This is a genomic window from Delftia sp. ASV31, assembly GCF_016428765.1.
In the GTDB taxonomy this organism is placed as follows: domain Bacteria; phylum Pseudomonadota; class Gammaproteobacteria; order Burkholderiales; family Burkholderiaceae_C; genus Comamonas; species Comamonas acidovorans.
On record NZ_JAELTK010000026.1, the window covers coordinates 1 to 55,287 of the forward strand.

At 65.3% G+C, this 55,287-nt stretch carries 53 protein-coding genes and 1 riboswitch (1 of these 54 only partly in view); of the genes, 30 read left to right on the forward strand and 23 right to left on the reverse strand.

Features of this window, described 5'->3' with window-relative positions; genetic code table 11:
- Window positions 1-15 precede the first annotated feature (15 nt).
- The 8 genes from JHD82_RS11625 to JHD82_RS11660 all read left to right on the forward strand — a co-directional run bounded on the left by JHD82_RS11625 (window position 16) and on the right by JHD82_RS11660 (window position 7,482).
- Window positions 16-801, forward strand: coding sequence for a BMA_0021/BMA_0022 family TOMM bacteriocin (locus tag JHD82_RS11625; RefSeq protein ID WP_012206169.1), 786 nt, complete (start codon window positions 16-18; stop codon window positions 799-801).
- On the forward strand, window positions 776-1,642 hold the full coding sequence (locus JHD82_RS11630; protein ID WP_307838094.1) for a class I SAM-dependent methyltransferase: 867 nt from the start codon (window positions 776-778) through the stop codon (window positions 1,640-1,642). Before JHD82_RS11625 ends, JHD82_RS11630 begins: the two co-directional genes overlap by 26 nt.
- The gene (locus tag JHD82_RS11635) at window positions 1,599-3,824 is read left to right on the forward strand and encodes a TOMM precursor leader peptide-binding protein (protein WP_199136572.1); all 2,226 of its coding nucleotides are present in this window, start codon (window positions 1,599-1,601) and stop codon (window positions 3,822-3,824) included. Before JHD82_RS11630 ends, JHD82_RS11635 begins: the two co-directional genes overlap by 44 nt.
- A gap of 119 nt (window positions 3,825-3,943) precedes the next feature.
- A complete protein-coding gene (locus tag JHD82_RS11640) occupies window positions 3,944-4,888 on the forward strand; it encodes an FHA domain-containing protein (RefSeq protein ID WP_012206172.1) in 945 nt (314 codons plus the stop codon).
- A 199-nt stretch (window positions 4,889-5,087) separates the two neighbouring features.
- Window positions 5,088-5,423: a hypothetical protein gene (locus tag JHD82_RS11645; protein WP_225970979.1), complete on the forward strand. Its 336-nt coding sequence runs from the start codon at window positions 5,088-5,090 to the stop codon at window positions 5,421-5,423.
- Between the two features lie 93 nt (window positions 5,424-5,516).
- Window positions 5,517-5,924: a GFA family protein gene (locus tag JHD82_RS11650; protein ID WP_199136574.1), complete on the forward strand. Its 408-nt coding sequence runs from the start codon at window positions 5,517-5,519 to the stop codon at window positions 5,922-5,924.
- Window positions 5,925-6,469: 545 nt separating this feature from the next.
- Entirely contained in the window at window positions 6,470-7,204 is a 735-nt protein-coding gene (locus JHD82_RS11655; protein ID WP_199136576.1) for a Crp/Fnr family transcriptional regulator, read from the forward strand.
- Between the two features lie 119 nt (window positions 7,205-7,323).
- Window positions 7,324-7,482 (forward strand): DUF3309 domain-containing protein, encoded by a 159-nt coding sequence (locus JHD82_RS11660; RefSeq protein WP_199136578.1) that lies wholly within the window; start codon window positions 7,324-7,326, stop codon window positions 7,480-7,482.
- Here the strand turns inward: JHD82_RS11660 and JHD82_RS11665 are convergent.
- Together JHD82_RS11665 and JHD82_RS11670 are read right to left on the reverse strand one after the other, a co-directional pair.
- Entirely contained in the window at window positions 7,479-8,267 is a 789-nt protein-coding gene (locus JHD82_RS11665) for a GGDEF domain-containing protein (RefSeq protein ID WP_080736917.1), read from the reverse strand. The two genes, JHD82_RS11660 and JHD82_RS11665, sit on opposite strands and share 4 nt — an antisense overlap.
- A 150-nt stretch (window positions 8,268-8,417) precedes the next feature.
- Window positions 8,418-8,642 (reverse strand): glycine zipper 2TM domain-containing protein, encoded by a 225-nt coding sequence (locus JHD82_RS11670; protein WP_013801898.1) that lies wholly within the window; start codon window positions 8,640-8,642, stop codon window positions 8,418-8,420.
- Between the two features lie 275 nt (window positions 8,643-8,917).
- On the opposite strand from JHD82_RS11670, the gene JHD82_RS11675 reads away from it, so the two are divergent.
- Window positions 8,918-9,160 carry a hypothetical protein gene (locus JHD82_RS11675; protein WP_013801897.1) on the forward strand — a complete coding sequence of 81 codons (243 nt, stop codon included), beginning with the start codon at window positions 8,918-8,920 and terminating at the stop codon, window positions 9,158-9,160.
- Window positions 9,161-9,181: 21 nt separating this feature from the next.
- Window positions 9,182-17,878 carry a GH36-type glycosyl hydrolase domain-containing protein gene (locus JHD82_RS11680; protein WP_199136580.1) on the forward strand — a complete coding sequence of 2,899 codons (8,697 nt, stop codon included), beginning with the start codon at window positions 9,182-9,184 and terminating at the stop codon, window positions 17,876-17,878.
- Here JHD82_RS11680 and JHD82_RS11685 read toward each other — a convergent pair.
- From JHD82_RS11685 to JHD82_RS11695, 3 genes are all read right to left on the reverse strand, one after another.
- Window positions 17,875-18,594, reverse strand: a complete 720-nt coding sequence (locus JHD82_RS11685; protein ID WP_013801895.1) for a Crp/Fnr family transcriptional regulator — start codon at window positions 18,592-18,594, stop codon at window positions 17,875-17,877. The two genes, JHD82_RS11680 and JHD82_RS11685, sit on opposite strands and share 4 nt — an antisense overlap.
- 542 nt (window positions 18,595-19,136) lie before the next feature.
- A complete protein-coding gene (locus JHD82_RS11690) occupies window positions 19,137-19,460 on the reverse strand; it encodes a hypothetical protein (protein ID WP_071957174.1) in 324 nt (107 codons plus the stop codon).
- A 158-nt stretch (window positions 19,461-19,618) separates the two neighbouring features.
- Window positions 19,619-20,272 carry a hemolysin III family protein gene (locus JHD82_RS11695; protein ID WP_199136582.1) on the reverse strand — a complete coding sequence of 218 codons (654 nt, stop codon included), beginning with the start codon at window positions 20,270-20,272 and terminating at the stop codon, window positions 19,619-19,621.
- Window positions 20,273-20,478: 206 nt separating this feature from the next.
- Between JHD82_RS11695 and JHD82_RS11700 the strand changes: the two genes are divergently transcribed.
- The 3 genes from JHD82_RS11700 (at window position 20,479) to JHD82_RS11710 (ending at window position 22,792) form a co-directional block, all read left to right on the forward strand.
- Entirely contained in the window at window positions 20,479-20,892 is a 414-nt protein-coding gene (locus JHD82_RS11700; protein ID WP_013801892.1) for a CopG family transcriptional regulator, read from the forward strand.
- Between the two features lie 10 nt (window positions 20,893-20,902).
- Entirely contained in the window at window positions 20,903-22,012 is a 1,110-nt protein-coding gene (locus JHD82_RS11705) for a PHB depolymerase family esterase (RefSeq protein ID WP_199136584.1), read from the forward strand.
- A gap of 339 nt (window positions 22,013-22,351) precedes the next feature.
- Window positions 22,352-22,792 carry a hypothetical protein gene (locus tag JHD82_RS11710; RefSeq protein WP_047216890.1) on the forward strand — a complete coding sequence of 147 codons (441 nt, stop codon included), beginning with the start codon at window positions 22,352-22,354 and terminating at the stop codon, window positions 22,790-22,792.
- A gap of 36 nt (window positions 22,793-22,828) precedes the next feature.
- On the opposite strand, the gene JHD82_RS11715 is transcribed toward JHD82_RS11710, so the two are convergent.
- Together JHD82_RS11715 and JHD82_RS11720 are read right to left on the reverse strand one after the other, a co-directional pair.
- Window positions 22,829-23,308: a GNAT family N-acetyltransferase gene (locus JHD82_RS11715; RefSeq protein WP_233174704.1), complete on the reverse strand. Its 480-nt coding sequence runs from the start codon at window positions 23,306-23,308 to the stop codon at window positions 22,829-22,831.
- Window positions 23,309-23,486: 178 nt separating this feature from the next.
- Window positions 23,487-23,924 carry an acetyltransferase gene (locus JHD82_RS11720; protein WP_082848098.1) on the reverse strand — a complete coding sequence of 146 codons (438 nt, stop codon included), beginning with the start codon at window positions 23,922-23,924 and terminating at the stop codon, window positions 23,487-23,489.
- 717 nt (window positions 23,925-24,641) lie between these two features.
- Between JHD82_RS11720 and JHD82_RS11725 the strand changes: the two genes are divergently transcribed.
- Window positions 24,642-25,019, forward strand: coding sequence for a hypothetical protein (locus JHD82_RS11725; RefSeq protein ID WP_199136586.1), 378 nt, complete (start codon window positions 24,642-24,644; stop codon window positions 25,017-25,019).
- A 49-nt stretch (window positions 25,020-25,068) separates the two neighbouring features.
- On the opposite strand, the gene JHD82_RS11730 is transcribed toward JHD82_RS11725, so the two are convergent.
- The 6 genes from JHD82_RS11730 to JHD82_RS11755 all read right to left on the reverse strand — a co-directional run bounded on the left by JHD82_RS11730 (window position 25,069) and on the right by JHD82_RS11755 (window position 29,907).
- Window positions 25,069-26,355 (reverse strand): arsenic transporter, encoded by a 1,287-nt coding sequence (locus JHD82_RS11730; RefSeq protein WP_199136588.1) that lies wholly within the window; start codon window positions 26,353-26,355, stop codon window positions 25,069-25,071.
- 102 nt (window positions 26,356-26,457) lie between these two features.
- Complete coding sequence (locus tag JHD82_RS11735) at window positions 26,458-26,961, reverse strand: arsenate reductase ArsC (protein ID WP_199136590.1); 504 nt, start codon at window positions 26,959-26,961, stop codon at window positions 26,458-26,460.
- Between the two features lie 40 nt (window positions 26,962-27,001).
- A complete protein-coding gene (locus JHD82_RS11740) occupies window positions 27,002-27,325 on the reverse strand; it encodes a helix-turn-helix transcriptional regulator (RefSeq protein WP_013801883.1) in 324 nt (107 codons plus the stop codon).
- 166 nt (window positions 27,326-27,491) lie between these two features.
- Entirely contained in the window at window positions 27,492-28,196 is a 705-nt protein-coding gene (locus JHD82_RS11745) for an SDR family oxidoreductase (protein ID WP_012206186.1), read from the reverse strand.
- A gap of 30 nt (window positions 28,197-28,226) precedes the next feature.
- On the reverse strand, window positions 28,227-29,228 hold the full coding sequence (locus JHD82_RS11750) for an NADP-dependent oxidoreductase (RefSeq protein ID WP_199136592.1): 1,002 nt from the start codon (window positions 29,226-29,228) through the stop codon (window positions 28,227-28,229).
- Between the two features lie 73 nt (window positions 29,229-29,301).
- Window positions 29,302-29,907, reverse strand: a complete 606-nt coding sequence (locus JHD82_RS11755) for a TetR/AcrR family transcriptional regulator (protein WP_013801880.1) — start codon at window positions 29,905-29,907, stop codon at window positions 29,302-29,304.
- 70 nt (window positions 29,908-29,977) lie between these two features.
- On the opposite strand from JHD82_RS11755, the gene JHD82_RS11760 reads away from it, so the two are divergent.
- The 6 genes from JHD82_RS11760 to JHD82_RS11785 all read left to right on the forward strand — a co-directional run bounded on the left by JHD82_RS11760 (window position 29,978) and on the right by JHD82_RS11785 (window position 36,213).
- A complete protein-coding gene (locus JHD82_RS11760) occupies window positions 29,978-31,288 on the forward strand; it encodes a flavin-dependent oxidoreductase (RefSeq protein ID WP_199136594.1) in 1,311 nt (436 codons plus the stop codon).
- A 120-nt stretch (window positions 31,289-31,408) separates the two neighbouring features.
- Window positions 31,409-32,311, forward strand: coding sequence for a glutamate ABC transporter substrate-binding protein (locus tag JHD82_RS11765; RefSeq protein ID WP_199136596.1), 903 nt, complete (start codon window positions 31,409-31,411; stop codon window positions 32,309-32,311).
- A gap of 3 nt (window positions 32,312-32,314) precedes the next feature.
- Window positions 32,315-32,977: an amino acid ABC transporter permease gene (locus JHD82_RS11770; RefSeq protein ID WP_199136598.1), complete on the forward strand. Its 663-nt coding sequence runs from the start codon at window positions 32,315-32,317 to the stop codon at window positions 32,975-32,977.
- Window positions 32,974-33,774 carry an amino acid ABC transporter permease gene (locus tag JHD82_RS11775; protein ID WP_199136600.1) on the forward strand — a complete coding sequence of 267 codons (801 nt, stop codon included), beginning with the start codon at window positions 32,974-32,976 and terminating at the stop codon, window positions 33,772-33,774. Before JHD82_RS11770 ends, JHD82_RS11775 begins: the two co-directional genes overlap by 4 nt.
- 255 nt (window positions 33,775-34,029) lie before the next feature.
- The gene (locus JHD82_RS11780; RefSeq protein ID WP_199136602.1) at window positions 34,030-34,713 is read left to right on the forward strand and encodes an energy-coupling factor ABC transporter permease; all 684 of its coding nucleotides are present in this window, start codon (window positions 34,030-34,032) and stop codon (window positions 34,711-34,713) included.
- 330 nt (window positions 34,714-35,043) lie between these two features.
- Complete coding sequence (locus tag JHD82_RS11785; protein ID WP_199136604.1) at window positions 35,044-36,213, forward strand: GGDEF domain-containing protein; 1,170 nt, start codon at window positions 35,044-35,046, stop codon at window positions 36,211-36,213.
- Window positions 36,214-36,255: 42 nt separating this feature from the next.
- Here the strand turns inward: JHD82_RS11785 and JHD82_RS11790 are convergent, their stop codons facing one another.
- Window positions 36,256-37,335 carry a glycosyltransferase family 9 protein gene (locus JHD82_RS11790; protein ID WP_199136606.1) on the reverse strand — a complete coding sequence of 360 codons (1,080 nt, stop codon included), beginning with the start codon at window positions 37,333-37,335 and terminating at the stop codon, window positions 36,256-36,258.
- A 189-nt stretch (window positions 37,336-37,524) separates the two neighbouring features.
- On the opposite strand from JHD82_RS11790, the gene JHD82_RS11795 reads away from it, so the two are divergent.
- The 7 genes from JHD82_RS11795 (at window position 37,525) to JHD82_RS11825 (ending at window position 44,466) form a co-directional block, all read left to right on the forward strand.
- The gene (locus JHD82_RS11795; protein ID WP_199136608.1) at window positions 37,525-39,639 is read left to right on the forward strand and encodes a metallophosphoesterase; all 2,115 of its coding nucleotides are present in this window, start codon (window positions 37,525-37,527) and stop codon (window positions 39,637-39,639) included.
- 226 nt (window positions 39,640-39,865) lie between these two features.
- Window positions 39,866-40,021 carry a hypothetical protein gene (locus tag JHD82_RS11800; protein ID WP_012206197.1) on the forward strand — a complete coding sequence of 52 codons (156 nt, stop codon included), beginning with the start codon at window positions 39,866-39,868 and terminating at the stop codon, window positions 40,019-40,021.
- Between the two features lie 248 nt (window positions 40,022-40,269).
- Window positions 40,270-40,671 carry a BLUF domain-containing protein gene (locus tag JHD82_RS11805; protein WP_034395786.1) on the forward strand — a complete coding sequence of 134 codons (402 nt, stop codon included), beginning with the start codon at window positions 40,270-40,272 and terminating at the stop codon, window positions 40,669-40,671.
- Between the two features lie 60 nt (window positions 40,672-40,731).
- Window positions 40,732-42,516, forward strand: coding sequence for a bifunctional diguanylate cyclase/phosphodiesterase (locus JHD82_RS11810; RefSeq protein WP_199136610.1), 1,785 nt, complete (start codon window positions 40,732-40,734; stop codon window positions 42,514-42,516).
- Window positions 42,517-42,609: 93 nt separating this feature from the next.
- Window positions 42,610-42,783: riboswitch (yybP-ykoY riboswitch) on the forward strand.
- Window positions 42,784-42,800: 17 nt separating this feature from the next.
- The gene (mntP, locus tag JHD82_RS11815) at window positions 42,801-43,370 is read left to right on the forward strand and encodes a manganese efflux pump MntP (protein WP_199136612.1); all 570 of its coding nucleotides are present in this window, start codon (window positions 42,801-42,803) and stop codon (window positions 43,368-43,370) included.
- Window positions 43,371-43,533: 163 nt separating this feature from the next.
- Window positions 43,534-43,941 carry a PRC-barrel domain-containing protein gene (locus JHD82_RS11820; protein ID WP_034395775.1) on the forward strand — a complete coding sequence of 136 codons (408 nt, stop codon included), beginning with the start codon at window positions 43,534-43,536 and terminating at the stop codon, window positions 43,939-43,941.
- Window positions 43,942-44,091: 150 nt separating this feature from the next.
- The gene (locus JHD82_RS11825; protein ID WP_199136614.1) at window positions 44,092-44,466 is read left to right on the forward strand and encodes a cytochrome c; all 375 of its coding nucleotides are present in this window, start codon (window positions 44,092-44,094) and stop codon (window positions 44,464-44,466) included.
- A gap of 2 nt (window positions 44,467-44,468) precedes the next feature.
- On the opposite strand, the gene JHD82_RS11830 is transcribed toward JHD82_RS11825, so the two are convergent.
- The gene (locus JHD82_RS11830) at window positions 44,469-45,404 is read right to left on the reverse strand and encodes a LysR family transcriptional regulator (RefSeq protein WP_012206203.1); all 936 of its coding nucleotides are present in this window, start codon (window positions 45,402-45,404) and stop codon (window positions 44,469-44,471) included.
- Window positions 45,405-45,494: 90 nt separating this feature from the next.
- On the opposite strand from JHD82_RS11830, the gene JHD82_RS11835 reads away from it, so the two are divergent.
- Window positions 45,495-46,859 carry an MFS transporter gene (locus tag JHD82_RS11835; protein ID WP_199136616.1) on the forward strand — a complete coding sequence of 455 codons (1,365 nt, stop codon included), beginning with the start codon at window positions 45,495-45,497 and terminating at the stop codon, window positions 46,857-46,859.
- The gene (locus JHD82_RS11840) at window positions 46,856-47,494 is read left to right on the forward strand and encodes a LysE family translocator (protein ID WP_063325639.1); all 639 of its coding nucleotides are present in this window, start codon (window positions 46,856-46,858) and stop codon (window positions 47,492-47,494) included. Before JHD82_RS11835 ends, JHD82_RS11840 begins: the two co-directional genes overlap by 4 nt.
- Window positions 47,495-47,619: 125 nt before the next feature.
- On the opposite strand, the gene JHD82_RS11845 is transcribed toward JHD82_RS11840, so the two are convergent.
- Complete coding sequence (locus tag JHD82_RS11845; RefSeq protein ID WP_034395763.1) at window positions 47,620-47,925, reverse strand: antibiotic biosynthesis monooxygenase; 306 nt, start codon at window positions 47,923-47,925, stop codon at window positions 47,620-47,622.
- A gap of 166 nt (window positions 47,926-48,091) precedes the next feature.
- Window positions 48,092-49,087, reverse strand: coding sequence for an NAD(P)H-quinone oxidoreductase (locus tag JHD82_RS11850; RefSeq protein ID WP_199136618.1), 996 nt, complete (start codon window positions 49,085-49,087; stop codon window positions 48,092-48,094).
- A gap of 140 nt (window positions 49,088-49,227) precedes the next feature.
- Here JHD82_RS11850 and JHD82_RS11855 point away from each other — a divergent pair, with 140 nt between their 5' ends.
- A complete protein-coding gene (locus JHD82_RS11855) occupies window positions 49,228-50,124 on the forward strand; it encodes a LysR family transcriptional regulator (protein ID WP_013801859.1) in 897 nt (298 codons plus the stop codon).
- On the opposite strand, the gene JHD82_RS11860 is transcribed toward JHD82_RS11855, so the two are convergent.
- The 6 genes in view from JHD82_RS11860 to JHD82_RS11885 are tightly spaced (at most 45 nt apart) and all read right to left on the reverse strand, a layout consistent with a single transcriptional unit that may run on beyond the window.
- On the reverse strand, window positions 50,096-52,057 hold the full coding sequence (locus JHD82_RS11860) for a response regulator (RefSeq protein ID WP_199136620.1): 1,962 nt from the start codon (window positions 52,055-52,057) through the stop codon (window positions 50,096-50,098). The two genes, JHD82_RS11855 and JHD82_RS11860, sit on opposite strands and share 29 nt — an antisense overlap.
- Window positions 52,058-52,102: 45 nt before the next feature.
- Complete coding sequence (locus JHD82_RS11865) at window positions 52,103-52,963, reverse strand: sensor histidine kinase KdpD (protein ID WP_012206210.1); 861 nt, start codon at window positions 52,961-52,963, stop codon at window positions 52,103-52,105.
- Window positions 52,960-54,009: an ATP-binding protein gene (locus JHD82_RS11870; protein WP_199136622.1), complete on the reverse strand. Its 1,050-nt coding sequence runs from the start codon at window positions 54,007-54,009 to the stop codon at window positions 52,960-52,962. The genes JHD82_RS11865 and JHD82_RS11870 overlap by 4 nt, the downstream gene beginning before the upstream one ends.
- Complete coding sequence (locus tag JHD82_RS11875; RefSeq protein WP_080736943.1) at window positions 54,000-54,404, reverse strand: anti-sigma regulatory factor; 405 nt, start codon at window positions 54,402-54,404, stop codon at window positions 54,000-54,002. Before JHD82_RS11875 ends, JHD82_RS11870 begins: the two co-directional genes overlap by 10 nt.
- Complete coding sequence (locus JHD82_RS11880) at window positions 54,394-54,768, reverse strand: STAS domain-containing protein (RefSeq protein WP_012206213.1); 375 nt, start codon at window positions 54,766-54,768, stop codon at window positions 54,394-54,396. The genes JHD82_RS11875 and JHD82_RS11880 overlap by 11 nt, the downstream gene beginning before the upstream one ends.
- Before the next feature lie 7 nt (window positions 54,769-54,775).
- Window positions 54,776-55,287, reverse strand: partial view of an STAS domain-containing protein gene (locus JHD82_RS11885; RefSeq protein WP_199136624.1) — the 3' portion only. The gene runs 331 nt beyond the window's last position; 512 of the gene's 843 nt are visible here — the last part of the coding sequence; the start codon falls outside the window, past its right edge; its stop codon occupies window positions 54,776-54,778.

Below are 55,287 nucleotides of genomic sequence, written 5' to 3' on the forward strand. Positions count from 1 at the left end.
CGAGGATGAAGTCACATGACCACCCAGCTGCAGAATACTGAACCGTTGCTCGCATTCCGCCTTGCCTATCTGCGGGCCATCGCCCGCTCCTGGCAGGATGACGCCTACCGCCGTGACCTGCTGGGGCAGCGCGACATCCAGCCCATGCTGCACCGCGACTTCAGCCTGCCGACCCAGTGGCCACAGGTCGATGTGTCGCTGCGCCTGAGCGACGACCCCACCCAGCGCGCCGAATGGAAGCCCGTGCTCACGGCCGGCTGGATCGGTCCTGACGATGAATTCGTCATCGTCCTGCCCCAGGCGCCCCAGACCCACGCCTCCGAGGCCCTGGCCGCCTACTACCAGCTGTTCCCCAACTTCATGGGCGTCAGCACCTCGTTCGAGGAACCGAGCAACGGCACGCTCAAGGCCGCCCTGCCCACGGGCCTGGGCATCCCCGGCGGCGGCCCGGACTCGCTGCTGGCCTTTGGCGGCGTGGTGCTGCGCGCCATCGCCCTGGCCTGGCAGTCGCCCGAGTTCCACGCAGAGCTGACGCGTGACGACGGCAAGGACAAGGCCCCCGTGCTGAGCCAATGGCTGGGCTACAACAACCCGTTCAACTTCCAGGTGCGCTTCGAGACCGAGCAGGCCTTCACCTGGGATGCGGCACGCGGCGAATGGAACCTGCAGCGCGCAGACGGCACGGCCATCAAGAACGGCATCGTGCTGAACTACCCGGTGGCACCCGCCGAGCAGGACCTGTGGGCCATCGCCCTCACCTCCTACAACAACACCGGTGACGCCTACCCCTTTACCTGCTGATACGGCACCGGCGCAGCTGCAAGGGGCCACGGCCACCTTGCTGCTGACGCTGGCGGCACGTGCCCGGGCGGCAGGTCCGGCAGCTTCCTCGGAACTGCCGGAACTGCCGCCTTTTTCCGACCCCGAGGCGCGCCGCATTGCCGCCGCCCTGCCCCAGGCCAGCGAGGCCCATGCGGCCGACCCCGCCTTTGTACGCAGCGTGGTGCTGCGCTCGCAGCTGTTCGACCGGCTCACCACCGAATTTCTGACCGCCCATCCATCCGGCCTGTGCATTGCGCTGGGTGCAGGCCTGTGCACGCGGCGCAACCGTCTGGCTCCCGAGGCCGGCACCGCACGCTGGCTGAACGTGGACCTGCCCGACGCCATCGCCCTGCGCGCGCAATACATTGCAGGCCCTGAAGCCAACCTCGCCTGCTCCATCCTCGACACCTCCTGGCTGGACACCGCCGCCCTGCCCGGCAACCAGCCCGTTCTGGTGCTGCTGGAAGGCGTCTGCCCCTATCTTCCCCAGGCTGCGCTGGAGGCCATGCTGCAGCAGCTGGCCCAGCGCTTTGCCGCGCCCGGCAGCCCGCCGTGCACCGTCGTGCTCGACCATGTGCACCCGGCCCTTGCGAGGCTGCCCATGCAGGTGGGCGGAATGCGCCTGCCCGTCGTCTCCGGCTTTGCGGACGGCGCGCAGATAGAGCGCATCCACCCCGCCATCCGCATCAGCCTGCAAGAGCACCTGTATGCCCGCTTCTCGCAGCAGCACCAGCTGTTCGAGACCGCCTTCCACGCCACCACCGGCCAGCACCCCTATGCCGTCGTCCGCCTTGAACTCGGAGCACCGTCTCTTGCCTGAGCCCACGGCCCCGGACCTGTTCGCCCACGCCTTTCGCTGGCACGAGAAATTCCTGCCGCCCGTGCAGCAGGGCGACCGCCTTTTGCTGGCCAGCGAACGCGACACCCTGGCCCTGGGCTCCGCCGCCGTGCTGGCGCTGAACGCCCCGCTGCAGGCCGGCACCAGCCTCATGCAGCACTGCGCCGCAGCGCCCGATGCGCCGCTTGCACAGATGCTGCACGCCCTGGGCGCCCTGCTGCGCCAGGGCCTGGTCCAGCCGGTACAGCACAGCGGCTTGAACGGCCCCGGTTATCTGCAACCGGATTTCTCGGCCCCGTCCGTGCGCCTGCAGGCATCGGAGCAGATCGACATCGTCATGCTGACTGCAGCGCTGGACAGCACAGCCGCCTGCCACTGGGCTGTGGCCGTTGCTGCGGCCGTGGCCACGCAGGCCCCCGCCCCCACCCCCCTCACCATCGTTTTCTGCGACGACTATCTGGACCCGCGCCTGGGCGCCATTGACGCCAACCAGCGTGCCGCAGGCCGGCCCTGGCTGCTGGTGCGGCCAGCGGGCGAGCAGGCCATGGCGGGGCCGCTTTTCAAACCCCAGGCAGCGGCCTGCTGGCATTGCCTCGCACACCGCTGGCAACGCAACCATCCCGCACGCGGCGGCAAGCATGGCCAGCCTCAGGACAGCGACCGCTGCCCGCCCGTGCGCGCCGGCGCCGACCTCATCGCCACGCGGCTGCAGGCCCTGCTGCCCATGGTGCAGCGCCTGCTGGCGCACACCGATGCGGCGCAAACCGTGTGGACGCTGGAGCCTGAGCAGCCCCACCCGGTGGCCGCCCGCCCGCAATGCCCGCACTGCGGCACGCCGGGGCTGATGGCCCTGCGCCAGCGTGAACGCATTGCGCCAGTTCCAGGCACGCATGCAGCGCGCGCCGATGGCGGCTGGCGCAGCGTGCCGGCCGAGACCACGGTGCAGCGCCTGTCGCAGCACGTCAGCCCGCTGACCGGCGTGATTGCCAGCGTCACGCCGCTGACGGCCGAGACAGACGAAGCGCTCACCGTCTACCGCAGCGAAATCTTCAGAACACCGGCCCCCGGCAGCACCAGCCTGGCCGGCTCCGGAACACAGCTGTGCCTGGGCAAGGGCCTGTCGGCCATGCAGGCCCGCGCCAGCGCCATGTGCGAAGCCGTGGAGCGCTACGCCGCCTTCCACCAGGGCGACGAAGCCGTGGTCATCGGCCCCGCCGCCGAGCTGGACGCGCCCTGCATCACGCCCACGGAACTGGCCCGCTTCAGCGAGCGGCAGACTGCCGGCTTTGCCACCGACAGGCCGCCGCATGCCGTGGCCCCCAGCGCCGGCCAGTGCGAACCCCTGTGGTGGGCTCCCGCCTGGTCCCTGACCGCCGATGCGCGCCGCTACCTGCCGCTGGCCTTCTGCCTGGCCCATGCGCCTGCGCAAAGCCAGTACCACGTGGGCTGGACCTCCAACGGCTGCGCCGCAGGCAACACGCGGGAAGAAGCCATCCTGCAAGGCTTCATGGAACTGGTGGAACGCGACGCCGCCGCCATCTGGTGGTACGGCCAGATCCGCAGGCCCGCCATTGCGCTGCAAGGCATCGACCAGGCCACACGCCAGCGCCTGGACCGCAGCTGCGGCCCGCAATGGTCGTACTGGCTGCTGGACATCACGCACGACTTCGGCATACCCGTGGTCGTCTCCGTGGGCCGTCATGCACAGACCGGCCAATGGGCCGTGGGCTTTGGCTGCAGCCTGGACCTCGCCCTGGCCTGCGAACGCGCCCTCACCGAAATCAGCCAGCTGATCGCGGCCGGCAAAAGCTTTGCCGTGCCCGAGCCACTGCAGGCCTTCCTGCACCCTGCGGACAGCGCCGATGCACCGCCGCAACAGCCTGCGCCTCTGTCTGGGCACACGCCGGACACCACGCCGCCAGACATTGCCCAGGCCATTGCGCGCTGCGTGAACATCGCACGCGGCCTGGGCCTGGAAACCATCGTCTACGACCACTCGCGCCCCGACATCCCTGTGCACACCGTCAAGGTCGTGATTCCCGGCCTGTGCCATATCTGGCCGGAGCTGGGCAATCCACGGCTGCGCAACGTACCCGTGGCCCTGGGCTGGCGCAGCCGGCCGCTGCAGGAATCCGAACTGAATCCGCAGGCTCTGTACGTTTGACAAACTGAAACGCGCAGCGGGCATGTACTCTCTCAGCTTGGCAACAGGCTGCCGGCTCCGGGCCAATGCGCCCCCAGCCCACCCCCTGTTCACACAAGCCCCAAGGAGAATTCGAGGCGATGGCCCTCTTTCGTAACCAACTCGACGGCCGCATCGTCGTGCTGCGGCCCCTGCATACCTTCGGCCGCCATCCCTCGGTCTGCCAGACCGTCATGAAGGCGCCCGACGTCTCCCAGGTCCACGCACTGTTCCGCTGGAACCGGCAGACCTGGGAAATCGTGGACCAGAGCCGCAACGGCACCATGCTCAACGGCGTGCGCCTGGTCGCCGGCCGCTGGACCGTTTTGGCGGTGGGCGCCAAGCTCAGCATGGGCGAAGGCGCAGAAGCGGCCTGGACCGTGGAAGACCTGGGACCTCCCATCACCTGCCTGAGCCCCGGCCCGGGCCTGCCCCAGGACGGCCCCCTGGCCCTGAACCCGCGCGGCACCCTGCTGCCCGACGCGCAGGAGCCCGAAGCCAACGTCTTCTTCGAGGACGGCCGCTGGCTGCAGGAGTCCGGCGACGGCACCGAGCCGCTGGTGGACGGTGCCATGGTCCACACCTCCGCTGGCAGCTGGGAATTCGTGCAATGCGACGACCTGGAATCCACGCGGGAAAGCAGCTTCGACCCGCGTGCGCCCAAGCCGCCGGAAGTGTCCTTTCGCTTCACCGTCAGCCAGAACGAAGAGCACGCCAGCCTGACCGTCATGAGCGACGGCAAACCCATTGCGCTGGGCGAACGCATACACCACTACACCCTGGTCACCCTGGCCCGCGTGCGCCAGCAGGACGCAGAAAAAGGCCTGGCCCCCGCAAGCCAGGGCTGGATAGAGCTCGATGCGCTCTCACGCATGCTGGGCGTGGAGCCCTCGTACGTGAACATCCAGATCTTCCGCGCCAAGCACCAGATCCTCAGCGCCCTGCCCGAATGCGCTGCCTCGCCCGCCCTGGTGGAGCGGCGGCGCGGCAGCCTGCGCTTCGGGGACTTTCCGTTCGAGATCGAAGGCGGGGCGCGCAGCGCCTGAACGGCGAACTGCAACGGAGAACGGCAGGCACACGGCGCATCGCTCGCCGCATGTAATCAGCTGTAATTTTCTTGTTGTGCACACGTGAATAAAGTGGGAACCGGTTCTTGCCGCCTGCGGTGCGAACCCTCTCACCCTCCTCCCGGACCGGGTTGCCCGAGTCCACTGGCGCACCTGGAAGACGCAAATGAGCATGGACATGCGACGTGTACTGTTGATCCCCGCCAGCGCGCGGCCTGTTGACCCTGGCCTGGCCAGCCTTTCCATGGACGCACAGGTCTGGGAAAACGGCTATCCCCTGGTCGTAGGCAAGGCCCGCCACGGCCTGCTGCAGGACTTCTGGCGGCACTACTACGGCGAATCCGCCGCCATGTTCGTCGCCGCCGACCAACTGCTGGAACTGCACAACGACATCATGGCCGCCATCCCCGCCTGCGTGGGCGAGATGCCAGTGCTGCGCTTTCTCAACGATCTCGGAAGAATGTGCCTGCAGGCACATGGGGACGGCAGCGGGCTGCAGGTCATCGGCGACTGACGAAACGGATGACTCCTGGGGTTGCCGCGCGTCCCTGTCGCGGCATTGGGGCGCATGCACAATTGCATGCGCCTTTTTTGCGCCCGACCGACCATGAGCAACGCCCCGGATAGCCCCTCTCTTGCCCTGACCGGCAGCTGCCTGTGCGGCGCCATCGCCTATGAACTGCGGTCCAGCCCCAAAGCCGTGTCGCACTGCCACTGCCGCATCTGCCAGAAGGCCCACGGCGCCGCATTCGCCACCTACGGCAGCGTGCCGGCAAAGGACCTTGTCTTCACTCAGGGCCAGGAGCAATTGCGCTCCTTTGCCTCATCGCCCGGCATCACGCGCTGCTTTTGCCAGCAATGCGGCTCATCGCTGACGTGGCACAGCGCGCATTACGCAGAGGGCGCCTGGATCTCCGTTGCTTTGGCCACGCTGGATTCGGAGTTGGTGGTGGGTGGGCAGCGGCATGTGAATCGGGGGGTGGGGATGGGGTGGGTGGATTTTGGGATGGGGTGATCGGGGGCTGGTTCGGCCAGGAGCGGCTGTTTGCGACGCCCGCTTGGGTTGGCTGTTTCAGGCTGAACTGCGACATTCACGGCGCAGTGCGTGAGTGGCTGCAAAGGTCAAGACCGGTCACTCGCTGGTTGTTCTGCAAGGCGCTGCCGGCGCCCAAGTTCCGAGATTTTTGAATTGGCGGTCATGGCGCCTTCCGTGCGTGGCATTTCTTCGTTTTTTTTAGTTGCGTAGGCCGGCCAGCGTTATTTTTTGATCTATTTTTGCTATTTTTCCGTTCGCCAGCGCACATCATGGAAAAAATATTCTGGATGCGCAATTAAATGACCTCATCTCGGATTCGGCAGCAGAACTGAGTTTCATATGAAACACCGCCTTCCCGGCAGCGGGCTTTGCGTACGCAGCCGCACATACATGGAATCAAAAAAGCACCATGATCAATAGTGCGGCCTGCTTGAAGAGAAAAATCATCTGATGACCTGGCTTCAGCGTCAGTCATCGAGGTATCCATCACGAGAAATGAACGAAACTCATTTCATTGGAATTGTATGAAAAATTCGGGTGCCCATCATGCCAATATTGAAAACAGGATAATACGCCTGCTTTATCCTTCATCGGCAGATCACTTTGTTGAGCACTGTGAAATCTTCAAATTGATCGCATTATCAGAATTGAGCAAAGCAGGCAACCCTCTGGAGCACGCTTACTTTCCTGAAAGCGGCTGCATCTCCTTGGTCATGGAAATCAACAGCAACCATTCCCTGGGAAATTCCCTGGGAATAGGCATGGTAGGGAATGAGGCGATGGTCGGGTCAGAAATCATTCTAGGCCATGCAACACCTCCTCCTTGGAAGATTTTGGTACAGCAATCTGGTACCTGCTGGCGAATAAGCCGCACGGATCTAGAAAAGCAGTGCACAGAGATCCCCATGCTCGGTGAATTGATTAAAAATTTCATACTTGTGCGCTTGCATCAACAGGCACGTTTCACAGTCTGCCTTAACTACCATACGGCAGCCTCCCGTCTGGCCCGATGGCTGTTGATGAGCAGCGACCGATGTGCCGGCAGCTTTCATGTCACACAGCAATTCATGGCACTGATACTGGGCGTACGGCGTGTCAGCATCACCAATATCGCCAGCAGATTTCAGAGCGACGGCATGATTGCCTACAAACGTGGTGAGATGATGGTATTGAACCGCGCAGCGCTGGAAAACAGGGCGTGCAGCTGCTACGCGGCAGACAGACAAATCTATTCAAGAATCATGGGCACTCCGGCCTGAAAGGCCAAAAGTCAACAAGTCAAAAATCCAAGGACGTGCGCCAGCGCACAGACCATCGCTTGGGAACACGATGCAATGCAACTCTACGCAGTGCATTGCAAAGCGCCTTGGAGAGCATCATGAGTCTGACCACCATTCTTCTAATCGTCCTGATCCTGGTGTTTGTAGGCGCTCTGCCTTCATGGCCCCACAGCCGCAACTGGGGATACGCTCCCAGCATTGCGATAAGCCTGCTGGTGGTGGTGGTCGTGGTATTGCTGCTTACGGGGCGGGCCTAGGTGCCCTCAAAAACACTGAACTGATAGCCGCTGCGCATGCGCTTGGCCCGATACATGGCGCGATCCGCATCAGCAATCAATTGCTCCGCAGACACAGGCCATTCGTGTGCGATCACGATGCCCATGCTGGCCTCCACTTTCAGCTCCAGCCCGTTGCAGTGAATGGGGTTGGCTATTTCCCTGCAGATCATTCTGGCCAGGGCGCGCAGCTGCTCCATTTCCGGAGAGGGCTCCAGCAGGCATGCGAACTCGTCGCCTCCCAGCCTGCACACCAGATCCTCGCGGCGGATGAAGGATCTCAGGCGGCCCGATACGACCTTGAGGACTTCATCTCCTGCACTGTGGCCATGGAGATCGTTGATTGTCTTGAAGCCATCCAGATCCATATACAACACCGCGATGGGAATGGCCTGGGGCATGGCAAAGCCGATCGCTCTGGAAAGCCGATCCAGGAATGAGAACCTGTTCGGCAGGGAGGTCAGATGGTCATGTGTCGCCAGGTGATGCGCTGCGCGTTCATCCGCCTTGGTCCTGTCAAGCTCGAAATGCGCCTTTCCCAGGGCGATACGCGTGTTGTGCAACTCCTCGCGCAGTGAATCGCATTGCCGCTGCAGGCCTTGCAAACAGGCTTCAAGCCCCTTGCGCATTCGATTTTCCACGGAGACGCCCAGCCAGTGATTTCGCTCGAAATCCGACTGGATGGCGTGGGGGCGAAGGCCTGCTTCGTCTGCAAAAAAAGCACCTGTTCTTCTTGATCCGATGTGCCTTGGATACCTTTGAGCCATGGTGTTCCTCAGAATTCGCCATGCTTGAGGGAAACGGATGATTCGCAGATCCGGAAGATGAATATCGCCTTCACCATTTCACAGACAAGCCCTTGATCCGCCAGCGATTTCTGCATGGCCATGCAGGATGCCAAGCCTGCATGGCCAGGTTTACTTCTTGTCCTTGCCGACCTGGTTGCCGATGACTCCACCGACCGCAGCACCACCGACCGTTCCCACAGCGCTGCCTCCTGTGAGCACGGCCCCGCCGATCGCTCCTGCACCCGCACCGATCGCCGTGCTTTGATCCCTTTTGGACATATTGCCGCAGCCGGCCAGGCCCATCAGCAGGACTGTCGCCGCCAGGGCGAGCGCATTGACCTTGATTTTTTTCATGGGAGAACCTCTTTGAAACGTAGTGGACTGGTGCATGGCGTGGAGGCTGCCCGCCCTGGTCAGGAACGCCGTCCACCGCACCCACGCGCTGCGCTGTGCCTGCCATGCCGTCCCACAGTGGCCTGTTCGCACATCGCCGTCGGTGCGGTAGGGCACATCGCCACGTGTTGCCCGTGAATGTTCGTCTGCGCACAGACGCCGCGGCCTGCGCTCCCTACAAGAGGGCATGTGTCCAAGGGATTGCATCCGCGCAATCCGCACCAGGAGTTCCGCCCATGCCCCGCTTTTCCAACCTCGTCCCGACCTGGGACACCTCCTGCGTCGGCGGGCCTGCCAGCCTGTCCCAGATGGATCGCCTCATGCTCACCGAGCACCTGGCGCACTGCGATGCGCTGAGAAGGCCATTGCTCGCGCTTTGGACGGGATTCACGGCCATCCACCGCATGCTGGGCGAGCGCACGCTGACGGGAATGCTGCTGATCGCAACCCTGGCCGCCGTCGTGTGGCTTGCACTGTAGTGCGTTGCCCGGAAGCCATGAATGCAAATGCGCAAGCGCTGGAAATGGATACCGCCACATATCAGCCACCTGCTGGATGCCCGCCATGGAGAAGTCCTGGCACCCATCAGGTCGGAGCTTTTTGGCTGCGCACACTTTGAACAGTATGGGATGACCCTGGGGGGCGCGCATGCCGTAGGCCGCCCCCGTTTTGGCCAGGCGACGTTCTATCCACGTCTTGAAAACAATCTCAGATCCCTGCGCACCTCATTCAGGTACATCGCCGGCCTGCACCAGGAGGGCCATGAGCTGGGATCTGGCGCAGAGTGGCTTTTCGACAATTTCCACCTGATCGAGGATCAGTTGCGGGAGATCAGCGAAGGCCTTTCCATCCGCTACTACCGCTCGCTGCCCGTCTTGCAGGAGGCCCCGCTCACAGGCCTTCCACGCATCTACCAGGTGGCATGGTCCTTTGTCGCCCACACCGATGGTGCCTTCGATGAATCGCTATTGACCTGTTTTCTTGACGCATACCAGAGCAAGAGCGAACTCAGCCAGGGTGAGCTCTGGGCGCTGCCCACCACGCTGCGGGTGATTCTGGTCGAGAATTTGAGGCGCCTGGCGGAGCGGATTGCGTGCCAGGCGGCGGCCAAGGAGGTGGCCACCCTGGCTGCGGGCCATATCGACAGGCTCGATGCCGCCGGCTTCCACGAAATCCACCGCTTGATGCAATTGCGCGGCGTAGGCCAGGTCTTCCTGTCCCATCTGGCGCAAACACTCTTTGGGCATCGCTCGGTCTTCAGCGACGGCGCGTACATGCAGATCGAAGAGTGGCTGCGCAGTGCAGTGCCCGATCTGGCGGCACTGCAGGTGCAGCAGCATGCCGACAGCGCGGCCGACCACCTGAGCGTGGGCAATGCGGTGGCCTCGCTGCGGCTGGTGGGCGCCGGGGACTGGCCCGGTATTGTGGGCAGGACCAGCCTGGTCGTGCGCGCACTGCAGGCCTCGCCCGTTTTCCTGGCCGAGGACGATGCCAGCCGCAACACTACGCTGCATGGCATAGAGCGCCTGGCCGCGCGCAGCCCTGATCGCTCCGAAGCCGCTGTGGCCAGGGCCCTCATCCGGTTGATGGGCCAGTCGCAGGGCGCAGCCCAACTGGCAGGGTACTGGCTGCAGGGAGAGGGACGCGCCCAACTGGAGAACATGTTCGGCGCGCGACGGCCCCTGTCGGACCGCTGGTATGCCATCCTCCTGCTGTCGCGCACGGTCACCTACATCGGCGCCGTTGTGGCGGCTTCGCTGGCCCTGGTGGCATGGATGCTGCACCTCAACGGCGCAGGCAATGCCGCCGCGATGCAGGGTCCACTGGGTCCCCTGGGCCCGCTGGACGCATGGGTGGGCCATGCAGGCCTGGCCCTGCTGGGACTGCTCATGTTTTTCCCGGCCTCCGAGGCGGTTTTGGCCCTGGTGAACCGGCTCATATGCGAGTCCGCCACTCCAGCGCATCTGCCGCGCTTTCTCTTGAAGGAGGGGATCGGCCCCTCGGCGCGCACCCTGGTCGTCATTCCTGCGCTGCTGAGCAAACCGGCTGCCATCTCCGAACTGGCACACCGGCTGCAGCTGCACTATCTCGCCAATCCCGAGCACTGTGTCCATTTCGCGCTGCTGAGCGATTGGGCGGATGCGGACCTGCAGGGCACGGCCGACGATGAGCCGCTGCTCGCGCAGGCACGCGAAAAGATACAGGCGCTCAACCTGCGCTACCCCGCCGGCGAGGGCCAGGCCCAGCGCTTTTTGCTGCTGCACCGCCCCCGGTCCTTCAGCGCGACGCAGGGCCTGTGGATGGGCTGGGAGCGCAAGCGCGGCAAGCTCGAGCAACTGGTGGCCGCGCTTGCGACGGAAATGCCGGCCCCCTTCCTGGAGATGGGCGTGCTGTCCGACCTGCCTGCCGGCGTGCGCTATGTGCTGACGCTGGACAGCGACACCGAACTGCCGCCGGGCCAGGTCAGGGCCTTGGTAGGCATCGCCGAGCACCCGCACAACCAGCCTGAACTGGATGCCACCGGGCGCAAGGTCATACGCGGCTACGGCATCCTGCAGCCGCACGTGGTGGCACCCTTGCCGCAGACGCGGCAAACCTCTGCCTGGCAGTGGCTTTTTTCCGGACAGCGGGGCATGGACCCCTACAGCGCAGCCACTTCGGATGTGTACCAGGACCTCTTTGGAGAAGGCAGTTTCATCGGCAAGGGCCTTCTCCATGTGCAGGCCCTGCACGCCGTGCTGTCGCAGCGCCTGCCCGAGGACCGCATCCTCAGCCATGACCTGCTGGAAGGCTCGCTGGCCCGCTGCGCGGCGATCTCCGATGTGACCGTGATGGAGTCGGACCCGCTGCACAGCGACACGGCAGCAGCCCGGCTGCATCGCTGGGTGCGCGGGGACTGGCAATTGCTGCCCGTGCTGTGGCACGGCAGATACTGGCAACTGGCGGCCATCCACCGATGGAAGCTGTTCGACAACCTGCGCCGCTCCCTGGTTGCGCCCGTGTCGCTGCTGCTGATCGTGCTGTCCATGGCAGGACATGGCCTGGCCCTGCCTTTGTCCCTGGCACTGGCGGCGGCGGCCTGCATCACCGGGCCGTTGATAGGCGCCATCGCCGGTGCCCTTCCGCACCATGCGCGATTCGTGGGCAGCCGCTTCGCACTGCAGTGCGCACGGCAGTTGCTGCAGGTAGCACTGTCCGGCGCGTGGTACCTGGCGCAACTGCTGCCGCAGGCCATGCTCCACGCGGATGCCGTGGCCCGCACGCTGTACCGCATGGCCGTAAGCAAAAGGCATCTGCTGGAATGGACCACCGCCGAAGCATCCCATGCCGCCATCCGGCCCGGCTGGGCGCCGGCCTTGTCAAGGCACTGGCACAGCACCGTGCTCGCGCTTTCGCTGCTGGCGGCCCTGTGGCTGCTGCCCGCCCCGCTGCCAGCTGCGGCATGGCTGCTGCTGTCCGCCTGGGTTTTCACCCCGGCCCTGGTCTGGCTGTGCAATGCCCCGTGTCGGGCCCCTTTCAGCCATGCAGGGCTGCAGACCACAGACCGCGAACTGCTGCAGGACATTGCGCGCGACACCTGGCGGCTTTTCGAGCGCTGCGTGGGCGAAGGCGACAACCACCTGCCCCCGGACAACCTTCAGACGGCGCCGTTCGAGGTGCTCGCCCACCGGACCTCTCCCACCAACATCGGCCTTTATCTGCTCAGCGCCGCCTGTGCGCGGCAGTTCGGCTGGATCGGCACCCAGGATCTGCTGATGCGCCTGGAAGCGACCTCGGCCACGCTGGCCAGGATGGAGCGCCACAACGGCCACTTCCTCAACTGGTATGACACCCAGAGCCTGCAGCCGCTGCTGCCTCGCTATGTCTCCACCGTGGACAGCGGCAACCTCGGAGCCCATCTGCTTGCCGTATCCCGCGCCTGCCTTGAGCTGGCCCGCGCCCCGCTGGATCCTGCGGCCAGCCAGCAGGCGATCCATGCGGCCAGGCGCCGGTTGAAACCCTGCCTGGCGGGCGCAGCGCGCCTGTTGCAGCGCCCGCTGCAGCAGACGGCGATCGGCCAGTTGCTGGACAGCCCCCTGGCCGATCCCGCAGACATATCGGCCCAGATGATGCTGCAGGGATTGCTGCGCGACGCCTTTGCGGAGCTTCACGCGCTCGATCTGCCGGAACCTGGGGCCGTGGCCGACACCCCGCCCGGGCCGCAGGACCCCTTGCCATGGCTGCTGGCCGACCTGCTGGCCACCCTGCAGTCGGCGGCCCTGGACGTCAGCGCCGTCGGCGCGGGGCAGCAAGATGCGATCTCCCTGCGCCTGCGGACGATGGCCCACACCCTGGAGCAGCTGGCGTGGGATGCGGATTTCCGTTTCCTGCTCGACCCGCGGCGGCAATTGCTGCACATAGGCTACCGGCTCGAGGAGCAGCAGCTCGACGCATCGTTCTACGACCTGCTGGCCTCCGAGTCCCGCACCACCAGCTTGCTGGCCATTGCCAAGGGCGACCTTCCCGCCAGGCACTGGAAGGCGTTGGGCCGGCCGTTCTTCGCCCATGGCCGCAACGCGATTTTGCGGTCCTGGTCGGGGTCCATGTTCGAGTACCTGATGCCTTCGCTGGTGGCAGTGGAGCCAGCGGGCAGCGCGCTGGACGAGGCCAACCGCTGCGCACTGCGCGAGCAGATGGCTTTTGCCAAGGGCCTGGGCATTCCCTGGGGCATGTCGGAAAGCGCCTATGCGGCGCGCGACCAGTCGCTGGCCTACCAGTACGCCTCCCAGGGAGTGCCCTGCCTGGCACTGCGCCGCACGCCGATGGCAGAGAAAGTCATCGCCCCCTACGCCACGGCGCTGGCCTGCCAGGTGGCTGCGGTACCCGCGTGCGCGAACTTCCGCGCGCTGGCCGCCCTGGCTGCGCGCGGGCGCTATGGCTTCTACGAGGCCCTGGACTTTTCTGCCGCACGGCAAATCCATGGCGGAAGGTTCACGCTCGTCAGCACCTACATGGCCCATCACCAGGGCATGACCATCGTGGCCCTGGCCAATGTGCTGCTGCAAGGGGTTGCACAGCGCTGGGGCTCTGACCACCCCCGCATCCAGGCCATGTCCACGCTGCTGCAGGAGCGCACCCCCCGCGAGCTTGCAGGCCTGAGGCCCGGCGCGCTGGCCGCACCCTTTTTGCATGCCCAGTCCCGACGGCCTGCCAACGCGATCCGCACCGTCGTCCCGGGGGTCCGGGCCCTGGAGCCGACCCTCTTGCTGAGCAATGGGCGCTACAGCGTTGCATTGCGCGCCAACGGAGCCGGGTGGAGCCGCCTGGGCAACACCCACATCACGCGTTGGCGCGATGACCTGCTGCGCGATGCGCACGGGAGCTTTGTCTACCTGCGAACGGACCGGGACAGCGCCCCGGTGTCCGTGACCCGCAGCCCGGCACCCGATCCGCAGGCGGCCTACACCAGCACGTTCCACCCGGACCGCATGTGCTTCGATGCCCGCTGGCCGCAGTGGCGTGTGCGCACCACGGTCTGGATCAGCCCTGAAGACGATATCGAGTTGCGCAAGGTCGTGCTGAACAACCTGGGTAACCTGCCCATGGACGTGGAGCTGATATCGGCCATGGAGGTGGTCCTGGCCGGCGCGGGCGCGGACGAGGCCCACCCGGCGTTCTCCAGCATGTTCGTGAAAGCGCACTGGCTGGCGCAGCAGCAGGGCATGCGTTTTGAGCGGGTTGCCCGCCACAAGGAGGAGAAGGTGGTGCAGATGGCCCATTTCGTGGCCGGCACGCAGGGGGAGGTCCTGGGCCTGCGCTACCAGAGCGATCGGGCGAAATGGGCCGGCCGCAATCACGCGGCCAGCCAGCCGCAGGCGTGCCTGAAGCCCGCACCGGGTGAAGCTGTCGCGCTGGACACCGGCCTGGACCCCGTCGCCGTGCTGGGCGTGCGCATGCGCGTGGGCCCTGGCAGACAAGTGAGCGTGGTGTTTGCGACGGCTGCCTGCGACAGTGCCAGCACCCTCATGGCCATCCTGGACAAGTACCGCCAGCCCAGCTATGTGGAGCGCACCTCCGTGATCTCCGCCACCTTGGCGCAGGGCCAGGATGCCCTGCAGCACCGGCCCCGGCCCGAGTACCTGCCGGCACTGCAACTGCTGGGCACGGCGCTGATGTTCACCCTGCCCAAGCTGCAGCCCGGCCTGCACCCGCATCGCGCAGGCGCCGTCCGCCTGCCGCAGATCCAGGACCGGCGCGTGCTGTGGCAGTTGGGCCTTTCGGGCGACAGGCCGATCATCGTGGTGAGTGCCGCGGCTCCCCAGGGCCTGGGCCTGCTGCGCATACTGGGACAGGCCCTGGGCGAATGGTCGCGTGCCGGCGTGGCCTGCGACCTGGTCGTGCTCAGCAGCGAGTTCCACTCCTACTACATGCCGGTGCAGGCCGAGTTGAACGCCATCGGCGAACAGCATGAGGCGGCCGGCAACGCCCGCCCAGGGCTGAGCACGACAGGCTTTCATGTCCTGGGCCAGGACACGCTCACCCCCGCGCAGGCAGCCTGCCTGGAGCGCCTGGCATGTGTGCGCCTGCATGCCGATGGCCGTGCATTGCTGCAACAGATCCATGCCTGGAGCGAGCAGTTCGAGGCCCAGGCCAGCCGGCGGCGCACAGCGCATCTGCCCCAGAAAATACCGGTCCAGCCAAGCCGGGGCTCGGCTGTCCCCGCATCGACCGGACAGTTCCTCGGCGACCATGGCCACTTCCAATTCGATGTCAGCGCATCCCGGCGTCCGGGCAGGCCCTGGATCAACGTCCTGGCCAACCCCAGCTTCGGAGGGCAGATATCCGAAAGCGGCGCAGGCAATACCTGGGCGATCAACAGCCGGCTCAATCAGGTCACGGCCTGGTCCAATGATCCCGTCTGCGACATGCCGTCCGAGTGGTTTTTTCTCCAGAACCGGCGCACACGCGAGACATGGAGCGTGGCCCCCAGCGCCTGGGGGCATGCCCAGGCCCGCTACAGCGTGGTGCATGGCCAGGGCTTCACTGAAATCGCCCACCGCCACGGCGACCTGGGCATCCGTGCGCGCTGGTGCGTGGACATCAGGACGGCCGTCAAGCAAGTGCGCATCACCCTGGTCAACCATGGCAACTCCAAGATGCACCTGAGGATGGCGGGCATGGTGGAGTGGATGCTGGGCGAGCGCCGGGCCGACCGCGCCACGCTGGAGACCATGGCCCTGTGGGCACCGGCGCCCGACAAGCGCTTTCTGGGCCTGCTATGCACCCAGACCGAGGCTGCGGGCGGCTTTGGCGGCGGCACGGCTTTCTTCTGCGAATCGCATGCCGGCGAAGGCACCCTCGCGGGAAAGCACGACAGCCTTGACTGGACCTGCGACCGCAGCGAGTTCTTTGCATCCGACGGACATTTGCAGCTCCCGGCACAGCTGGGGCAGCGCAGCGGATACGGGCTCGAACCCTGCGCAGCCCTGTCGCGCCTGGCCACGCTTCGGCCCGGCGTGGCCTGGGAGCAGACCTATCTGATCGGCCATGCCACGAGTCCCGATGCGGCGCGCCAGTTGCTGGAGCAAGCCACCGTCCTGGCCCCCCAGGCACGAGAACGGGCCAACAGCGACTACTGGGATGGCCTGCTCCAGGCCACGCAGATCCACACGCCCGATCCGCTGATGGACGTGCTTGTGAACCGCTGGCTGCCCTACCAGACGGTCTCCTCGCGGCTGTGGTCCAAGGCCGGTTTCTACCAGGCGGGAGGCGCCACCGGCTACCGCGACCAATTGCAGGACGCCATGGCGCTTGTCTGGGCCGATCCCGGCGTGCTGCGGCAACAGATCACGCTGTGCGCGTCACGGCAATTTCTCGAAGGGGACGTGCAGCACTGGTGGCATGCGCCTGCGGGTGCCGGCGTGCGCACCCGCTGCAGCGACGACCTGCTGTGGCTGCCCTTCGCCTGCTCGCACTATCTCCAGGCCACTGGCGACACGGCGCTGCTGCAGCAGCAGGTTCCGTTCCTGGAGGCGCCTGCCATTGCCGACGGCGTGGACGACGTCTACGAAACACCGGGCATCAGCGAAGTTTCGGCATCGGTCTACGAGCATGCGGCGCGCGCCATCGACCGCAGCCTTGCCGTGGGCGTGCACGGCCTGCCCCTGATGGGCGCAGGAGACTGGAACGATGGCATGAGCGCCGTTGGTCACCAAGGCCGGGGCGAATCGGTATGGCTCGCCTGGTTCCTGTGCGCCATCGTCACGGACTGGATACCGCTGGCACGCGGCTGCGGCGACGAAGCACGCGCCGACGCCTGGCAGACAGCCCTGGCCGGCTGGCGCCAGGCCCTGGATGTTGCGGGCTGGGATGGGCGCTGGTACCGGCGGGCGTTCTTCGATGACGGCACGGTGCTGGGTTCGGCCCGGCAGCCCGAGGCGCGCATCGATCTGATTGCGCAGGCCTGGTCGGTCCTGGTCACCACGTCAGGCACCTCGCGCCCGCGCATTGCCATGGAAGCGGTGGACACGGAACTGGTCCAGCCCGATACAGGCCTGATCCCGCTGCTGGCACCGCCCCTGGTCCATGGCCTTCCGCATGCAGGCTATATCCAAGCCTACCCGGCAGGGGTGCGGGAAAACGGCGGGCAGTACACGCATGCCGGAGCGTGGGCCGTGATGGCCGCCGCTTCGCTGGCCCTGCGCCAGGCGGCGCACGCCACCGCCACCGCCACCACCACCGGCAGCGAGCGCCTCCAGGACACACCCTACCGGTACTTCACTTACCTGAGTCCGGCCCATCGCGCCAGCCATCCCGTATGGGGCAGCCAATACGCCATCGAGCCTTACGCCATGGCAGCAGACGTATACACCCAGCCCCCTTTTGTCGGACGGGGCGGATGGAGCTGGTACACGGGCTCGGCTGCATGGATGCATCGCGCCGCGGTGGAATCCATCCTGGGGCTGCACATCCACGCCGGGGAACTGTTCTTCACCCCCTGCCTTCCTTCCCATTGGCCCCAGGCCGAACTGGTGTTGAAACGGGAGGGCCGCAGCATGCGCTTTCTCCTGATTCGCGGCAGCACCGACGCGCTGGCGGCCAGGTGTGCCGGGGAGGGCGCGGTCATGCTGCAGGTATCGCAGAGGCTGCGCTGGACAGAGCTGGCAGCGCACAGCTGCTTCGTCATCCCTGTGCAAGAGGCCGCGATCGGGACCTAGCAAGCGGTGATGTCCGGCAGCAACCGGTCGTACTCTTTTCTCACCACCGCATAGCACTCGCAGGAGCGTTGCTCCAGGCCCGTACGGTCCAGCACACTGATGCGGCCACGCGAATAGCGGATGATCTCGGCGCGCTGCAGCTTCAGCGCGGCCTCGGTCACTCCCTCGCGGCGGACTCCGAGCATGTTGGAGATCAACTCCTGCGTCATCACCAGGTCCGTGCCCTGGAGCCGGTCCAGGCTCAGCAGCAACCAGCGGCAAAGCTGCTGGTCAAGTGAATGGTGACGGTTGCAGACGGCGGTCTGGGCCATCTGGGTGATCAACGCCTGCGTGTAGCGCAGCAACAGGTGAAGAACCGGGCCACCGCGCTCGAACTCCGCCTGCATGGCGCCGACCTTCAGCCGATAGCCCCTGCCGGCGCTTTGAACGACCGCCCTGCTGGTTGTGGACCCTCCGCCCATGAAGAGGGAAATGCCCACAATCCCTTCGTTGCCCACCACCGCGATCTCCGCCGACGCACCGTTCTCCATCACGTACAGCAGGGAGACGATCGCCGTCGTGGGGAAGTACACGTGACTCATGACCCGGCCCGCTTCATACAGCACCTGGCCCAGGGCAAGCTCCACGGGCTCCAGCGCAGGCTCCCACCGCTGCCATGGCTCGGGTGGCAAGGAGGCGAGCAAATGATTGCCGGTGGACGCGGCGCAAGAGGGCATAAAGGCAATTCCAGTGCAGTCATCCCGGCACTTCAAGAGAGTCTGGAGACAGCAGAAATGACGCTCTTGCATCTTACGGGCCAGGCCCACCAGCTCTGTGCGGTACCGCACATACCGGCAGTGGCATCTGTGCCTGGCCCTGCGGGCCCCCGCATCCAGAAAGCCCCCCGAAAACCCTTGTGCCGCCACGCTTACAACATAATTTGTCTGCGGCCGGTTTGACTACATCCCATCAGCTGGACCAGGAACACAGTGGACTTTCAGGAGCCATCTTGGCTTTTGAAGACCATAGGAGTTTCACATGTCCGTTTCCCAGAACACGCCAGGCAAAAGCCAGCAGCCCGTTGGCCAGCCCAGCAAGCCCCAGCCACAGCAAACTGCTCCCAAGCAGCACCAGCCGGGCTCCGCTGAAGAGCAAAAGAAGCAAGCCCATCAAGGGCAACCGAAGCAGTAATCCAGCCGCTCCGTAACGAAAAAGGGCCCTCGGGCCCTTTTTGATTTCAATGGACGCAAAAGACGGGTTTCTGCATCCGGCCGGTCCATCAATCCTTGTGTTTGATCCACGTGGCTCCAGCCGCCTCCCCGCATCCGGCGCCCACCAGGCCACCGACGGCGCCCCCCACGAATATTCCAACCGGTCCTCCCACGGCCGCGCCAAGCACAGACCCCAGTGCTGCGCCAAAAATCATGAAGCCGGCCACCATGGTTGATTTGGACTCCCGCAAGGCCTCTGCCTTGCCCATTCGAATCTGTGCTGCCTGGTCGGGGTCCTGCGAAGGAACGCCGTGCCCTGGGACCGCCTGATCGGCAAGATCAGGGTCCTGCGGCCTGCCAAGCAGTGACCTCAGTGAAATCGATGCAGTCATGGCCTTCTCCTCGAAGATGAGGAAGAGATAGATGCACCCCGCCTCGACCATGTTTTAAGCCCACACCAGAATTTTCGATGAGGTCCGCCCCGCCGAAATTGCGTAAGCAAACAGCCTCATCAGGACGGCAGGGTGTCGAAGCCATGAATGGCAGGAGGTCAGGCCAGCAAACCGGCTACCGCGACGGTATGGCAGGCGCTGCCGGCAACCACGAACAGATGCCAGATGCCGTGCGCGTGGCGCATGCTCGCCAGACGACGGTAGAACACCGTTCCTGCCGAATAGAGCAGTCCGCCGGCGAGCAGCCAGGCCAGGGTCTGCGCACCATGGCGAAAGGCCACGGGCACCGCGCCCCCCAAGCTGAGCCAGCCAAGGCTGATGTACAGGGACAGGCGCGGCGGCGAATCGAAACCCAGTGCACGTATCGCACCCTGGAATGCGAGTCCCCATACGCCGCCAAGCAGCAGCCAAGCCCACAAGCCAGGGGGCGCCATCAAGGCAAAGGGCGTGTGGCTGCCGGCAATCAGCAGGTAAATGCAGGCGTGGTCGACGCGCTGCCAGAAACCCTTGCGCACCCCGGTACAGCCATGAAAGAGGGCCGATGCGCCAAACAGCGCCGCCAGAGACAGGCCAAACACCACAGCGCCCACAATCTTGCGCGCATCGCCGCCGGCCACCGTTTCGCAGATGAGAACCACACTGGCCGCCAGGCCCATGGGCAGGGCTGCCAGATGACTCCAGGTATTGAACCGTTCGCCGGGCTGGCCCCAAACGCAAGGGCCGCGCGGCGAGCCTGCCTGCAAATCTTGCATGGAGTCTCCTGGCGCATGGCTGAGCAACGCCGGGCGCGGCGGCCCGGCCCGGCCACCCTAAGGCCCAGACGTGACAGGGCAATGATGGCAACGGACACGCTGGAGCGCCCGTCCACCGGACACCACACGACGTGCAGCGTCAAATTGAAACATCAGGCCTTGAAACCATCCTCAAACCATCCATATGGATGGCATAAGGATGTTCCATGGCCACAACCACCTCCACCCCTCGCGTGAGCGAATCCGAAAAGCTCACCATCAATCTGGGCTATGTCGACCTGGGCCAAATCGACCTGCTGGTCGCCGAAGGCTTCTACGCAAACCGCAGTGATTTCATCCGTACAGCGATACGCAATCACCTGCGCAGCCACGCGGACGCGTTGCAACAGGTCGTCGCCCGCAAGATGCTGGTCCTGGGTATGCAGCATTTCTCCCAGGCCGATCTCATGCGGGTGCAGGCTGCCGGGGAAAAGCTGCAGATCCGGGTGCTGGGCTTGGCCAGCATCGCGCAGGACGTGCCTGCGCAGCTGGCCGCAGAAACCATCGAATCCATCACGGTGCTGGGAGCGCTCCAGGCCAGCCCCGCCGTTCGTGCCGCTCTGGCCGGCCGCATTACCTGAGAACCATTCCATGAAACAGCTTTTTCACGACATGCTGGGCGAGGCTACACGCCTGACGCGCACTGGCAATTTGCTGGAAGCAACCGAGCTGATTCAGCGCACGTTGCGAGGCGAAAGCGCGCCCGCGCCCCACGGCAAGACAGCCGCAACCAGTCATAGGGAAGAAGGCTGGATCGTCGATGCCGAAGCCCGTTTCATCGACGATGCTCCCGAACTCGCCGTGCCTGCGGGCTCATCGCAGGCAAACACCTCCAGCGACGAGCAATGGCTGCGCGGCAGCTACTCGCACGGAGGCCGGCAGCTGGCCTATCGGCTGTATGTGCCGCCAGGCAGTGCACTTGAAGCGGGGCCTCGGCCGCTCGTCCTCATGCTGCACGGTTGCACCCAAGGGCCGGAAGACTTCGCCGCCGGCACGCGCATGAATGACCAGGCACGCAGGGCTGGTGTATTGGTGCTCTATCCTGAACAAACACAGCATGCGAACTCGCAAAAATGCTGGAACTGGTTCAAGGCCCAGCATCAGCAGCGGGGCCGGGGCGAGCCAGCACTGCTGGCGGGCCTCACACGCCAGATGGTGGCCGACCATGGCGCGGACGCATCGCGTGTCTATGTCGCCGGACTATCGGCTGGAGGTGCAATGGCGGACATATTGGGACGCACCTATCCTGAGCTGTTCGCCGCCGTGGGTGTGCATTCGGGCTTGCCCGCCGGTGCTGCGTCCAATCTGCCATCAGCCCTCGAGGCGATGCGAAGAGGCGCAGCATCAGGCTCGGCCAGCGGTCCCAGCGTGTGTCCAGTGATCGTGTTTCACGGCGATGCCGACACGACGGTGCACCACGACAACGGCGCGGCCGTGGTGAATGCTGCACGCACCGCGCAATGTCCCCAAGGCGCACCTCGCGTCATCCAGGGCCATGCGCCGAACCGCCAGCGATTCACCCGCTCTGCCTATGTCGCGGTCGACGGAAGTACCGCCATTGAACACTGGCAACTGCATGGCGCAGGCCACGCATGGTCCGGCGGCAGCTCAGAGGGCAGCTACACCACGCCAGGAGGAATCGACGCCAGCGCCGAGATGCTGCGCTTCTTCCTTTCGCACAAGCGTGCACACGGCTGCTGACGCGCGGCACCGGCAGCGAGCTCGCGAGGAGGCCCTGGGCGGCGGCAACCGCTGCGGAGCAGCCGGCAGCTGCAGGTTTCCGAACAATGGTCTCAGGCTGAGAGCTGACGCAGAAGCTTCAACATCGAACATCGGCGGCGATCAACAGTTGAACTTGATGGTCTCTGGCTGCAGTCTCCAAGAACCAGCATCCATGGATTTCCGCAGCCCTTGCCGGCGTCCACCTCGGCCCGGCCCCTTGGCGACGATTCACCGTGCCATCAGGCAAAATCCGGAACATCGGGAAAGCTTGGCGTCAGGTCTGCCGGGAAGCCCAACTTGAAGAATGGAACAGTATCAATGGCACTGACGAAGAAAGGCGAGTTCTGGTACGGGACAACTTCCGGCGACACCCAAGCCGAGCTGCGCAGCTACAGCATTGCGAATCTTCATGAGGCCGTCCGGTTTGCCTCGTCCAAATGCGATTGCGGGTGCCGTACTTTTGCGCTGCAGACGGATGAAGAAGCCGGCGTGGCCATCCGCACCTGCACCGACTGCGGGCAGGAACACCTGATGGGCGACAGCGCGGAATATGTTGAAGAGGCCACCCCCGAGGCACACGAGTGCGTGTGCGAGAACGAGACGTTCGAACTGATGTCCGGCGTCTCCGTGTACGAGGGCACACACGACGTGCGCTGGTACTACATCGCTTGCCGCTGCGTGGAATGCAACCTGGTTGGGGTCTTCGCAGACTGGAAGTGTGAAGCGGGTGATGCGGCGGCCTTCCTCGCCAAGGTATGAGCGCGTGGGATCAAGACGCGCTGCTCAAATATCTGGTCAATCGGGTTTGCCGGGTGCATGCAGGCGATAGCGCAAAAAACGGGTCCCCTCGATATCCAATGCGCCATCTGGCCGAAATCCCAGCTTGAGAATCCCTTTTATTCTGGTTCTTGAAGGTGGCAGCAAAATTGTGATGGAGTTCAGCCCCAAGCCAGTGAATGCACGTTTCACTATCTCTTGATAGATGGCCTTGCCACTTCCCCAGAACTTGGGGTGAAGCACCAAAGCGAGGTCGGCATCACCTTCCTCGTACTGCAAACCGCCCCAGCCGGCAAATTGCTGATCAATTTCAAACGCCCACGGCCCATAGCCGTATTGCTGCCACTGGGCATCCTTTTGCCGAGCCCATTCATTTGCTTTCGCCAGGTCGAAATTCGCACTTCCAAGCGGCATTTGTCGCAGCACATCTGGATTGTTGTTCAGCGAAACAATGTGAGCCGGATCAACTTCAGTGAGCCGCTTAAATTTCAAATTCATGCCTGTATCTGGTTGTCTATCCATCAAATTAAAAGCGTACAAAAACGGTGGTTGCCGACCGTGTATCTGAGCGTCAACCAAGGGGGCAGCAGTCCACAGTAAGGGGTTGCTGCTGCCGCAAAGCAGGCCCCATGCGAGCTGCGGCTTGGCTCGCCAAGCCGCAGCGGCCTGCTTCCAGCTAGCCCTGGTATCGCAGGTGAACAAGAGGATAAGGGCGTCCCTGCGAATCCACCTGCGAACGTCCAGTTTCAACGAACCCCATCCGTTGATAGAAGCCAACCGCTTGGGAATTCTGCATGTTGACGTCTGTGCTCAATGCCCCGTGCAGCGCCAATCCATGCTGCAACAACCTGCGGCCGATGCCGGTGCCACGGACATCCGGATCGATGAACAGCGCCTCCATGTGCGTGCCATCGATCAGCATGAAGCCATGGGGCTGGTCATGTTCATCGACAGCAACAGTCACCGGCGCATGAGGCAGAAACTCGACCACTTCGGCATCAATGGCCTTTCGATCATCGGGACTGAGAAAGTGATGGGTGGCGTCTACGGAACGCCGCCAAAGGTCAACCAGAGCGGCACCATCTTCAGGACGTGATGTGCGGAGTGTGTACATGGCAACTTTGCAAATGATTCAGCTTACGTGAAGTATGACGGTACACACCCGCTAAGTCGTCGCGGCTCCTTTGAACGGCGCTGAACGCCGGCTTTGTGTCGGCAGTGGCTATTCATGGACTGCAGTAGCGGACCTCTAGGAGTCCCCTGGATCATCGTCGGCTACTTCCGTCGCTGGGCTGGGTTGACCCTTGGTGCTCGGATGACTGATATGCGGCCGTGATCGAAAGCTGACGATACGGGCATGAGTGCCAGCAATCGCTGCATCGCTGTCATCGACACCAACTGCGCGAATGCAGACTCAGGGCCGGCAGCAGACAACTCCACCGCTACGAGCTGCCTCCCCAAAAACGTCTCGCCCCCTCCCCTCCCGCGCTATCATCCGCACCGGCCCCCTGTCCCGGGGCTGATGCTTCAAAACATCCGTCGTATAGCGGTTGAGCCTTCCCGAAAGAAGGCCTCGTCACGTCTGAACACCTGGCAAGTGGGCTCCCGCCCGCTCGTCCACACGGTTACGGGCGGGATGGGGCTGTCCGCAAGGCTGCCCGCACGTCTATGCGCGTGTTTTGAACATCCCGTCCACCTTTTCCGTGCTTCAAAACACGGGGCTGGTGGTTTCAAATCTCGCATAGGAGTACGGAACCATGAACGCCGTTTCTCTCGCTTTTGCCTGCGAGCCCTCTTTTGGCGCCGCACTTTCCACACGGAGGGCCAAGGCATGAACCCCACCCAGCCCCCCGCCACAGACAGCCACAGCACCCGGCAGCTGTCCAACGCCCTCACCCAGGTGGACCATCTCGTGCAGCAAGGCTGTGCAGAGATCTCCTCCATTGCCCAGCTCGCCCTGGCATGGCTGGAGACGCCCAAGGGCCATCGCCACATGGACGTGGTGGCCCGCGCCCTGCAAAGCATCCGCGACAGCGCCGAGACGCTGGCCGACTACGCCGGCACCGAGGCCCAGGCCATGGGCTGCGGGTTCGAGGACGCGGCCGAGATGCGCCGCGCCGAAGCGGCCGAGGCGGCGGCAAAGGCCATGGCCCACCTGTTTGAACGCCGCGCCAATGTGCCGATGCCTGCGCAGGACGGCAGCAGCTGATGCGCCAGCGCGCCGGCCGGTCGGCGTTCAGCCCATGTTCAGACCACACTCAGCCCACGCTTAGCCGCAAGGCAAGAGCGACCAGCGTGATGGCAAGGACCGGAAGGGTCAGGACGATGCCGACGCGCAGGTAGTAGCCCCAGGCAATCGTCATGCCCTTGCGGGCCAGCACATGGAGCCAGAGCAAGGTGGCCAGGCTGCCGATGGGCGTGATCTTGGGGCCGAGGTCACAGCCGATCACATTGGCATAGACCATGGCTTCCTTCACCAGCCCCGTGGCCCCGGAGTGCTCGATGGACAGGGCGCCCACCAGCACCGTGGGCATGTTGTTCATCACGGAAGACAGGCCCGCCGACAGAAAGCCGGTGCCTATTGCGGCGCCCCACACACCGCCGCCCGCAAACACTTCCAGCACCTTGGCCAGGGCACCGGTCAGCCCTGCGTTGCGCAGGCCATAGACCACCAGGTACATGCCCAATGAGAACACGACGATCTGCCATGGCGCGCCCTTCAGGACCCGGCCTGCGCTGATGACCCGGCCATGGGCGGCGACGGCCAGCAAGAGCAGCGCACAAGCCGCGGCCACGGCGCTGACGGGAACGCCCAGCGGCTCCAGCCCGAAGAAGCCCAGCATCAACAGCGCCAGCACGGCCCAGCCTGCGCGGAAGGTGGCCAGGTCCCGGATGGCGGCCGATGGGGGCTGCAGGCGCTCCAAGGCGTAGGTACGGGGCAGATCCTTGCGGAAGAACAGGAACAGCACGCCCAGGCTGGCGGCCACGGCAACCAGGTTCACCGGCACCATGACCGACGCATAGTCGTTGAAGCCGATGCCGAAGAAGTCCGCCGAGACGATGTTGACCAGGTTGGACACCACCAGCGGCAGGCTGGCCGTGTCCGCGATGAACCCTGCCGCCATGACGAATGCCAGGGTGCTTGCGGCAGAAAAGCCCAGGGCCACCAGCATGGCCATCACGATGGGCGTCAGGATGAGCGCGGCGCCATCGTTGGCAAAGACCGCAGACACCACGGCGCCCAGCAGCACGATGAAGGCAAACAGGCGCCTGCCGCTTGCGCGCCCCCAGCGGGCCACGTGCAGTGCAGCCCATTCGAAGAACCCGGCCTCGTCCAGCAGCAGGCTGATGATGATGACCGCCACGAAGGTGGCGGTTGCGTTCCAGACGATGCCCCAGACGACGGCGACATCGGCCCAGTGCACCACCCCCAGGGCCAGTGCCACGATGGCGCCGAGCGACGCGCTCCAGCCGATGCCCAGGCCTGCGGGCTGCCAGATGACCAGGACAAGGGTGGCTGCAAAGATCAGGAGGGCCGCAAGCATGTGCTGTTTTCTTCGGGGATGTGCAGGCGGCAGAGGGAGCCGCAGCGGTGTCGGTGCCGGGTGACGGTGGCAGGTGTCGGTAGCAGGTGTCAGTGGCAGGCGTCAGTCACGGGCCAGGTCGCGGGCAGACTGCTGCAGCGCGTGCCTGGCCAGGGACGATGGCGGCAGGTTGACGAGCCGCTCCAGGCGCTGCCGCATGACCAGCAGGGTCTGGCGGAATGCGGCCTGCCGGCCTTCGTCGCTGCCTTCGGCCAGCGACGGGTCCGCGTAGCCCCAGTGCGCGGTGGCGGGCTGGCCCGGCCAATAGGGGCATGCCTCGCCAGCGGCGCTGTCGCAGACGGTGATGACCAGGTCCATAGGGGGCGCATCAGGCGCGCCGAACTCGTCCCAGCTTTTGCTGCGCAGGCCTTCGGTGCACACGCCCGCCTGCTCCAGCGCCGCAATCGCCATCGGATGGGGCCGCTGGTTGTCGCGGGGGCTGCTGCCTGCGGAGTAGGCCTTGAAGCGCCCGCCGCCGAGGTGATTCAGCAGGCCTTCCGCCAGGATGCTCCGGGCAGAGTTGTGCGTGCACAGAAACAGGACATTCAGGGGTTTGTCGGAAGTCATGGCAGGAAGTGTTCGGGGCGGGGAAACCGGGGGAGCAGCCTCAGCAGGACTTGCAGGACATGTCGGCCACCTCGCATGACGCACCTGCACAGCAGTTCTGCGTCAGGAAGCCGAGCAGGCCGTTCATGCGCTCATAGGCGGCGCGGTACACCAGGTTGCGGCTGGCCCGCTCCTGCGTCACCAGGCCCGAGCGGGTCAGTTCCTTGAGATGGAAAGACAGCGTGGTGTTGGCGGCGCCCAGGCTTTCTGCCATGACGCCCGGCGTCAGCCCCTCGGGCCCGGCCACGACGAGCGCGCGGAAGATGCGCAGCCGCAAGGGGTGGGCAAGCGCGGCAAGGGATTCGACGACTTCAGATTCATCCATGGGCGAATCATACTATATTTCAACAAATATGGAAATATAGACCAGGCCGGCGCTGCCCGATCGTGCCAGGCCATGCCAACCCACGCCACCCCATGCGGATGGGCACCCATGACTGATCGCCGTGCCCGGTTGCCGAAAAGCGCAGGCAACCGGGCACGGTCCGATCTCAGGCGCCCTGCGGCAGATAGCTTGGCCGGGCCGCCGTCATGCCGCGCTTGACCTGCTGGGTGAGCTCGTCGGCCAGCACTTCATCGAGCCCGGCCTCCAGTCCGTCCAGCGCGCGCCTGACGATGTCCTCGGGGCTGGACTTCGGCGCGTCAAGCCCGCGCGTGAGGTCGGTGTCGACATAGGCCATGTGCAGGCCCAGCACCTGTGTCTTCTGCCCTGCAAGCTCGCTGCGCAGGGCGTTGGTGAGCGACCAGGCGGCAGATTTGCTGGCCGAGTAGGCGGCCAGCTCGCCGCCATTGACCCAGGAGGCCACCGACAGCACATTGAGCAAGGCCCCGCCGCCGTTGGCCTTGAGAACCGGCGCGAAGGCCTGGCTCATGCGCAGCACGGCGAAGAAGTTGGTCTCGAAGATGCGCCTGGCGACCTCTTCGCTGTCGGGCGCCATGAAGCCGCCGGGCTGGGCGATGCCTGCGTTGTTGATCACCAGCGTGACGTCCGACGCCAGCGCGGCGGCGGCGGCCACGTCCTGCGGGCGGTTCACGTCCAGCTGCAGGGCATGCACGCCGGGCTGGGTGACCGTGGCGGGGTCGCGCGCGCCGGCGTAGACCTTGCGGGCGCCACGGGCAAGCAGCTCGCGTGCGAAGGCCAGGCCGATGCCGCGATTGGCGCCGGTGACGAGAACAACAGCGTTTTCAATTTTCATGGAGCACTCCAGGGGTGGGGGAAAACAGATTCAACGGATCTTGATGACGACCTTGCCCTTGGCATGGCCGGCTTCGGAATAGGCAAGGGCCTCGTTGGTGGACTCGAATGCGAAGACCTTGTCCACGACCGGGCGGATGGCGCCCGCTTCGATGAGGCGGGTGATCTCGCGCAGCTGGGCGCCGTTGGCCCGCATGAAGAGGAAGGAGTAGTCAATGCCACGGCCTCGCGCCCGGCGCCTGACGCCGGAGCTGAGCAGCCGCATCACCAGCCGCACGAATGCGGGCGCCGCGATGTTTCTGCCAAATGCGGGATCGGGCGGGCCGGAGATGGAGATCAGCTTCGCGCCGCCCTTGAGCACGCGCAGGGATTTGCCAAGCGTCTTGCCGTCCTGGCTGTTGAGCACCACGTCGTAGTCGTGCAGGACATCCTCGAAGTCCTGCGTGCGGTAGTCGATGACGACATCCGCACCCAGGCTCCTGACCAGTTCGAAGTTGGCAGCGCTTGTGGTGGTGGCAACGGTGGCGCCCAGGTGCCTGGCCAGCTGGATGGCGAACGTGCCCACGCCCCCGGAGCCGGCCTGGATGAAAACCCTTTGCCCCTTCGTCAGCTTCGCCGTCTCCACCAGTGCCTGCCAGGCCGTCAGGCCCACCAGGGGGATGGAGGCGGCCTCTTCCATCGTGAGCCCCTTGGGTTTTGGCGCCAGCGACGACTCCTTGACCGGCACGAACTCCGCGAACGTACCGATCCGGAAATCGTCCGTGCGTGCATAGACCTCGTCGCCGGGCTTGAACTGCCGCACGCGCGGGCCGGCCTTGACCACCACGCCGGCCACGTCGTGGCCCAGGATCAGGGGCAGGCGATAGGGCAGGATGAGCTTGAACTGGCCATCCTTGATCTTGGAGTCCAGCTGGTTCACGCCTGCGGCATGGACCTGGACCAGGACTTCGTCGTCACGCAGCTGCGGCTCGGGCACCTCTGCCAGCTGCAAGGCGCGGTTCGCTCCATGGCTTTCCAGAATGAATGCCTTCATGGCTCTCCTTTATATGATGGTCATCATATGTAATGGCGAAAAAAATCCAGGCACATGCACAGGGCATGCGCCATCACTGGCCGGCCGGCGCCAGGTGCTTGAGTGCTGCCTCGCGCAGGCTGTCGGACAGGGCCGGATCGTCCACCGCCCGTGCCAGCAGCAGGCTGCCGACCATGGTGGACAGGGTGACGAGCGCGCGCTCATGGGCACCGGGCTGTCCCCAGTCCGGCGATTGGCGGGCGATGAGATCGACCATTTCCTTGATGTGGCCCGTGGCCACGCGGCGCACCTCCGGCGCCTGGCGCGAGGTCTCGGAACCCAGGGCCGCCAGGGGGCAGCCCACCTCGGCGCGCTGGACATGTTCCTTGGAAAGGTAGGCGGCCAGCATGGCCTGCAGCACCATGCCGGGCGGCGCCTTGGCCACCACGTCGGCGACGGCGGCACAGGACTCGGCGCAGGCCTTGCCCGCCGCTTCGGCCAGCATGGCGTCGCGCGAGGCGAAATGGGCGTAGAAGGCGCCGTGCGTCAGGCCCGCCTCCTTCATGATGTCCGCCACCCCGGTGCCGCCATAGCCGCTGCGGCGGATGGCACGCGCCGCCACGGAGACGATGCGCTCATGCGTGGCCTCCTTGGCGGAAGCCCGGGCGCTGGAATTTGTGTTTCGCATGATGATCATCATACATTGTTTGCGCCATGCACGCGCCGCAGATGGGACATCCGCCCGCAGCCATTGCATGGACAATCCCGGCATGTCTGCTGCTGCTTCACACAACAAACCATCCCGCCCCGTGCTCATTGCCGGCGGCGGCATCGGTGGCATGGCCACTGCCCTCACGCTGCACCAGATCGGCGTGCCCTGCATCGTGTTCGAGTCGGTGGCGCAGCTGCAGCCGCTGGGCGTGGGCATCAACCTGCAGCCGAACGCGGTGCGGGAACTGCATGACCTGGGTTTCGGCAACGATGTGCTGGACACCATCGGCCTGCAGGCGCGGGAATGGGCGCTGGTGGGCCGCAACGGCAACGAGGTGTATGCCGAGCCGCGCGGGCTGCAGGCGGGCTACCACTGGCCGCAGTACGCGGTGCACCGCGGGCAGTTGCAGATGATGCTGTTCAACGCCGTGCGGGAGCGCCTGGGCGACGACGCCGTGCAGCTGGGCCGGCGCGTGGTGGGCTACCGGCAGGATGCCGAGGGCGTGACCGCGCTCATCGACACCCGCGATGGCCAGCGGCTGGAGGTGCAGGGCTCGCTGCTGGTGGCGGCCGATGGCCTGCACTCGGCCGTGCGCGCGCAGATGCACCCCGCGCAGCCGCCCATCCAGTGGGGCGGCGCCATCATGTGGCGCGGCACCACGCCCGGGGTGCCTGTGCGCACCGGTGCGTCCTTCGTGGGCGTGGGCTCGCTGCGCCATCGCGTGGTGCTGTACCCCATCACGCCGCCGGACCCCGTCACGGGCCTGGCCACCATCAACTGGATCGCCGAGATCACGGTGGACAACGACGGCGGCTGGCAGCAAGGCGACTGGAACCGGCGCGTGGCGCTGGAGGAATTCATCCACCACTTCGACGGCTGGGACTACGGCTGGCTGGACGTGCCGGCCATGCTGCGCGGCGCCACGGATGTCTTCGAGTACCCCATGATCGACCGCGACCCCGTGCCCACCTGGGTGGACGGCCGCGTGGCCTTGCTGGGCGATGCGGCGCATGTGATGTACCCGGTGGGCTCCAACGGCGCCAGCCAGGCCATCGTGGACGCGCGCGTGCTGGGCGCGCAGCTGCTGGACCACGGCGTGGGTCCGCAGGCGCTGCGCGCTTATGACGACAGGCTGTGCAAGGACATCTCGGCCCTGGTGCTGCGCAACCGCGGGGCCGGCCCCTTCGGCCTGCTGGGACTGGTGGACGAGCGCTGCGGCGGCGTCTTCGACCATATCGACGAGGTGCTGCCGCGCGAGGAGCGCGAGGGCTTCATGGCCCGCTACAAGGCAGCGGCCGGCTATGCGATCGAGACGCTCAATGCCGCAGCCCCCACCATCGCACCCGGTCGGCGCATGGCCGGCGCGTGACCGGCGCGTGACCAGGGACTGAGCCCTTGTGCGGCAGCAAGGGCCGCGAGTCGCCATAATCGGCCCTTGCCCCTGGCAGCCATCCCCAGATTTACATCACAGACCAAGCAGGAAGACCACATGCCCATCAAATCCATTCTGAAATCCACCGTGGTGACGCTGGCGATCGTGGGCAGTGGATCGCTTTTTGCGCAGGGCGCGCCCCTGAACACAGCGGCGTTTGACGCCCTGGTGGCGCATGGCCCCGTGGCCGACGCCGCGACCATTGCATCGAGCACCTGGGCCAGCAAGATCAAGCAGACCGGCACGCTGCGCCTGGGCAGCACCCAGACCTCGAATCTGTTCTCCCTGCTCAACGAGAAGGACGGCAAGATCCGCGGCTTCGACGCAGGCCTGGCCCAGCTGCTCACGCGCTACATCCTGGGCGATGCGTCCAAGTACCAGTTCGCACAGGTGACCTCGTCCACGCGCGAGCAGGTGCTCATCAACAACCAGGCGGACATGGTGATCGCCACCTACTCCATCACCCCCGCACGCGCCGAGAAGATCTCGTTTGCCGGCCCCTACTACACCTCGCAGGCCGGGGTGCTGGTCAAGGCAAGCAACAAGACCGTGCAGTCCTACAGCGATCTGGCAGGCAAGAAGGTGGCCACGCAGGCCGGCTCCACGGGCCCCGCCATCCTGGCGCAGCACGCGCCCAAGGCGGTCGTGCAGGAGTTCCAGACCCACCAGGAGGCGCTGGACTCCCTGCGCCAGGGCCGTGTGGATGCCTATGTGACCGACTACACCCTGCTGCTCAACACCCTGAGCCTGGGCACTGGCGACGCGCGGCTGGCAGGCGCGCCCTTTGGCGCCCAGGATTCCTACGGCATCGGCCTGCCCAAGGGCTCGGACGGCGTGGCCTTCATCAACGCCTTCCTGAAGAAAATCGAAGCCGATGGCACCTGGGCCAAGCTCTGGACCATCTCCATCGGACAGCGCACCGGCAGCACGGCCGTTCCCACGCCGCCCGCCCTGCCCTGAACGATGGGTGACATCTCCCGGCTCCTTTCCGACCACGGGCCTGCCTTCTGGCAGGCCCTCTTGCTGACCTGGAAGCTCACCGCCTTCTCGTTCCTGCCCGGCTTCCTGCTGGGCGTGGCCGTGACGGTGCTCAGGCTGCTTCCGCTGCCGCCGCTGCGCTTCGTGCTGACCGCCTACGTCGAGATCTTCCGCAACATTCCCAGCGTGGCGCTGCTGATCTTCATCGTGTTCGCGCTGCCCGATCTCAATGTCGTGATCGACTATGAGCCCAGCGTGATCCTGGCCCTGACCCTGGTCTGCTCCGCGTTCACGGCGGACTATCTGCGCGCGGGCATCAACACCATTGCCGGCAGCCAGATCGAGGCCGCGCTCAGCCTGGGCATGCGGCCCATGCAGATCATCTCGGCCGTGGTGCTGCCGCAGGCGCTGCGCTCGGTGGTGCAGCCGATGACGTCGCTGCTCATTGCGCTGATGCTGTCCACCTCGCTGGCGTCCCAGGTGCCGCTTGCGGGCCGGGAGCTCACGGCGCTCGTGTCCAAGATCGCCAACGACTCCGCCGCCGGCATGGCCGCGTTCGCGGTGGCCGCCGCCCTGTACGTGGCCACCGGATTGCTCATTGCCTGGGTGGGCGCCATCCTGGAAAAGAAGCTGCGGATACTGCGATGAGCCGTTCTCTGGAAGACATTCTGTTTGGCGCGCCCAGCCCGCAGGCCAGGAAGATCACCCAGGTGGTCAGCCTGATCGCCGCGGCCGGGCTGATTGCGCTGGCTGCGGGCGTCGTGTGGCGTTTTCATTCCGCAGGCCAGCTCGAGGCCCGGTTCTGGGAATTCTTCGCCTGGCCCACCACCTGGGCCTTTCTGGCCAAGGGCCTGCTCGGCACGCTGGCATCCTCGGCCATGGCCGCCGTGATTGCGCTGAGCCTTGGGCTGGTGCTGCTGGCGGGGCGCCTGGCGCGGCCCCGCATCGTGCGCTGGCCCAGCATCGCCGTCATCGAATTCCTGCGCGGCACGCCCACGCTGCTGCTCATCTACGTGTGCTTTCTGGTGCTTCCCGCAGCCGGCATCAAGCTCGGCACGTACTGGATGCTGACCCTGCCCATAGGCCTGAGCACCGCCGCCGTGGTGGCCGAGGTCTACCGCGCAGGCGTGCTGGCCGTCCCTCGCGGCCAGACCGATGCCGCGCGAAGCCTGGGGCTGACCGAGGTCCAGGTCTTCCGGTTCGCCGTCTTCCCGCAGGCCCTGCGCTACATCGTCCCGGCCCTGGTCGCGCAGCTGGTCATCGTGGTCAAGGACACCACCTTCGGCTACATCGTCACCTATGGCGAGCTCATGCAGAACGCCAAGGTGCTCATCGCCAACTACCACGCGCTGGTGCCCGTGTACCTGGTGGTGGCGGTGCTGTACTGCCTGGTGAACTACGCGATATCGAGGGCGAGCAGGCGGCTGAACCGGCCGATGCACTGAGGTGGTCGGCGCCGGTCAACCGAAGGTGGCGGAAGGTGGCCCGGTGCTTCAGGAGGGGGCTCCGGTGCAGGCCAGCAGCCTGGGCTGCGCCCGTGTCGATGCGCGGCAAAGCCCGCTTGACCGGCACCGAAAATCCGCCTCCGTGGCTGCGCGGCATGGCGCAGCACGCCGTCCCGGGCTATGCTCGGTGCCTTTGCCGTTGCGCAGTCGGTGCCCGCCGGCTCTCCAACGGACCTTGCCTGTTCAGGACCTCCCATGCACATCGAACCCGGCGTCGTCAGCCCCGAGAAAATCGCCCTCAGTTACGTCACTGCCGCAGCGGCCTTCGGCCTGACCGCCGCCCTGGCACGGCAAAGCCTGCGCGACAACGGCGGCGCGCTCGCGCTGCTGGTGCGCAGTGTGATCACCACCGCGCTGGTGTTCAGCTTCTTCGAGGTGTTTCCGCATGAGCCGGTCGGCGTCTCCGAGGTCCATCTGATTCTGGGCTCGACCTTGCTGCTGATGTTCGGCGCGGGTGCTGCGGCCATTGGCCTGGCGTGCGGCCTGCTGGTCCAGGGCCTGTTCTTTGCACCCTTCGACCTGCCGCAGTACGGCATGAACGTCACCACCTTGCTGTTGCCGCTGTATGCGGTGAGCCAGCTGGCGCGCCGGCTGATTCCGGCCGGCACGGCCTATGTGGACATCAGCTACCGGCAGGCCCTGGCCCTGTCCACCACCAACCAGGGCGGCATCGTGCTGTGGGTCGCCTTTTGGGCCATCTACGGCCATGGCGCCAGCCTGGCCACCATGACCGAGGTCGCAAGCTTTGGTGCCGCCTACATGTGCGTGGTGCTGGTGGAGCCCCTGGTGGACCTGGCCGTGCTGTGGCTGGCCAAGCGTCTGGCCGCCTTCACGCAAGGGCCGCTTTTCAACACCCGCCTGCACGCAGCGGCCATCTGACAGCCGGCTTCCCGGTCACCGCACCCTCGGTGCTCCGCTGTGGCGGGCTGTTCAAGACTCCAGCCGCATCCGCGCTGACCGGCACCACGGCGGCTGCATCACGGAAATCAGGCCGAAAATCAGGCAACGGGCTCCCGTTCACGGGCCGCCCGATCCGTGACTTCCACCCAACGGACTGCCGCGCAGCAAGGGCCTGAAGGCCCGCATCCTGCGACAATTCGGCCCGCGCGCTCCGCTCCATTTCAATGCGACGGCCCCGACCTGCGCCGCATTGCGCCTTGCCTGGCAGCTATTGCACGGGGCCTGCCTGCGCCGATATCTTCATCGTCCATGGTTCTCGATCCCTTCACCCTGCTCGTTCTCACCACGGCCATGGCCGCCGCCTCGGCGCTGTATCTGGCTGCGGAATGGGGCAGCGTGCGCGAACGCTCGCTGCTGCTGTGGAGCGGGGGGTTTGCCATCATCGCCGTGGGCTGTGTGCTGGCCCTGCTGCGCTCCAGCGGCCATATGCTGCTGGGCATCTGGTTTCCCAACGGCTTGCTGATCTGCGCGCACTGGCTGTTCCTGGCCGGCGTTGCCGCGTTCACGCACACCCGGCTGCCGCGCCTGTGGTGGCTGGTGGCCGTCGTCTGGCTGGCAATGCTGTTTCTGCCCAGCGGGCCGTGGTGGTCCAGGGCAATGCTGGGCATCCAGTCGCTGCTGATCGCCGTCATCAGCCTGCGCGCCAGCCTGCTGCTGCGCCCGCACGGCGGCACGCTGGGCGTGGGCGTGGGCGCGGCGCAGCTGCGCTTCGTTCTGCTGGCCCACGGCCTGTTCTATTTCACCAAGGCCGCCTCGGCCGTGGCGCTGGACACCTTCATCAACCTGGCCAATTTCCACGGCACGGTGATCCTGGTCTCGCTGGTGGAAGGCGTGATGGCGATCATGCTGCTCGCCATGTCCATGACCGGCACGGAGCGCCATCGCCGCGAGGAACGCATCGCGCAGATCGCCGCCCGCGACCCGCTCACCGCACTGGACAACCGCCGCGCGCTCTATCTGCGCGCACCCCAGCTGCTGGAGCAGGCCTCAGCGGCCAGCCCCTGTGCCCTGCTGCTGATCGATATCGACCACTTCAAGCAGGTCAACGACCTGCACGGCCACGATGCCGGCGACCGCCTGCTGCTGACCCTGAGCGACCTCATCCGCAGCGCGCTGCCGCGCGGCGCACTGGCCGCCCGGCTGGGCGGGGACGAGTTCGTGATCGTGCTGCGCAGCATCGACCACGCGGCAGCGCAGGCGCTGGGCCAGGACTTGCGCGAGGCCTTCGCGCAGCAGGCGCGCACCCTGTTCGAGACGCCGGAACCGGTGTCGCTGAGCATCGGTGCCACCCTGTTCGACCAGCCCGGGGTGGAGCTGTCCCACTGGCTCAAGCAGGCCGACGAAGCCCTCTACACCTCCAAGCGCAAGGGACGGGACCGGATGGAACTGGTCCCGCTTGCGCCCGGGTGGCCGCACTGACGGCGCCGGGGGTGCCGAGGGTGCCCTGGCCCTGGGCATGCCTCACGCCAGCTCTTCATCCGCCAGCGCCAGCGCTGCTTGCGCCAGCAGTTCGGCGGCATGCGCATCGTTGCCGGGGGTGAAGACCCGGTGGCGCTGCGGGTCCAGCGGCGGGCCCCGGTCCACTTCGCCGGCTTGCGAGGCGACCACGCTGCGCGTGCCCAGGGCAGCAGCCATCATGGAGACGGTGGTGTTGTTGCACACGGCCACGCTGGCCGATGCCAGCGCCGCGCCCAGCATCCAGATGTCGGTGCGGCCGCTCAGGTCCAGCGCGGGGTGGCGCATTTGCGCGGCCACCGATGCCACCAGGGCGCGCTCGTCCTCGCTGCCGGTGAGCACCACTTCCAGCCCCGCCTGCGCCAGCCGGTCGGCCACGGCCGCGAAGCCGCCGGCGGACCAGCGGCGCACAGCCAGCCGCGCGCCCGGGTGCACGATGGCGTAGCGGCGGCTTGCGGGCAGCAGCGGGCGGACGCGGGCGCGGTCATCGGCATTCAGCGGCAGGTCCAGCTTGAGACCGCGGCGCGGCAGGCCCATGTAGTCGGTCAGGGCCAGCAGGCCCAGCACTTCGCTGCCGTGCCCGGGCCAGGGCACAAAGCGCAGCGCATCCGCCTCGGGCACCCAGTCATCGGGGTCCGCGAAGCCCGCGTTGCGGCGCGCGCCAAAGTTGGCGACCAGGGCATTGGTGTTGCGGCCCGAGTCGTGCAGCTGCACCACCAGGTCAAAGCGGCGCGAACGCATGCGGCGCTGGAAGAAGCTGTATTCATCGGCCTTGGCCGAGGGCACGCCGGGCAGACCGGGCCAGCCGGGAAACAGCTCGAAGTCATCGACCGAAGACAGCCTTTGCGCCAGGCCTTCGGCCTCGGGCAGCCCCACCAGGGTGATGCGTGCCTTGGGCCAGGCCGCAGCCAATGCACGCAGAACGGGCGTGGCGCACAGCAGATCCCCAAAGCGGCGCGCGCGGAACACGCCGATTCTGCGCAGCTGCGGCAAGACGGCCGACCTGCGGTGGTCCGTGTACTTGCCGGGCCTGAGAGCCGAGGTTGAATCGGCCAGCCTCAGCAAGGGGTGATTCATGGAATTCATGGGCACTCTCCGCCTGTGGTTGCAGGCCATGGATACATGGCAATCGGCGTGCCCGCTGCGCGCCCGCCCCCCTGCAAAAGTCGGACGCCGTCTACCACGCCTGGCTGGGTTGCCCTGTCACACCCATGAAACATCGGCTGCAGACAATGCCGGACTTTGTCAATCAGAGCGCCCCGCGCAACACGAAGAATGCAAGTCTGGAAATTGGGAATGGTGGCCGGTGCCGCAGCGCTGGCCCTGGCGGGTTGTGGTGGCAGCGATGGCGATAGGGCAGATGGGGGAACGAACAGCCAGGCCGTGGCCTTCATGGCCGATGTGCACTTCCAGGACGTGTACGGCGACCTCAAGAACAGCAGCTTCAAGGGCGTGCCCACGGCCAATGGCATGTTCGCCACCATCCGCACCATGTATGCGCAGCTGACTTCCACGCGGCTGTTCAACGAGAACTACTTCGCCTTCCGCGCCGCGCTGGACGATTCGCTGGCCAAGGGCGTGAAGCTGGTGGCCTTTCCCGGCGACTTCTCCGACGACGGCCAGCCGCTGAACGTGAACGGCTTTCGCGCCGTGCTGGCCGAGTACGAGAAAAAGGGCATGCGCTTTTTCATCGCGCCCGGCAACCATGACCCTGTCGCCCCCTACGACGATGACGAAAAGGGCAAGGACGACTTCATGGCCGCCAACGGCAGCACGGTCAAGATCTACGCCAAGAACTACCAGGGCTGCCTGAACGCCGAAGCCAACGTGGTCTGTACCGACCAGTTGATGGAGCAGGGCTATGCCTCGCTGCTGCGCGACCTGGCCCCCTACGGCCTGATGCCCAATGAGAAGGACGTGTACTGGGAGACCCCCTACAGCACCTACGCGCAGGACAAGTACAGCTATGCCGAGGCGGCCAGACAGGCCCAGCTGGGCCAGCGCAGCTACGAGATCTGCAAGGAAGGCGAAGGCGGCAGGTTCAAGCAGGCCGGCTACACCAATTGCACCAGCATTGCCGATGTGAGCTACCTGGTCGAGCCCGTCAAGGGCCTGTGGCTGCTGTCGGTGGACGCCAACGTCTTCGTGCCGGACAAGCTGGACCCCGCCAAGCCCAACTCGCCCAAGGGCTTCACCGGCGCCGGCAATGCGGGCTGGAACAAGATGACCACGCACAAGAAGAGCGTGATGGCGTGGATCGAATCGGTGAGCGCGCGCGCCAAGGCCCAGGGCAAGCAGCTGGTGGCCTTCTCGCACTACCCGACCATGGACTTCTACGCCAACCAGACCGATGCCATCAAGGCCGCCTTCAAGCCCGGCGCCTTCCAGACGGCGCGCGTGCCCGAGCAGGCCACGGCCGAGGCGGTGGCCGCCACGGGCCTGCCGCTGCACATCGGCGGCCACATGCACTTCAACGGCACCAACGACTACCTGAGCAAGAGCGGCAAGTACCTGGTGAACGTGCAGTCGCCGTCGCTGGCCGTCTATGGCGCGGCCTACAAGATCGTGCGCTTCGACACGCCGCGCAAGGTGGACGTGCAGACCGTGGCGCTGAACAACGTGCCGCGCTTCAACGAGCTCTTTCCGCTGTACGAGATGGAATGGAAGTACGTGGAAGGCAGCAGCAAGCCCGAGGACGCCAAGCGCCGCTGGGACAAGGCCATTCTGTCCAGCACCAGCTATGGCGACTTCACCAGCCGCTACTTCGGCGAGCTGTCGCGCCTGCGCTTCCTGGACGAGTACTGGGCCTGCGACATGAAGGACCTGGTCAGCCAGCTCAACCTGCAGCAGATGCTGACCATGGCCCAGCTGGACACCAAGGTCACCTACGCCCAGCTCGCCGGCCTGGCCGCGCAAGGCGTTGCCGTGCCGTTCAAGCCCAGCGCCGGCTGCCTGCAAGGCAGCCCCGTGGCCGGCAATGCCGCGCAGTGGGCATCCGACTGGAGCGTGGCCGAGAACGCCGCCCGCGCCAAGGCCCAGGCCGCGGGCGTGGACTTCAGCGCGCTGGCCAATGTGTCGGCCTATACCTTCTACGGCGACTTCCACCGCACCGTCTACGCGGGCGGCCTGTCGCTGAACGACATGGGCAAGCAGCGCGTGGAGCAGTACCGCCTGCTGATGAGCGCCTTCCCTGCCCTGACCTCGGCGCCCCAGAAAACGGGCGACAAGCTGGCCGACAGCACGCCCGTGGGCCAGCCCTTCCAGTACAGCTTCAAGCAGGTGTTCTCCATCCTCAAGGGCCTGGGATCGGGCAAGCCCAGCGACCATTTCTCGGTGGACTTCGACGCCAGGACGCTGCGCGCCGAAGGCAGTGACAGCCTGAAGTTCTGACGGACAAGGCGCGGCCTGTACAGCGCTGATCTGTGCCAAGGGGTGCCCTGCCCCTTCGTGCAGGTCAGCGCTTTCTTGCATTTGCGCAGGCTTGACTACACGGCTTCCGATCTTTCCTACACCTGGATTTCACGGCGCGCCACACACTTGCTGCATTCCTCCCGCAACCCCTAAAGACCGGCGACATCGGCCCCGGCCACCACCCGCCGGATCAGGAGTTCTCTCCATGAAGCAGCTCATTCCCATGGCAGGGTCCCATCACCGTTCGTATGTCCCCATGCAGATGGGCCAGCCCATCAGCGATGGCAACTACACCCAGCAGCAGACCAAGGCCAACCAGCGACAGATAGGCCAGCCCTTGCCGCAAAAGCAGCAGCAATGAAGGCGATGCCGCGCCTGTGAGGCCGGCCACGTCAATCCAGGCCTGGACCACTCTCCTCCTCTTGCACAAGCCCCCGCAAGCCCTGCCCGCCAGCGCTTGTGGGGGCTTGTTGTCCTTGGGCCCCGCAGCCGCCCAGGCCCAGAGCGCAAGCAGTATGGTTACATATGCAACAACGGGTTGCGCACCTACGTGCCCCCCCTCGCGCAACGCATACCATCGCCGCCCAACAACTCAGAAAGGCGGAGGGTATGCAAGAAAATTCTCTCGAATGTTTCCTTTATCACAGCCAGCTGGCCCCAGGGGCTGACACCACATGCATCGCGGCGATCATCAAGGCGGCGCGCACCTTCAACTGGTCGGCCGGGATCACGGGCATGCTGGTTTTCGACGGTGAACGCTTCTTCCAGTATGTCGAAGGGCCGCCAGAGCAACTGGCGCTGCTGGTGGAGTCCATCTCGCGCGATGAAAGACACATCAACTTCACGCCCCTGTTTCCGCAGGCACGCCTTGATCAAAGGCGTTTTGCCAAGTGGTCCATGGCCTATGTGATTGTGGAAGACACGGAGCCGCTGGGCACCATCTCCGAGCTTCAAGGCCCAGGCGCACTGGAAAAACTGCAGGAGCTTTTACCGCTGCTGGACGCCCAGTAATCCCTTTGACCCCAAAGGCGCGGCAGTTTTATAGTTTGGGTTCACTGAGGCAGGAAATCGATGCTTACCCGTTGGACTACCGAATCCGAGAAAGAGCAACTGCTCGGACTGCAGACCGCTGAAATCCTGGACCTGAATGCCAGAAAGGAATTTCAGCGCATCACCGAGCTCACCAGCCGCATGTTCATGGCTCCGATTGCCATCATCACGGTTCTGGACGAGCACAGGCAATGGTTCAAGGCACCTGTGGGTGTGGATATGGATGGCAGCCTGCGCACGGATGCCTTCTGTGACCACACCATCAGAAACGAAGGAATCATGGTGATTCCCGATACGCACCTGGACAGCAGATTTTCAGAAAATCCCCTGGTCACCCACAAGCCCAATATCAGGTTCTATGCAGGTGTGCCTTTGATAATGGAATCCGGCCACGCCATCGGCAGCCTGTGCATCATCGATACTCAGCCCAGGACATTCTCCGAAGAGCAAAGCCAGCAACTGCAAGCCATGGCCGCCATCGTTCAGGCTCAACTTCACTACCATCACAGAATTGGAAAAACAAACGAAGTCACGGGCCTGCCAAATCGCACGCAACTCAAGCTGGACCTGAAGAGCCTTTGCATTCTGGCCCCGGGATCGGCACGCGGCCTGGTATTGATGGAGGTGCTCAACCACGCCAGCCTGCTGGAAATGAGCAATGCGCTGGGCTTGAGCTATGTCGAGCAGCTCATGCGCGACATTGCCAAGGCAGTCACGGACATGACGGGGCCGCACGCAACCGTCTACCACGTGGGCCTGGCCAGGTTTGCCTGGGTGATCAGCGCAGGCAGGCAAGAAGATGAGGAGGCATTGGCCAACCAATTGCTGGAATACCTGCAAAAACCTATCACCAGCGCCGATCTGCGGTTCGAACTTCAACCCAGGGCAGGCGTGGTGCGGTTCTACCTGAACCAGGACGAGGTGGACGATGTCATCCGCAAGGCGATGGTGTGCGTGCAGCAGGCCGGATACAACGCACGATCATTTCACCGCTATGAGGAGAATGAGGACAGTCTCCAGCAACGATCCTATCGGCTCCTGCGGGACTTCGGACATGCGCTGGGCAATGGGCAGCTGCGGCTGGTGTACCAGCCCAAATTCGACAACCACAGTTTCAGCTGCAAGGGGCTGGAGGCGCTCATACGCTGGAAGCATCCTCAAATGGGAGAAATCCCGCCCAGCGAATTCATCCCCCTGGTTGAAGCCACGCCGTTGATCCACAGCCTGACACGGTTCGTGATCAAAACGGCGCTGGCGCAGGTGGCGGCCTGGAAAGCCGAGAAACTCGATCTTCAGGTCTCCATCAACATCTCCCCGCGCAATCTGGATGAGGTCGATTTTCCGGACTACCTGAACGCCATGTGCAACCAGCACGGCGTTCCGCTGAAAAACATCGTGATCGAGTGCACAGAAAGCGATGTGCTGACAGGCCAGGGCACGGTTCAGGCGCTTCAAGACATCAGAAAACTCGGCATAAAGGTTGCACTGGATGATTTTGGCGCCGCATATTCCAATCTTGCATCACTCAAGAATCTGCCTGCCGAGATATTGAAGATAGACCGGTCCATGGTCTGCGACATCGATACCAATGACCGGGCCCTGTCCGTATTGAAATCCATCATGACCATGGCCTCGGATCTTGGCTATCGCCTGGTGGCAGAGGGCGTTGACAGCGCCGAAGTCTTTGATTTACTGGTTTCCCTGGGTTTCGATGAAATACAGGGCTACTATTTCAGCAGGCCCATTGAAGCGTCGGAAATCAGGAAATTCGTTGAAGAGCGCAACCGGTACGCCAACGGAAAATAGCGGCAGCCACGAAGATACGAATCATTTCCAGAGAGCCGCATGCCGATGGGGGCATAGGCCCCGATCACGCCCCGCGCTCCTAGAATCGCGCATCCCTTGGGGAGTAGCCTGCTTGCAACCTGCAAGCGCCTGCGTCAACACACTCGGCATCCTGCATGCTGTGGTGCAGGCATCCGTTCTTCGGTTGGCGAGACCATCGGCATTTCACCGCGACACAGGTCACAAGGTCGGGCGGCGGTGAAGTGCCGTTGTGCGCTTGCCCGGCCGTGAAGAACCCCTCCCAGATGAACGCCGCATCCATTCTGCTCCTGGCCTTTGCCATGTCCACCGACGCCTTTGCCGCTGCCGTGGGCAAGGGCTCCGCCCTGCTCAAACCCCGCTGGTCCGAAGCCCTGCGCACAGGCGCCATCTTCGGCGTCATCGAAGCCCTGACGCCGCTGGCCGGCTGGGCGCTGGGCTATGCGGCTTCCGACTATGTCAAGGCATGGGACCACTGGATTGCCTTCGTGCTGCTGCTGGTGCTGGGCGGCCGCATGCTGCTGGGCGCCCTCAAGGCCGCCGACGGCGAAGAAGAGGCCAAGCCCGCCCGGCACGGCTTCTGGCTGCTGGTGGCCACCGGATTCGCCACCAGCATCGACGCCATGGCCGTGGGCGTGGGCCTGGCCTTCCTGGATGTGAGCATCACCACCGTGGCCCTGTCCATCGGCTTTGCCACCTTCGCCATGGTGACCCTGGGCGTCATGGTCGGCCGCCTGCTGGGCAGCATTGCGGGCCGCTGGGCGGAGGCCGTTGGCGGTGTGCTGCTGATCGGCATCGGCTCGGTGATTCTGTATGAGCATCTGAGCGCCATCTGATTGGGGGCCTGCACCCGCCAGCGCACGGTTGCGGGAGCTTGTAGGCAAGCTCCTCGCCGCGCCGCTCGATTGGCTGACAGGCCTTTGCTTGCTTTTCCGATCTCCGTGCGCTTGCGCAGCGCTCCTAATGAGGGCTTCAAATTTTGTTTTCCAGGAGTTCTCTATGACAGGTCACAAGACGCTGAAGATGGGTTTGATCGCTGCCGCACTGATCGCAGGTGCAGCCTCCACCAGCTGGGCCCAGCCCGTGGCGGGCACCACCACGCTGGGCGTGGCGGCCACTGAAGTCCAGGCCGTGGCAACGGGCTGGAGCCTGAAGAAGTCCGTGCTGGGCAAGAGCGTCTACAACGAGGAAGGCAAGGCCGTGGGCAAGATCGACGATGTGATCGTCGCACCCGACAAGGCCGTGTCGTACGCCATCATCGGCGCAGGCGGCTTCCTGGGCATGGGCAAGCATGACGTGGCCATTCCCGTGAACCAGTTCCGCGTGGAAAACAACAAGATCACCCTGCCCGGCGCCACCAAGGACGCGCTGAAGGCGCTGCCCAAGTTCGAATACGCGAAGAAGTAAGCCAGGCGCGCCCTCTCGCCTCATTCACAAGCCCTGCACTGCAGGGCTTTTTCGTGGGCGCGTGGCTGGCAGCCAGGCAAGCGTCCAGGGTGGCCGTGGAAGGCAATATGATCGCGGCGGATCAGATTCATACAAAAAATCCACGAGCAAATGAAAATACTCTTCGCCGCGTCATTGGCAATATCGTTGGTCATTCAGGCATCGCCCTCCTTTGCGGACAACAGCAATGGGAAGCAGCTCTATTCATCGAGATGCGCCATGTGCCACGGTGCAGACGCCAGGGGCACGGGCCCGCTGGCCAACAAGAGCAACCCTCCCACGCCCGACCTGACGACCGCCGCCTTCAGAAAAAGGCTGCATGATTATCCGGGCGTGATTGTCTCGTCCGTCATTCTTCGCCCGAATGGAGATTTGATTCCCCGGACCTTGCGGGAAAACGGCGTGAAAGTACCGCCCCATGCCTGGACGGTGAAGGATTTTCGTGACCTGAATGAGTATTTCAGTGGCCTGATCACGAAGAAATAAATTCAAATTGCGATTTCCTGCCTGCGCACATGCTCGCGCACTGCATCGACCAGGATGCGCGCAAGGCGGTCCACGGGCTCCGGGGCATCCAGCGCGGCGCGGCCCAGGATCAGGTCCATGGACGGCAGGGCCGGCAGGCCAAGGGCCTGCGCATCCAGCGGCCTGACGTGGGCGGGCAGACCGAACGGCGTGCGCACGGACAGGCCCAGGCCGGCCGCCGTGGCGGCCCAGACGGCGGTCAGGCTGGCGCTGTTGAAGGCGTGCCGCCAGGCCAGGCCCTTTTTGTCCAGGGCGGCCGTCACGATGTCCCGCAGGGGGCAAGGCGCCTCAAGCATGGCCAGGGGCAGCGCCTCATCGCCCTGCGCCCCGCCGTTGAGGCCGCGCGCCCAGCCGGCCTCGGCCGCATCCAGCGATGCCGGGCCAATCCACTGAAGCGGCAGCCGCATGATGTGCTCGCCATGCACGCAGGCATGGTTCATGCCCACATCCCAGAGCAGCGCCAGGTCGAACTGGCCCAGGGCCATGCGTTCGCGCAGTTCATCGCTGCGGGCCACGCTGGCCTCGATGCGCACGTGCGGGTGGGCACGTGCGAACTGCCCCAGCACATGGGGCAGCACGCTTTCGCCCAGGTCTTCCTGCAGGCCCAGGCGCACCAGGCCGCGCAGCTCGCTGCCGCGCACGGCCGCCACGGCGCGGTCGTTGAGTTCCAGCAGGCGCAGCGCGTAGCCGCGCAAGGTTTCCCCCGCCTCCGTCAGCACCAGCCCCCGGCCGGACTTGCGCAGCAAGGGCGTGCCGCATTGGGACTCCAGCTTTTTGAGCTGGGCACTGACGGCCGATGTGGAGCGGCCCAGCCGGTCCGCCGCCCGGGCAAAGCTGCCCAGTTCGACGCCGGTGCAAAAAGTGCGCAGCACATCCAGGTCATAGAGAACGCGTGTCATTGCCAAGCTCCCGATCGTGCTGAAAAAATGGATTGTAGATACGAAATTATGTGATTTTCAGGATGGTTAAGGCCCAACATACTGCCGCCCATGACCTCCTCTTCTCCTGCACCTGGCGCCGATCCGGGCCCCCTCCTGCCCTTGCCCTGCCCGCCCCGCCACCGATGGAAGGTGCTGGCGGCAGGCGTCATCGCCAATGCCGCGTTTTCCGTGGCTTTCAGCGGGATTCCCATGACGGCCATCCTCATGCGTTCGGGCTACCAGCTGGACACCCGGACGCTGGGCCTGGCGCTGGGGCTGATGGGCCTGGGCATTGCGCTCAGTGAATTGCCCTGGGGATTGCTGACGGACCGCTGGGGCGACCGGCCTGTGCTGCTGCTCGGCCTGTGCGGCACGGCCGTGGCCCTGGCGGGCATGGCGCTATGGGCTTCGCCGTCGCCGGCCCATATCCCGCCGTTTGGCTTGCTGGCTGGCGGCCTGGTGCTGGTGGGACTGCTGGGCGGCAGCGTGAACGGCGCCAGCGGCCGGGCAGTCATGGGCTGGTTTGCCGAAGGCGAGCGCGGCCTGGCCATGAGCATCCGCCAGACCGCCGTGCCGCTGGGTGGCGCCATCGGCGCGCCCTTGCTGACCGGCCTGGCCACGCATGCAGGCTTTGCCGCCGTCTATGGCGTGCTGGCTGCGCTGTGCCTTGGGGCTGCCGCATTCGCCGCGCTGTGGATTCAGGAGCCGCCGCAGTCCCCGCTTCGAGGCAAGGCCGCTGCGCCGGACCGCGCCGCAACCCCCACACCCGGCCCATTGAGCGATCTGCAGGCCTGGCGCATGGCCGCCGGCATCGGCATCCTGTGCGCCCCGCAGTTCGCCGTGCTGTCCTTCGGTACGGTGTTCCTGCATGACCATGCCCAGTTGGGGCTGGGCGCGGCAGCGGCCCTCATGTCGGTCGTGCAACTGGCTTCCATGGCCTTGCGGATCTGGAGCGGCCGCTGGACCGACAGGCACCGGAACAGGCCTGCCTTTCTGCGCGCCTGCTGCCAGCTCACCCTGGCGCTGTTCGCGGGCCTTGCGGTCCTGAGCTGGGCCGGCCACCCGGCCGGGTCTGCTGCGATGGGTGTGGCTCTCATGGTGATGCTGGGCATCTGCGGCATCTGCGTGTCCGCCTGGCATGGCGTGGCCTACACGCAGCTGGCCGGGCTGGCCGGTGCGGCCCGCGCGGGCACGGCGCTGGGCATGGCCAATACCTCCGTGTTCGCGGTCTGCTTTCTGGTGCCCCTGGCCATACCGCATCTGCTGTCGGCCCAGGGCTGGGGGCTGGTCTGGGCCTGTGCGGCGGCCTGCGCGGGCTGGGCCATGCAGCTGTTTGCACGGGCCGGTGCCATTGGCAATGCCAAGGCCGCGAAGACCCCCCAATTGCACGAGAATGTTGGCTGTCTTCCCCCACCGACCTCCCCCCGATCATGACCATCGCCCACTGGCTTGTTTTCTGCGGCGTCTCGCTGCTGATGTGCTTCACCCCCGGCCCCGCCGTGTTGCTGGCCATCTCCAACTCGGTGGACGTGGGCGCAAGGCGAACGGCACTGAGCTCGCTGGGCAGCTCGGTCGGCATCTTTGTGGTGTCCGGGCTGGCGATGATCGGCATGGGGACCATCCTCGCCATGTCGGCCCATGCATTTCTGGTCATGAAGGTGGCGGGCGCCATGTACCTGATCTGGCTGGGCGTCAAGCGCTGGCGCAGCAAGGACGGCTTGCTGGGCAGCGATGCGGGCCTGGCCCCCACCCAGCGGCGCGAGCGCAGGAACTGGCAACTGGTGGCCCAGGGCATGGGCGTGTCGCTGACCAATCCCAAGGCCATCCTGTTCTTCTCGGCGCTGTTTCCCCAGTTTGTCGTCCCGGGCGAGCCGCTGCTCACGCAGTACCTGGTGCTGACCACCACCTTCGCGGTCTGCGCCCTGATCTCGCACGCCTGCTACGTGCTGCTCATCTCCCTGATCAAGGGCCACCTGGTGGCACACGCCAAGCTGTTCAACCGCATCGTGGGCGGCACCTTCATCGCGCTGGGTGTGGGACTGCTCAGGACACGGCACAAGCTGGGCTGAGTGCGTGCGCAGCCCTTGCTCGCACGAGCCAGGTGCGCTGCGCAAGCCAACGCAAGCCCTCCCCCAGCGCCTGCCACGCCCGCCACGCCCAAGACGGGCAGGCGGCGCGGCCGCAGACGCCAGGCTCAGTTCGCCCGCGCATCCTTCACCACGAAATGTTCCACATGCGGTGCCTGCGCAAAGTACGGGCCGATGATGGCGCGCCACTGCGCGAAGGCGGGTGACTCGCGAAAGCCCACGGTGTGGTCTTCCAGGGTCTCCCAGTTCACCTGCAGCACGTAGCGGCCGGGCGTTTCCATGCAGGCAAGAATGCTGTGCCCACGGTATCCACCGGCCTTGGACAGCACGTCGGCCACGGCCTGGGTCAGGGCCTGGCCGAATTCCTCGTGTCTGGCGGGATCGACCCTCAGCTCGGCAATTTCAACAATCATGGATATCTCCTGGAGAGGCGGCTCGATGTCGGCGCGGGAGGGCGGCCGTGGTCATCGCTCCTGGTTGAGAGACTGGATGCGCGCAGGGCCGCGCGCATCCGGAGACTTGGAATATTGCAGAACTTGAGGATTCCTGCCCAGGGGGTGCGCGCCCCGGGCAGGCGCCTTACTGTCCGGTCTGCTCGGGGATCAGCAGCAGCTTGCCCACGCTCTGGCCCGATTCCATGCGCCGGTGCGCCTGCGCGGCCTCGGCCAGCGGGTAGGTGCTGTCGATCACCGGGCGGATGGTGCCGGCCGCCAGCGCGGGCAGCCAGCGCTGGGCGAAGCGCTGGACCATGGCCTGCTTGACTTCGGGCGGGCGCGACTTCATCACCGTCCCGAAGATCCGCAGGTGCTTGTACAGCAGCACATCCATGGGCACGGCCGCCGCCAGCGCGCCGCCCAGCAGGCCCACGCAGACCATGCGCCCGCCCATGCCCAGCGAACGCATATTGCGCTCCAGGTAGGGGGCGCCAATGAAATCGACCACCACATCCACGCCCTTGCCGCCCGTCCTGTCGGCCACCACGGCCTGGAAGTCTTCGCTGCGGTAGTCGATGAACACATCGGCGCCAAGGCCCGTGACGGCGTCCCGCTTGTCGCCGCTGGCCGTGGCAAACACGCGCGCGCCGGCCGCATGCGCCAGTTGCACGGCCGCCGAGCCCACGCCGCTGCCCGCCGCGTGGATCAGCACCGATTCGCCGGGCTGCAGGCTGGCCAGGTGGAACAGCGCCTCATGCGCGGTGACGAAGACTTCGGCCACCGCGCCGGCGTCGGTCAGCGACAGGCTCTCGGGCACATGCATGGCCATGCGGTGGTCGATACGCGACAGCTCGGCATAGGCGCCGCCGCCCACGATGCCCATGACGCGGTCGCCCACGGCAAAGCCCTGCACCTGCGCGCCCACCTCCACCACGGTGCCGGCGATCTCCAGGCCCATGAGGTCGGATTCGCCAAAGTGGGCGCGGCCATAGGCGCCCTTGCGGTGGGATACATCGGCCCGGTTCACGCCAATCGCGGCGTTGCGCACCAGAAGGTCATGGGGCCGGACTTCGGGCCGGGCCACGTCGCGGGCCACGAGCACTTCGGGGCCGCCGAAGTCGTCGAAAACAATGGCTTGCATGCTTGTGCTGTCTTTCATTGCGCAATGAGTATTCAAAAAAGGGTTGAAGGTCCGATACCCAAAGCTTACGACCGCTCCAAGCCGCTCAAACGCAGCGATTTCGCTCTACAGTGCTGCAAATCTGCATCACCAAAACCACCATGAACTGGGATGACACCCGCATCTTCCTCGCGCTGACGCGCACGCCCTCCCTGCGCGCCGCCGCGCGCAGCCTGGGCGTGGACCAGGCCACCGTGGGCCGGCGCCTGAACGCGCTGGAGGCCGAGCTGGGCAGCAAGCTGTTTTTGCGCGCCAGGGATGGCTACCTGCTCACCGCCGCCGGCGAGGCCGCGCTGGGCGCCGCGCGGCGCATGGAAGGCGCGGCGCTGGACCTGCGCACGCGCATCGAGGGGCTGGACGACAGCCCGGCCGGCCTGGTGCGCGTGACCAGCACCGACTCGATCGCCACCGAATTCCTGCTGCCCGCCATAGAGCGCCTGCAGCAGCGCTGGCCCGGCATCCGCGTGGATCTGGAGGTGTCCACGCACATGCTGAACCTGGGCCGCCGCCAGGCCGATATCGCGTTTCGCAACGTTCGCCCCGAGGCACCCGAGCTGGTGGTGCGCCGCGTGGTCGCCTGGCCCGTGGGACTGTTTGCGAGCGCTGCCTACGTGGCGCGCTTTGGCCAGCCGTCGGCAGAGGACGAGTTGCGCGGCCACCACCTCGTGGTCTATGGCCCCTTTCTGGAACAGCGGCCCGTTCCCACCATGGTCGATGTGCCCGCGCGCCAGGCCCGGATTGCCATGGCTGCCAACTCCAGCCTGCTGGTGCGCAAGGCCGTGGCGGCCGGCATCGGCCTGGGCGAAATGCCCGTGAGCATGGGCGAGCGCGAAGGCCTGCTGCGCATCTGGCCCCAGCGCCAGCGCTCGGACGACTACGAGGTCTGGCAGGTCATGCACCCCGATCTGCAGCGCACGACAAGGGTGCGCGTCACGGCCGAGTTCCTGGCCCAGGCGCTGGGCCAGACGATCAGCCCTGCCCCAGCAGCACCCGGATGAGGAGGTGCGGCTGCAGCGGCTTTTCCAGATAGTGGTCAAAGCCCGCCTGCAGCGCCTGGGTGCGGTCCTGCTCCCGGGCAAAGGCGCTAAGCGCCACGATCTTCACCTGTCTTGTTCCGCCAAAGTGCGCGGCCTCCGCTTCGCGCAGGGCCTTGACCAGCTGGAACCCGTCCTTTCCCGGCAGCCCTATGTCGCTGACGATGAGGCTGGGCCACTGCGCCTGGACCAGGGCCATGGCCTGGTCGAAGTTCTCGGCGCTCCTGACGGTGGCGCCCTGGTCGGTCAGCACCACTTTCAGCATTTCGCTGGTGTCCGCATTGTCTTCAACGATGACGATGTCCTTGCCTTCCAGGGATTCGCCATTTTCAAGATGCGCATTCATCGGGTCGGCCTGGGAGGCGCTCGCCTCGTGCAGCGGAATCTCCACCCGCATGGTGACGCCACGGCCCACGCCTTCGCTGTGGGCACGCACGGTGCCCCCATGCAGCTCCACCAGGTGCTTGACGATGGACAGCCCCAATCCCAGGCCGGAATGCCCACGGGTGGCGGGGGCGGAGGCCTGCGAGAAGCGCTCGAAGACATGCGGAAGAAATTCAGGCGCGATGCCCACGCCCTCGTCCGCCACGCTCATCACCAGGCTTTCGTCCCTGATTTCAAGGCCCACCTTCACCACGCTGCGCGCATTGGAGAACTTGATGGCGTTGGAGACCAGGTTCCACAGGATTTGCTGGAATCGCGTGACATCGATCCACGCCATGATGTCATCGGACGGCGCCTCGAACTGCAGGGTGATGTTCTTGTCGGCGGCGTTGTCGCGCAACGGCTCCAGGCTTTGCACGGCCAATGAGCAGACATTGACCTCCTCGCGGTGCAGATTGAGTTTTCCCGTCGTCAGGCGCGAGATATCCAGAATGTCCGCAATGATGCGGCTTTGTGCCTTCACGCCTTTCTCGATGGCATCTATGCCTTTCTTGAGCATGGCCTCGCTGAGGTTGGCGCGCTTGAGCAAATGCGTGCCCCCGTTGAGCAGGGACAGCGGCGTGCGCAGTTCATGCGAGAGCACGGCGACAAAATCATCCTTGGTGCGGCTGATGCGCTCTGCGGCCACGCGCGCCGCCTGCTCCTGCTCCAGCATCTGCTGGCGCTGCCTCTCGAACTCCAGGGACTCCGTCAGGTCCTGGGCCACGGCCAGGCGGATGCCGGGCTCGATGGGATCGGAGAACTTCCAGGAGATCAGGCGCTCCTGCCCGTCTGCCGGGAGGATGGGGAACTCGCCGCGCCAGGACTTTTCGGGGTCTTCTGCCAATTGCTGCGCAGCTTTTTCCCGAACGGCCTGCGGAACAAAGCCGATCAGCGGCTTGCCCGCCACGTCGTCAATGCCGCGCTGCAGCAGTGCCTGCGCCTGGGAGTTGGCATCGCTGATCAGGCCGTCGGCGCTGACCAGCATCATGGCCGCCGGCGCCTGGTCATAGATGGCGCGAAAACGTGACTCGCTGCGGCGCAGCCCGTCTTCCGCCAGGCGTGCGCGGATCAGGGCATGCAGCGTGGCGATCAGCAGCTGCGGCTCCACGGGGTGCACCATGTAGGCGTCGGCCCCGGCGTTGAGGCCCGCCACCTGGTGGTTGCTTTGCACATACTCGGCCGACAGGTGCACCACGGGAATCAGGCTGGTGTGCCGCGCACCGCGGATGGTGCGGCATACGTCGAAGCCCGAGATATCGGGCAAGTGCACATCCAGCACCACGGCGGCCACGCCGGTCTCCGACAGGGCAATGGCCTTTTCCCCGGTTTCCGCCTCGACCGTCTGGAATCCCGCCGCCCTGATGACCCGTGCCGTGGAGTAGCGCGTGGCAGGGTTGTCGTCAACGACAAGAATGGTGTGCAGGCTTCGGTCGAATGAGGGAAGAATCATTCCAGTCGTGTTCTTGGGCATGATGTTCCTGTTGTTTTTGATGGGATGAAGACCGGCTTGGCCGTATCAGGCCTTCAGATCCTTGGTATCGACCGGAAGATGCGCGGGAACGATCACGGAGAAGGTCGAGCCCTCGCCCAGGGCGCTTTGCACTTCCACCCAGCCCCCCAGAAGCTGTGCCAGTTGCTTGGACAGGGCCAGGCCCAGGCCCGTGCCCCGCAGGCGCTTCTGGATGGGTGAATCGACCTGGGTGAAGTCATTGAAAATCGCGTCGTGGAATTCCGAGGCGATGCCTATGCCGGTATCCGCCACCGAGAATTTCACCAGCATGTCCCCCACCAGCTCTGCCGACACCTTGATCTCACCCTGCGGCGTGAATTTCAGCGCATTGGAGATGAAGTTTCTGAGGATCTGCGAGAGCTTGCGGTTGTCGGTGTAGAAGCGCGGCAGGTCACCGGGCTCTTCGAACACCAGGCTCAACTCCACGTTGTCCGCCATGGCCTTGAACATGCCGCGCAAGGCAGCAAACAAATCCATCATCTCGAACCAGCCCGGCGAGATTTCCAGGCGGCCCGCCTCGATCTTGGCCAGGTCGAGCAGGTCGTTGACCATCTCGGAAAACTCGGCGGCGGTTTCCTGGATGAAGCCGACCTGCCGGGTCTGCTCGGTGGTGAGCGGTCCATCCACATGGTCCAGCAGCAGGCGCGCGTTGCTGCGGATGGCGCCTATGGGCGTGCGGAACTCATGGCTCATGTAGGAGAGGAAATGGCTCTTGAGTTCGGTGGCCTTGCGCAGCTTCTCGGCCTGCACATCCAGCTCGCCGTAGAGCGCGACCACGCCGCGATTGGTCTCGTCCAGCTCCTCGCGCAAGGACCTGATCTCGGCGCGGCACAGTTCCAGTTCGGCTTTGAGATCGTCTTCGTTCATTGCGCTTCCTCGGCCTTGAGGACGACCACGGTGGCGTCATCCCTGCTGCGGGTGTTGTGCCAGAGAAGGCAGGCGGCCAGCAGGCCGGGGTCCCTGCCCAGCAGGCCCGCATAGTCCTCATGCTTCCAGCGGGCAGACACGCCGTCGGAGTGCAGCACCAGAACGCCATGGTCAAGGCTGGAGCAGTCGGCCACCCTGGGCCGCGAGATCTGTACACCTGCCGTGCCGTGCTGGCTGCTCAGGGAAAGGCTGGCCACGCCATTGAAAAGCCTGCCACTGATGTTTCCCGCACCGCAGCTGTGCACGGCCTGTGCGCCGAAGCGCACCGCCAACAGGGCCGCCCCGCGCGTGCCGCGCAGCGCTGCATGGGCCTGGGCCACGAACTCCTCCAGCGGCATGGCGGCATCGGCACCGACGTTCCGGTTCTCGTTCCCGTTCCCGTTCTGCGACGCAAAGACATCGACCGCCGCACGGGCCGCCTCGCCCGCCAGCGGTCCATGGCCCAGGCCATCGGCCACCAGCACCTCGGCCAGCCCCGCGCCCGACCTGACCGCCCAGGCGTCGCCGCTGATGGTCTCGGGCGCAACGGCCAGGCAAACGGCGCCCATGCGCAGCGACAGTGCCGACGGCGCCCTGCGGCCTTCGCGCAGCCGCGCCAGGCTCACCGTGCCGGTGGCTTCGGAGACGACAAAGAAGTCGTCTGCCACCCTGGAGATGGCCCCCAGGCCCGTGCCCGGCGAGCCCGAGCCGGTGCTCACCCCGTCCTGCATGGCGGTGGCAATGTCCTCGATGCCCGGGCCGCGGTCGACACAGATGATTTCGATGTCATGCATGGGCGGCCGCGCGGCTATCCAGATTTCAGCGTCCCGGGCATGCCGCACCAGGTTGGTGGCCAGCTCGGTCGCCACCAGCGCAGAACGGCCCATGTCCTCGTCGCCCCAGCCCATGTCGGAGGCCAGTGCAACCACATGGCGCCTGACTTCGCCCACACGGCTCGCATCGCCTATTGGAAATGAACGATGGGTCCAGCCCCGGATTACTTCCACTTGGTGATACTCACTCGTGTGCCCTGGCCCAGCTCGGTTTCTATCTTGAAATCATTCACCAGCCGCTTGCTTCCCGGCAGGCCCAGGCCCATTCCCGTGCCGGTGGTGAAGCCATCAGTCATGGCCATTTTCAGATCCTTGATTCCAGGCCCTGTGTCTTCAAAAATCAATTGCAAGGCCTGTTTTCCATTGACTTCGATGATGGCCCAGTTCATGTGGCCACCTTTTCCATGAATCAGCGTATTGCGGGACAGCTCGCTTGCAGCGGTAATCATCTTCGTCTGATCGACCAGCGAGAACTTCAGCATCTGGCAAAGCGAGCGCACCGTTTGGCGCGTGGCGACAATCTGCTGCTCGTTTTGTAACGGCATTTGGCCGCTGCGATCATGTTCCAAGGGTGGCTCCCGACTGCTGGGCCCGCAAAAGGGCCATTCCCCTCTCGACGGTCATCGCCGTCCTGACCCCGCCAAGGGACAGGCCCAACTCCACCAGGGTGATTGCAACGGCAGGCTGCATGCCCACCACGACAGTGGCGGCAGACAGGATGCGGGCAATGCCCGAGATGGTCACCAGCATGCGCCCGACGAAGGAGTCCACCACCTCCAGCGCCGAGATATCGATCATGACGCCGCTGGCGCCCGTGCTCGCGATGCGCTCGGCCAGGTCGTCCTGGAGCGCCAGCGCCGTCTGGTCCTGCATGTCGATCTGGATGGAAACCAGCAGCACATCGCCCATGCGCAGGATTGGAATGCGGTCCATGGATGGCTCACTCCTGTGTCTGGCGGGTGATGCGCCAGCCGGTCTTGCCCATGGCCAGCTTGAGCGCCTCGGCCAGCGTGGCCTTGGTGGTGATGTCGCGCATGTCGATGCCCAGATGCACGATGGTCTGGGCAATCTGGGGCCGGATGCCGCTGATGATGCATTCCGCGCCCATCAGGCGAATGGCCGTGACGGTGCGCAGCAGGTGCTGGGCCACCAGCGTGTCCACCGTGGGCACGCCGGTGATGTCGATGATGGCCAGCTCCGACTCGGTCGACACCAGGCTTTGCAGCAGGGATTCCATCACCACCTGGGTGCGGTTGCTGTCCAGCGTGCCGATCAGCGGAATGGCCAGCACCCCCTCCCACAGCTTGACGACGGGGGTGGACAGCTCCAGCAGCTCTTCCTGCTGGCGGATGATGATCTCCTCGCGTGCCTGCTGGAAGCTGCTGACCGTGTGCTGGGCCATGTTGTCCACCAGCACGGTGGCCCTCCAGATTTCCTGGATGGCCGCAGCAG

What these genes read in the sequence shown, in the direction of transcription:
- JHD82_RS11625 (WP_012206169.1), top strand. Translation starts at nt 16, where the DNA reads ATGACCACCCAGCTGCAGAATACTGAACCGTTGCTCGCATTCCGCCTT.
- JHD82_RS11635 (WP_199136572.1), top strand. Translation starts at nt 1,599, where the DNA reads ATGCCGTCGTCCGCCTTGAACTCGGAGCACCGTCTCTTGCCTGAGCCC.
- JHD82_RS11640 (WP_012206172.1), top strand. Translation starts at nt 3,944, where the DNA reads ATGGCCCTCTTTCGTAACCAACTCGACGGCCGCATCGTCGTGCTGCGG.
- JHD82_RS11645 (WP_225970979.1), top strand. Translation starts at nt 5,088, where the DNA reads ATGCGACGTGTACTGTTGATCCCCGCCAGCGCGCGGCCTGTTGACCCT.
- JHD82_RS11650 (WP_199136574.1), top strand. Translation starts at nt 5,517, where the DNA reads ATGAGCAACGCCCCGGATAGCCCCTCTCTTGCCCTGACCGGCAGCTGC.
- JHD82_RS11655 (WP_199136576.1), top strand. Translation starts at nt 6,470, where the DNA reads ATGAAAAATTCGGGTGCCCATCATGCCAATATTGAAAACAGGATAATA.
- JHD82_RS11660 (WP_199136578.1), top strand. Translation starts at nt 7,324, where the DNA reads ATGAGTCTGACCACCATTCTTCTAATCGTCCTGATCCTGGTGTTTGTA.
- JHD82_RS11665 (WP_080736917.1), bottom strand. Translation starts at nt 8,267, where the DNA reads ATGGCTCAAAGGTATCCAAGGCACATCGGATCAAGAAGAACAGGTGCT.
- JHD82_RS11670 (WP_013801898.1), bottom strand. Translation starts at nt 8,642, where the DNA reads ATGAAAAAAATCAAGGTCAATGCGCTCGCCCTGGCGGCGACAGTCCTG.
- JHD82_RS11675 (WP_013801897.1), top strand. Translation starts at nt 8,918, where the DNA reads ATGCCCCGCTTTTCCAACCTCGTCCCGACCTGGGACACCTCCTGCGTC.
- JHD82_RS11680 (WP_199136580.1), top strand. Translation starts at nt 9,182, where the DNA reads ATGCAAATGCGCAAGCGCTGGAAATGGATACCGCCACATATCAGCCAC.
- JHD82_RS11685 (WP_013801895.1), bottom strand. Translation starts at nt 18,594, where the DNA reads ATGCCCTCTTGCGCCGCGTCCACCGGCAATCATTTGCTCGCCTCCTTG.
- JHD82_RS11690 (WP_071957174.1), bottom strand. Translation starts at nt 19,460, where the DNA reads ATGACTGCATCGATTTCACTGAGGTCACTGCTTGGCAGGCCGCAGGAC.
- JHD82_RS11695 (WP_199136582.1), bottom strand. Translation starts at nt 20,272, where the DNA reads ATGCAAGATTTGCAGGCAGGCTCGCCGCGCGGCCCTTGCGTTTGGGGC.
- JHD82_RS11700 (WP_013801892.1), top strand. Translation starts at nt 20,479, where the DNA reads ATGGCCACAACCACCTCCACCCCTCGCGTGAGCGAATCCGAAAAGCTC.
- JHD82_RS11705 (WP_199136584.1), top strand. Translation starts at nt 20,903, where the DNA reads ATGAAACAGCTTTTTCACGACATGCTGGGCGAGGCTACACGCCTGACG.
- JHD82_RS11710 (WP_047216890.1), top strand. Translation starts at nt 22,352, where the DNA reads ATGGCACTGACGAAGAAAGGCGAGTTCTGGTACGGGACAACTTCCGGC.
- JHD82_RS11715 (WP_233174704.1), bottom strand. Translation starts at nt 23,308, where the DNA reads ATGAATTTGAAATTTAAGCGGCTCACTGAAGTTGATCCGGCTCACATT.
- JHD82_RS11720 (WP_082848098.1), bottom strand. Translation starts at nt 23,924, where the DNA reads ATGTACACACTCCGCACATCACGTCCTGAAGATGGTGCCGCTCTGGTT.
- JHD82_RS11725 (WP_199136586.1), top strand. Translation starts at nt 24,642, where the DNA reads ATGAACCCCACCCAGCCCCCCGCCACAGACAGCCACAGCACCCGGCAG.
- JHD82_RS11730 (WP_199136588.1), bottom strand. Translation starts at nt 26,355, where the DNA reads ATGCTTGCGGCCCTCCTGATCTTTGCAGCCACCCTTGTCCTGGTCATC.
- JHD82_RS11735 (WP_199136590.1), bottom strand. Translation starts at nt 26,961, where the DNA reads ATGACTTCCGACAAACCCCTGAATGTCCTGTTTCTGTGCACGCACAAC.
- JHD82_RS11740 (WP_013801883.1), bottom strand. Translation starts at nt 27,325, where the DNA reads ATGGATGAATCTGAAGTCGTCGAATCCCTTGCCGCGCTTGCCCACCCC.
- JHD82_RS11745 (WP_012206186.1), bottom strand. Translation starts at nt 28,196, where the DNA reads ATGAAAATTGAAAACGCTGTTGTTCTCGTCACCGGCGCCAATCGCGGC.
- JHD82_RS11750 (WP_199136592.1), bottom strand. Translation starts at nt 29,228, where the DNA reads ATGAAGGCATTCATTCTGGAAAGCCATGGAGCGAACCGCGCCTTGCAG.
- JHD82_RS11755 (WP_013801880.1), bottom strand. Translation starts at nt 29,907, where the DNA reads ATGATGATCATCATGCGAAACACAAATTCCAGCGCCCGGGCTTCCGCC.
- JHD82_RS11760 (WP_199136594.1), top strand. Translation starts at nt 29,978, where the DNA reads ATGTCTGCTGCTGCTTCACACAACAAACCATCCCGCCCCGTGCTCATT.
- JHD82_RS11765 (WP_199136596.1), top strand. Translation starts at nt 31,409, where the DNA reads ATGCCCATCAAATCCATTCTGAAATCCACCGTGGTGACGCTGGCGATC.
- JHD82_RS11770 (WP_199136598.1), top strand. Translation starts at nt 32,315, where the DNA reads ATGGGTGACATCTCCCGGCTCCTTTCCGACCACGGGCCTGCCTTCTGG.
- JHD82_RS11775 (WP_199136600.1), top strand. Translation starts at nt 32,974, where the DNA reads ATGAGCCGTTCTCTGGAAGACATTCTGTTTGGCGCGCCCAGCCCGCAG.
- JHD82_RS11780 (WP_199136602.1), top strand. Translation starts at nt 34,030, where the DNA reads ATGCACATCGAACCCGGCGTCGTCAGCCCCGAGAAAATCGCCCTCAGT.
- JHD82_RS11785 (WP_199136604.1), top strand. Translation starts at nt 35,044, where the DNA reads ATGGTTCTCGATCCCTTCACCCTGCTCGTTCTCACCACGGCCATGGCC.
- JHD82_RS11790 (WP_199136606.1), bottom strand. Translation starts at nt 37,335, where the DNA reads ATGAATTCCATGAATCACCCCTTGCTGAGGCTGGCCGATTCAACCTCG.
- JHD82_RS11795 (WP_199136608.1), top strand. Translation starts at nt 37,525, where the DNA reads ATGCAAGTCTGGAAATTGGGAATGGTGGCCGGTGCCGCAGCGCTGGCC.
- JHD82_RS11800 (WP_012206197.1), top strand. Translation starts at nt 39,866, where the DNA reads ATGAAGCAGCTCATTCCCATGGCAGGGTCCCATCACCGTTCGTATGTC.
- JHD82_RS11805 (WP_034395786.1), top strand. Translation starts at nt 40,270, where the DNA reads ATGCAAGAAAATTCTCTCGAATGTTTCCTTTATCACAGCCAGCTGGCC.
- JHD82_RS11810 (WP_199136610.1), top strand. Translation starts at nt 40,732, where the DNA reads ATGCTTACCCGTTGGACTACCGAATCCGAGAAAGAGCAACTGCTCGGA.
- mntP (WP_199136612.1), top strand. Translation starts at nt 42,801, where the DNA reads ATGAACGCCGCATCCATTCTGCTCCTGGCCTTTGCCATGTCCACCGAC.
- JHD82_RS11820 (WP_034395775.1), top strand. Translation starts at nt 43,534, where the DNA reads ATGACAGGTCACAAGACGCTGAAGATGGGTTTGATCGCTGCCGCACTG.
- JHD82_RS11825 (WP_199136614.1), top strand. Translation starts at nt 44,092, where the DNA reads ATGAAAATACTCTTCGCCGCGTCATTGGCAATATCGTTGGTCATTCAG.
- JHD82_RS11830 (WP_012206203.1), bottom strand. Translation starts at nt 45,404, where the DNA reads ATGACACGCGTTCTCTATGACCTGGATGTGCTGCGCACTTTTTGCACC.
- JHD82_RS11835 (WP_199136616.1), top strand. Translation starts at nt 45,495, where the DNA reads ATGACCTCCTCTTCTCCTGCACCTGGCGCCGATCCGGGCCCCCTCCTG.
- JHD82_RS11840 (WP_063325639.1), top strand. Translation starts at nt 46,856, where the DNA reads ATGACCATCGCCCACTGGCTTGTTTTCTGCGGCGTCTCGCTGCTGATG.
- JHD82_RS11845 (WP_034395763.1), bottom strand. Translation starts at nt 47,925, where the DNA reads ATGATTGTTGAAATTGCCGAGCTGAGGGTCGATCCCGCCAGACACGAG.
- JHD82_RS11850 (WP_199136618.1), bottom strand. Translation starts at nt 49,087, where the DNA reads ATGCAAGCCATTGTTTTCGACGACTTCGGCGGCCCCGAAGTGCTCGTG.
- JHD82_RS11855 (WP_013801859.1), top strand. Translation starts at nt 49,228, where the DNA reads ATGAACTGGGATGACACCCGCATCTTCCTCGCGCTGACGCGCACGCCC.
- JHD82_RS11860 (WP_199136620.1), bottom strand. Translation starts at nt 52,057, where the DNA reads ATGCCCAAGAACACGACTGGAATGATTCTTCCCTCATTCGACCGAAGC.
- JHD82_RS11865 (WP_012206210.1), bottom strand. Translation starts at nt 52,963, where the DNA reads ATGAACGAAGACGATCTCAAAGCCGAACTGGAACTGTGCCGCGCCGAG.
- JHD82_RS11880 (WP_012206213.1), bottom strand. Translation starts at nt 54,768, where the DNA reads ATGGACCGCATTCCAATCCTGCGCATGGGCGATGTGCTGCTGGTTTCC.